49 protein-coding genes and 1 pseudogene (2 of these 50 running past the window's edge) are annotated in these 57,671 nt (G+C 45.1%); 23 read left to right on the top strand and 27 right to left on the bottom strand.

Translation table 11 applies throughout. The annotated features are described in order from the left end of the window. The 6 genes from FO447_RS13610 to FO447_RS13635 form a co-directional block, all read left to right on the top strand. A protein-coding gene (locus FO447_RS13610; RefSeq protein WP_200756833.1) for a BACON domain-containing protein crosses the window boundary here: on the top strand, positions 1–693 show its 3' portion. 1,359 nt of this gene lie to the left of the window's left edge; the window shows 693 of its 2,052 coding nt (coding positions 1,360–2,052); its start codon lies off the left edge, out of view; the stop codon is at positions 691–693. A 31-nt stretch (positions 694–724) separates the two neighbouring features. Further along, positions 725–2,812: a subtilase family N-terminal domain-containing protein gene (locus FO447_RS13615; protein ID WP_200756835.1), complete on the top strand. Its 2,088-nt coding sequence runs from the start codon at positions 725–727 to the stop codon at positions 2,810–2,812. Between the two features lie 11 nt (positions 2,813–2,823). Continuing rightward, positions 2,824–3,561 carry a DUF1573 domain-containing protein gene (locus FO447_RS13620; RefSeq protein WP_200756837.1) on the top strand — a complete coding sequence of 246 codons (738 nt, stop codon included), beginning with the start codon at positions 2,824–2,826 and terminating at the stop codon, positions 3,559–3,561. Between the two features lie 47 nt (positions 3,562–3,608). Next, positions 3,609–4,091 (top strand): lipocalin family protein, encoded by a 483-nt coding sequence (locus FO447_RS13625; RefSeq protein WP_200758597.1) that lies wholly within the window; start codon positions 3,609–3,611, stop codon positions 4,089–4,091. A gap of 96 nt (positions 4,092–4,187) precedes the next feature. Continuing rightward, the gene (locus FO447_RS13630) at positions 4,188–5,141 is read left to right on the top strand and encodes a hydroxymethylpyrimidine/phosphomethylpyrimidine kinase (RefSeq protein WP_200756839.1); all 954 of its coding nucleotides are present in this window, start codon (positions 4,188–4,190) and stop codon (positions 5,139–5,141) included. 758 nt (positions 5,142–5,899) lie between these two features. Beyond that, positions 5,900–8,101, top strand: coding sequence for an outer membrane beta-barrel protein (locus FO447_RS13635; protein WP_200756841.1), 2,202 nt, complete (start codon positions 5,900–5,902; stop codon positions 8,099–8,101). Positions 8,102–8,306: 205 nt separating this feature from the next. On the opposite strand, the gene FO447_RS13640 is transcribed toward FO447_RS13635, so the two are convergent. Continuing rightward, positions 8,307–8,480, bottom strand: coding sequence for a hypothetical protein (locus FO447_RS13640; RefSeq protein ID WP_200756849.1), 174 nt, complete (start codon positions 8,478–8,480; stop codon positions 8,307–8,309). Between the two features lie 221 nt (positions 8,481–8,701). On the opposite strand from FO447_RS13640, the gene pdxS reads away from it, so the two are divergent. The 3 genes from pdxS (at position 8,702) to FO447_RS13655 (ending at position 11,469) form a co-directional block, all read left to right on the top strand. Beyond that, the gene (gene pdxS, locus FO447_RS13645; protein ID WP_006847583.1) at positions 8,702–9,577 is read left to right on the top strand and encodes a pyridoxal 5'-phosphate synthase lyase subunit PdxS; all 876 of its coding nucleotides are present in this window, start codon (positions 8,702–8,704) and stop codon (positions 9,575–9,577) included. 66 nt (positions 9,578–9,643) lie between these two features. Further along, complete coding sequence (gene pdxT / locus FO447_RS13650; protein ID WP_200756851.1) at positions 9,644–10,213, top strand: pyridoxal 5'-phosphate synthase glutaminase subunit PdxT; 570 nt, start codon at positions 9,644–9,646, stop codon at positions 10,211–10,213. Between the two features lie 134 nt (positions 10,214–10,347). Further along, a complete protein-coding gene (locus FO447_RS13655) occupies positions 10,348–11,469 on the top strand; it encodes an AAA family ATPase (protein WP_200756853.1) in 1,122 nt (373 codons plus the stop codon). A gap of 295 nt (positions 11,470–11,764) precedes the next feature. On the opposite strand, the gene FO447_RS13660 is transcribed toward FO447_RS13655, so the two are convergent. Then, positions 11,765–13,066 (bottom strand): UDP-N-acetylmuramoyl-tripeptide--D-alanyl-D-alanine ligase, encoded by a 1,302-nt coding sequence (locus FO447_RS13660; RefSeq protein ID WP_200756855.1) that lies wholly within the window; start codon positions 13,064–13,066, stop codon positions 11,765–11,767. A gap of 143 nt (positions 13,067–13,209) precedes the next feature. Between FO447_RS13660 and FO447_RS13665 the strand changes: the two genes are divergently transcribed. From FO447_RS13665 to FO447_RS13690, 6 genes are all read left to right on the top strand, one after another. Then, a complete protein-coding gene (locus FO447_RS13665) occupies positions 13,210–13,431 on the top strand; it encodes a hypothetical protein (RefSeq protein WP_118254376.1) in 222 nt (73 codons plus the stop codon). Positions 13,432–13,670: 239 nt separating this feature from the next. Next, positions 13,671–14,516 (top strand): dihydropteroate synthase, encoded by an 846-nt coding sequence (gene folP, locus FO447_RS13670; protein WP_200756857.1) that lies wholly within the window; start codon positions 13,671–13,673, stop codon positions 14,514–14,516. After that, positions 14,513–15,283, top strand: coding sequence for a diadenylate cyclase CdaA (cdaA, locus tag FO447_RS13675; RefSeq protein ID WP_006847577.1), 771 nt, complete (start codon positions 14,513–14,515; stop codon positions 15,281–15,283). Before folP ends, cdaA begins: the two co-directional genes overlap by 4 nt. 245 nt (positions 15,284–15,528) lie before the next feature. After that, positions 15,529–16,575 (top strand): phosphate acetyltransferase, encoded by a 1,047-nt coding sequence (gene pta / locus FO447_RS13680; protein ID WP_118190903.1) that lies wholly within the window; start codon positions 15,529–15,531, stop codon positions 16,573–16,575. Between the two features lie 106 nt (positions 16,576–16,681). After that, positions 16,682–17,884: an acetate kinase gene (locus FO447_RS13685; protein WP_118079873.1), complete on the top strand. Its 1,203-nt coding sequence runs from the start codon at positions 16,682–16,684 to the stop codon at positions 17,882–17,884. Between the two features lie 75 nt (positions 17,885–17,959). Continuing rightward, positions 17,960–19,006, top strand: coding sequence for a sugar kinase (locus tag FO447_RS13690; protein WP_200756859.1), 1,047 nt, complete (start codon positions 17,960–17,962; stop codon positions 19,004–19,006). A gap of 88 nt (positions 19,007–19,094) precedes the next feature. On the opposite strand, the gene FO447_RS13695 is transcribed toward FO447_RS13690, so the two are convergent. From FO447_RS13695 to efp, 5 genes are all read right to left on the bottom strand, one after another. Further along, positions 19,095–19,859, bottom strand: coding sequence for a UDP-2,3-diacylglucosamine diphosphatase (locus FO447_RS13695; protein ID WP_117587524.1), 765 nt, complete (start codon positions 19,857–19,859; stop codon positions 19,095–19,097). A 61-nt stretch (positions 19,860–19,920) separates the two neighbouring features. Further along, positions 19,921–20,241 carry a metal-sulfur cluster assembly factor gene (locus tag FO447_RS13700; protein WP_006847572.1) on the bottom strand — a complete coding sequence of 107 codons (321 nt, stop codon included), beginning with the start codon at positions 20,239–20,241 and terminating at the stop codon, positions 19,921–19,923. 101 nt (positions 20,242–20,342) lie between these two features. Next, on the bottom strand, positions 20,343–21,032 hold the full coding sequence (gene radC, locus FO447_RS13705; protein ID WP_200756860.1) for a RadC family protein: 690 nt from the start codon (positions 21,030–21,032) through the stop codon (positions 20,343–20,345). Between the two features lie 52 nt (positions 21,033–21,084). Continuing rightward, positions 21,085–22,143, bottom strand: coding sequence for a glycosyltransferase (locus FO447_RS13710; RefSeq protein ID WP_200756862.1), 1,059 nt, complete (start codon positions 22,141–22,143; stop codon positions 21,085–21,087). A gap of 63 nt (positions 22,144–22,206) precedes the next feature. Further along, the gene (gene efp / locus FO447_RS13715) at positions 22,207–22,773 is read right to left on the bottom strand and encodes an elongation factor P (RefSeq protein ID WP_022121096.1); all 567 of its coding nucleotides are present in this window, start codon (positions 22,771–22,773) and stop codon (positions 22,207–22,209) included. 221 nt (positions 22,774–22,994) lie between these two features. Between efp and rpmH the strand changes: the two genes are divergently transcribed. From rpmH to FO447_RS13740, 5 genes are all read left to right on the top strand, one after another. Then, positions 22,995–23,150, top strand: a complete 156-nt coding sequence (gene rpmH / locus FO447_RS13720; RefSeq protein ID WP_004351099.1) for a 50S ribosomal protein L34 — start codon at positions 22,995–22,997, stop codon at positions 23,148–23,150. Positions 23,151–23,376: 226 nt separating this feature from the next. Beyond that, positions 23,377–24,111, top strand: coding sequence for a PASTA domain-containing protein (locus tag FO447_RS13725; RefSeq protein WP_117694658.1), 735 nt, complete (start codon positions 23,377–23,379; stop codon positions 24,109–24,111). A gap of 144 nt (positions 24,112–24,255) precedes the next feature. Then, positions 24,256–25,314, top strand: a complete 1,059-nt coding sequence (locus FO447_RS13730; protein ID WP_118063531.1) for an RluA family pseudouridine synthase — start codon at positions 24,256–24,258, stop codon at positions 25,312–25,314. 5 nt (positions 25,315–25,319) lie between these two features. Continuing rightward, a complete protein-coding gene (locus FO447_RS13735) occupies positions 25,320–26,315 on the top strand; it encodes a D-alanine--D-alanine ligase (RefSeq protein ID WP_006847565.1) in 996 nt (331 codons plus the stop codon). A 146-nt stretch (positions 26,316–26,461) separates the two neighbouring features. Beyond that, entirely contained in the window at positions 26,462–27,610 is a 1,149-nt protein-coding gene (locus FO447_RS13740; protein ID WP_117694657.1) for a 1-acyl-sn-glycerol-3-phosphate acyltransferase, read from the top strand. 515 nt (positions 27,611–28,125) lie between these two features. Here the strand turns inward: FO447_RS13740 and FO447_RS13745 are convergent. From FO447_RS13745 to FO447_RS13770, 7 genes are all read right to left on the bottom strand, one after another. Beyond that, entirely contained in the window at positions 28,126–29,154 is a 1,029-nt protein-coding gene (locus FO447_RS13745) for a Rid family hydrolase (protein WP_200756864.1), read from the bottom strand. A 176-nt stretch (positions 29,155–29,330) separates the two neighbouring features. Then, on the bottom strand, positions 29,331–30,293 hold the full coding sequence (locus FO447_RS13750; protein WP_089544463.1) for an acetylornithine carbamoyltransferase: 963 nt from the start codon (positions 30,291–30,293) through the stop codon (positions 29,331–29,333). A 160-nt stretch (positions 30,294–30,453) separates the two neighbouring features. Continuing rightward, positions 30,454–31,740 (bottom strand): glutamate-5-semialdehyde dehydrogenase, encoded by a 1,287-nt coding sequence (locus FO447_RS13755; protein WP_117728012.1) that lies wholly within the window; start codon positions 31,738–31,740, stop codon positions 30,454–30,456. 747 nt (positions 31,741–32,487) lie between these two features. After that, positions 32,488–32,616 carry a hypothetical protein gene (locus tag FO447_RS16220; RefSeq protein ID WP_259297404.1) on the bottom strand — a complete coding sequence of 43 codons (129 nt, stop codon included), beginning with the start codon at positions 32,614–32,616 and terminating at the stop codon, positions 32,488–32,490. A gap of 28 nt (positions 32,617–32,644) precedes the next feature. Next, complete coding sequence (locus tag FO447_RS13760) at positions 32,645–34,063, bottom strand: AAA family ATPase (RefSeq protein ID WP_117728013.1); 1,419 nt, start codon at positions 34,061–34,063, stop codon at positions 32,645–32,647. 454 nt (positions 34,064–34,517) lie between these two features. Then, positions 34,518–34,988, bottom strand: coding sequence for a lipocalin family protein (locus tag FO447_RS13765; protein WP_117728014.1), 471 nt, complete (start codon positions 34,986–34,988; stop codon positions 34,518–34,520). Positions 34,989–35,580: 592 nt separating this feature from the next. Then, positions 35,581–37,197 (bottom strand): DUF6377 domain-containing protein, encoded by a 1,617-nt coding sequence (locus FO447_RS13770; RefSeq protein WP_200756866.1) that lies wholly within the window; start codon positions 37,195–37,197, stop codon positions 35,581–35,583. Positions 37,198–37,527: 330 nt separating this feature from the next. Between FO447_RS13770 and FO447_RS13775 the strand changes: the two genes are divergently transcribed. Together FO447_RS13775 and FO447_RS13780 are read left to right on the top strand one after the other, a co-directional pair. Further along, positions 37,528–39,807 carry a TonB-dependent receptor gene (locus FO447_RS13775; RefSeq protein ID WP_200758598.1) on the top strand — a complete coding sequence of 760 codons (2,280 nt, stop codon included), beginning with the start codon at positions 37,528–37,530 and terminating at the stop codon, positions 39,805–39,807. Between the two features lie 64 nt (positions 39,808–39,871). After that, positions 39,872–42,052 (top strand): alpha-galactosidase, encoded by a 2,181-nt coding sequence (locus tag FO447_RS13780; protein ID WP_200756868.1) that lies wholly within the window; start codon positions 39,872–39,874, stop codon positions 42,050–42,052. 108 nt (positions 42,053–42,160) lie between these two features. Here FO447_RS13780 and proB read toward each other — a convergent pair. From proB to FO447_RS13820, 8 genes and pseudogenes are all read right to left on the bottom strand, one after another. Then, positions 42,161–42,931, bottom strand: a pseudogene (proB, locus tag FO447_RS13785) (glutamate 5-kinase); the annotation flags it as partial. Between the two features lie 63 nt (positions 42,932–42,994). After that, a complete protein-coding gene (locus tag FO447_RS13790) occupies positions 42,995–44,656 on the bottom strand; it encodes an AMP-binding protein (RefSeq protein ID WP_200756870.1) in 1,662 nt (553 codons plus the stop codon). Positions 44,657–44,666: 10 nt separating this feature from the next. After that, positions 44,667–45,221 carry a helix-turn-helix domain-containing protein gene (locus tag FO447_RS13795; RefSeq protein WP_006847542.1) on the bottom strand — a complete coding sequence of 185 codons (555 nt, stop codon included), beginning with the start codon at positions 45,219–45,221 and terminating at the stop codon, positions 44,667–44,669. A 196-nt stretch (positions 45,222–45,417) separates the two neighbouring features. Beyond that, positions 45,418–46,200, bottom strand: a complete 783-nt coding sequence (locus FO447_RS13800) for a pyrroline-5-carboxylate reductase family protein (RefSeq protein WP_118139350.1) — start codon at positions 46,198–46,200, stop codon at positions 45,418–45,420. Positions 46,201–46,323: 123 nt separating this feature from the next. Further along, the gene (locus tag FO447_RS13805; RefSeq protein WP_200756872.1) at positions 46,324–48,399 is read right to left on the bottom strand and encodes a TonB-dependent receptor domain-containing protein; all 2,076 of its coding nucleotides are present in this window, start codon (positions 48,397–48,399) and stop codon (positions 46,324–46,326) included. Positions 48,400–48,420: 21 nt separating this feature from the next. Further along, positions 48,421–49,479, bottom strand: coding sequence for a tetratricopeptide repeat protein (locus FO447_RS13810; RefSeq protein WP_200756874.1), 1,059 nt, complete (start codon positions 49,477–49,479; stop codon positions 48,421–48,423). Between the two features lie 14 nt (positions 49,480–49,493). After that, positions 49,494–50,015, bottom strand: coding sequence for an energy transducer TonB family protein (locus FO447_RS13815; RefSeq protein ID WP_200756876.1), 522 nt, complete (start codon positions 50,013–50,015; stop codon positions 49,494–49,496). Positions 50,016–50,020: 5 nt separating this feature from the next. Continuing rightward, positions 50,021–50,389 (bottom strand): LytTR family DNA-binding domain-containing protein, encoded by a 369-nt coding sequence (locus tag FO447_RS13820; protein ID WP_200756878.1) that lies wholly within the window; start codon positions 50,387–50,389, stop codon positions 50,021–50,023. Between the two features lie 325 nt (positions 50,390–50,714). Between FO447_RS13820 and FO447_RS13825 the strand changes: the two genes are divergently transcribed. Further along, entirely contained in the window at positions 50,715–52,841 is a 2,127-nt protein-coding gene (locus FO447_RS13825) for an outer membrane beta-barrel family protein (RefSeq protein WP_117728022.1), read from the top strand. Positions 52,842–53,219: 378 nt separating this feature from the next. Here the strand turns inward: FO447_RS13825 and FO447_RS13830 are convergent, their stop codons facing one another. The 5 genes from FO447_RS13830 to argR all read right to left on the bottom strand — a co-directional run. Then, entirely contained in the window at positions 53,220–54,362 is a 1,143-nt protein-coding gene (locus tag FO447_RS13830) for an aspartate aminotransferase family protein (RefSeq protein WP_200756880.1), read from the bottom strand. 109 nt (positions 54,363–54,471) lie between these two features. Further along, positions 54,472–55,473 carry an N-acetyl-gamma-glutamyl-phosphate reductase gene (gene argC, locus FO447_RS13835; protein WP_200756882.1) on the bottom strand — a complete coding sequence of 334 codons (1,002 nt, stop codon included), beginning with the start codon at positions 55,471–55,473 and terminating at the stop codon, positions 54,472–54,474. 1 nt (position 55,474) lies between these two features. After that, on the bottom strand, positions 55,475–56,677 hold the full coding sequence (locus FO447_RS13840; RefSeq protein ID WP_022121131.1) for an argininosuccinate synthase: 1,203 nt from the start codon (positions 56,675–56,677) through the stop codon (positions 55,475–55,477). A 73-nt stretch (positions 56,678–56,750) separates the two neighbouring features. Further along, the gene (locus FO447_RS13845) at positions 56,751–57,362 is read right to left on the bottom strand and encodes a GNAT family N-acetyltransferase (protein ID WP_022121132.1); all 612 of its coding nucleotides are present in this window, start codon (positions 57,360–57,362) and stop codon (positions 56,751–56,753) included. An 89-nt stretch (positions 57,363–57,451) separates the two neighbouring features. Further along, positions 57,452–57,671 carry the 3' portion of an arginine repressor gene (argR, locus tag FO447_RS13850; RefSeq protein ID WP_117694687.1) on the bottom strand. It continues 269 nt past the right edge of the window, so 220 of the gene's 489 nt are visible here — the last part of the coding sequence; its start codon lies beyond the right edge, outside the window; the stop codon is at positions 57,452–57,454.

Here is a 57,671-nt window from a genome sequence, read left to right on the forward strand (position 1 = left end):
TATAATAACTATCCTATCGGATTGTATGGTAAGGTAAATGCCGGAACCGCAGACCGCCAGGCGCTTCTGAAGCTCCTTACATGGGAAAAATTGAATTCCCTGGAGTTGTCATACTGCTTCCTGGAGGGTGAACTTCCAACAGATGAAGAGATGACTGAAGCTTTGGAGGCTGCCGGCAAGGCTACCCGCTACAGCAGGGCAGACTTCTCTACCAATAAGGCTGATTATCTCGACAAACTGGTAGGTGATACCTGTAAATGGTTGCTCTCTGGCTGGGATAATCCAGTAACTTGCAAGCACAAGGATGGTTCTGTAGTTTATGAGGATGTTTATCCTCTCCAGGTGCCACGTGTATTGCCAAACTGCCGTCAGTTGTCGCTCAACCTTAACTTCCTGACTGGTGCGGTGCCAAAGTGGATTCTTTATCATCCACATCTGGTAGAATGGACTCCTTCTATCATGATCTTCAACCAGCAGCCTAAGGGTAAGAACAGCGATGGCGCTGCCGTTGGTTTCTCTAATATGACAGAAGACAGCTACAGCTACGACTACTATTACGGAATCAGCGACCCAGGTAGCAAGTGGGAGGTTCCGGGTGTAGCTTATCCGCTCTACTACCGCAAATACGTGGCAGCAGGCGATATTAATGAAGCTGCGCTGATGGCTAAGTACAGGAGAACTAAGAAAAAGTAAGATAAACATAAAAACAATATAGAAGCAAACAATGAAGAAAAAGTTTTTCTATATAGCAATGGTCGCATTGGCATTGACGGGCTGTTCTGACAGCCTGTCAACCATCGGCTCTTCTGACGGCAATTCAGAAATCACCATCCCTGCAGATGCTGCGGCGGGTGAGTTGCTGATTAAGTTCAGTCCGGAAATGAGCGATATCCTCGACCAGGCACAACTGGGCAAGACTCGCGCCGGAAAGGCTACCCGTTCGGGTATTCCTTCTACCGACGAGGTGCTCGACATCCTGGGAAGTTACAGCTTCGAGCGTGTGTTCCCGGTAGATGCAAATACTGAGGCAAGAACCCGTGAGGCGGGTCTTCACCTCTGGTATACGGTGAAGTTTAACAAGGGTACAGACCTGAAGGCGGCTGCCGAGCGCCTGAAGCAGTTGGGTGAAATCTCAAAGGTTCAGACCAACGGTCGCATCAAGCGTGCTTACAATACCGACAGCAAGCGTATCTATCTCAGCGATAAGGCACTTCAGCAGAAGGCTACCCGTTCTGCTGCCGATGACTTCCCTAATGACCCAGGCTTTGCCAGCCAGTGGCACTACCGTAACCTGGGCGAGGGCAACTATGATTTTGAGAACCTCAACAATAATCACGTGGGTGCTAAGGCTGGATGTGACGTGAATGCACTTGAGGCATGGAAGACCTGCACAGGCGATCCTTCTATCATCGTGGCTATTCTTGATGAGGGCGTGATGTATACGCATCCTGATTTGGCAGCCAACATGTGGTGCAACCCGGGCGAAAGTGTTCAGGGCGCCCAGACCGATGGTGATGGCAACGGATACGAAGGTGACCTTCACGGTTATAACTTCGTAACCGAGAGCGGCGATATTACCTGGACTGATGCCAATGACTCTGGTCATGGTACTCACGTAGCTGGTACCATTGCTGCCGTAAATAATAATGGTAAAGGTGTTTGCGGTGTAGCCGGTGGTGACGGAACTCCTAACTCTGGTGTCAAGATTATGTCTTGTCAGGTATTCTCCGGTCAGAACAGTGTAACCTTGGCAGGCGAGGCGAGAGCCATCAAGTATGCTGCCGATAATGGTGCAGTCATCCTGCAGTGCAGTTGGGGTTACAACTCTTCAGAGTCTAGCATCATCAACGGTTATACTCCGGGTCCTGCTACCGAGAAGGAATGGGCAGAGACCTATCCGCTGGAGAAGGAGGCTTTGGATTACTTCATCAACAATGCCGGTTCGCCTAATGGTGTCATCGACGGTGGTATTCCAGTCTTCGCAGCCGGTAATGAGTATGCTGGCAATCCTGCTTTCCCAGGTGCTTACTCTAAGTGCGTCTGCGTATCTTCAGTAGCTGCCGACTATACTCCAGCCTGCTACACCGATTTCGGTTCGCTCGTAACCCTGAGCGCTCCTGGTGGCGACTTGGAATATTACAGCAAGATTGGCGAACAGGAAGATGAATACTGGGCAGAGACAACAGAACAGAAAGGTGCTGTGCTCTCTACGATGATCAAGAACGGTCAGCCTGCTTACGGCTATATGGAGGGAACCTCTATGGCTTGTCCTCACGTTTCGGGTGTGGCTGCCTTGGGTCTCGCTTATGCAGCCAAGACGAACCGTCATTATCGTGCTGCCGACTTCGTAGCCCTGATGAAGAAATCAGTAAAGGAACTGGATAGTCATTATCAGAATGGTGCAACCAAGACCTACTATATGAACCATACTACCGTAGGTGCTTCGCCTGAGATCGTACAGCTCTCTAAGTACATCGGCAAGATGGGTGCTGGTCTGATTGATGCAGCTCAGCTCTTGAATTACATCAAGAACAAGGAATTCAGTTCTGATATGAAGTTGCCTAACGTGTATGTGGGCATCGAGAAGACTGTTTCTCTCAACCTCGCTGCATATTTCGCAGGTCAGACAGAGGACTTCTCTTGCTCAGTAGTGAATGGCAACGTAGCTTCTGCTTCGGTAGAAGGCAAAACGCTCACCGTGAAGGGACTCGCTGCCGGAAGCACATCGCTCACCGTAACAGCTGCCGATGGTACCAGACAGACCGTAGTTGTGACCGTTAGAAAGAGTGCCGGTAACAATGGTTGGATGTAATTGGATGTAATATGAAGATATTTGCTTTCCTATCGCTTTTCTTCCTGGCTTTGCCTGTTACGGTGAATGCGCAGGAGGAACAGCTGAAGTTTGAGCATCCGCTTATCGATGCAGGTACGATGACCGAGGACGATGCGCCTCGCACCTTCACCTTCGTAGGTAAGAATGTGAGCAAGAAGATACTGCACATCACACAGGTGAGAACCACCTGTGGATGTACCAGTTCTTATGTCAGGGGCGATGTGATGAAGCCTGGCGATACCTGTCAGGTGCAGATCACCTTCACGCCTAACCGCTATCCGGGCACCATCAATACGGGTGCTTATCTCTATCTGAAAGAGGTAGAGGGACAGCCTGCCGTTAAGCTTGCCTTAACGGGCAAGGTGCTACCGGGTGCTGACCAGTGGGCACGCTATCCGCACAAGATGGGCGCACTCAGACTGAAACAGGCGAAGGCAAGTATCACAGAGGTAAAGCCGGGCACAGAGCCTGAGGCACGCATCCTCTGCGGAAACAGCGGCGACAAGCCGCTCCGTATATCCAGCCTCCTTCTTCCTCCTTATGCCCGTCTTACGACAGAGCCTGAGGTGATAGAACCGGGTGATGAGGCTGACCTCGTCATCACCATCATAGCCGATAAGATTCCGGCTACGATGCCCGAATCCTTCACCTTCCCTGTTATTCTGGAGGGCTTGGATGCCCGTCCGTCTGACAGAACGATACAGGTCGTTGTAAAGGTAAAAAGGTAAAAAAGGAAAAAAGTAAAAAAGAAAAAAATACCAAGACAATGAAATATTTGAAAAAACTCTTCACCCTCCTGGTGATTGCTTTGTTTGCCTGCGGCTTTACAGCCTGCAGCAGCGATGATGAGGAACCGGAGGAGCGTTCTCTGGAAGTTACACCTGCCAATCTTCATGGCACATGGGAGTTGGCTGAGTGGAACGGTGAACCTCTTGCTGAGGGCACATACTGCTACATCGTTTTCAACCGCAAGGACCAGACTTTCGAGATGTATCAGAAGTTTGACAGTATGTATGGTCGCCATATCACCGGTTCGTTCGCTATCGAGAACGATCCATACCAGGGTTACATCATCAGCGGAAGCTATGATTACGGCATGGGCGACTGGAACCAGAGTTATCTCGTAACCCGTCTCTTGAAATCGGGTTCCATGATATGGACCGCCAAGGACGATGTTACCGACATCTGCCGCTACAAGCGTTGCAATGAGGTTCCTGCTAAGATACTCAAGGATTGTAAAGATCTCACTGAAGAATAAAAAAAAAGAGCGAATTATCTGCAAATTCTGCGGATTATTCGCTCTTTTTTTGTATCTTTGCCCTCAAACTTATCATCGGGTTCAAAGTTTAAGGATATGATATTAACGATTACAGGTTCAGACAGCACCGGAGGCTCTGGTGTGCAGGCGGACATCAGGACGATTGCCGAGTTGGGCGGTTATGCTGTTTCGGCAATAACCAGCATCACTGTGCAGAATACGCTCGGTATTCAGGAGTTCTTCGATATTCCTGCCGAGATTGTTTCGGGGCAGATTGAGGCTATCATGAACGATATGCAGCCTGATATAGTGAAGATAGGTATGATACGCAGGGTGGAGACGCTGAATGTGGTCATCGATGCCCTGACCAGGTACCGTCCTGCCCATATCATCTATGCCCCTGCGATCTGGTCGAGCCAGGGCGATGCGCTGATGACCGAGGATGTGGTGAGCCAGATCAAATACCGTCTGCTGCCGCTCTGTTCTGTCGTCGTGTCACGCAAGAAGGAGAGCGACATCATTCTTCAGAATTCCAAACTGCTGAGCCTTGCCGAGAAGCAGGGGCTCCGGATCTATCGCCTCGACAATGCCAATTCGCATGGTCTCATCAACCGTTTCTCTTCAGCTCTTGCCGTCTATCTGAATCAGGGCAAGAAGATGGAGGAGGCGTTGGCGATGGCGCAGGATTTCATCAATGTAGAACTCGTGCGCCAGAGCAATCTGCAAGGCAGAAGTTCCGAGCTTTACAACCAGTTTATCTCGCAGGTGAATAACTTCTGCCGCACTTATAGCGATGTTCATTTCTATGCCGACCAGTTGAATGTGAGTGGCCGTTATCTGGCTCAGGTTACCCGTCGCATCTCCGGCAAGACGCCGAAGGCAATCATCGATGAATACATCGTGAAGGAGATAGAGCGCGAACTTTCTACCACCACGCATACGGTTCAGGAGATAGCCAATACCTTCGGTTTCTCATCCCAGGCTCATCTCACCAAGTTCTTCAAGAAGATGAGAGGGGTTACGCCTTCTGCTTTCAGGCAGAAAGGATAAGTTAGTTTATAGTTGAAAGTTTATAGTTTATAGCAATCTTGCTAACGGCTACGCCCTATCAACTATTAACTTTTTTATTGGGGGGTTAACAGGGTTAACAGTTAACAGCTGTTTTTTGCATGGTCCCTCTCCTTTTTACCTATATAATAAATATATATATACTTATTTTTATATGTGAGTAGGGGGAAGTATGCATTTTTGGGGTGTTAACTGTTAACCCTGTTAACCCCTGGCTGTTTTTCTACCCATTTTGTGCTCCTGCTTAAGATAGCTAAGTGCCTTATATTAAGATAGCTAAGTGTCTTATATGAAGACAGATAAGTGTCATCAATGATGACCGCCACGAGGCTTAAATGATGCCTCGTGAGGGCGATAATCTGCTATCATGCAGGCTGTTTTTATTACATCCCGATGCATTTTTTAGTGCATCCCGATGCAAAAAACGGTGAGTTTCTAGCCGAAAAGTTATGACTTTCGCATCAAAAAACTATGAGTTAGTTTTTTTTACATAAAGCTCTAAAGCAGCCAAAGCGCAAGACTCTTTTACCTGATGTTGCCTACATCATTTTTACATAATAAACTGGGGGATAAATATTATGTGAGAAATGATGTGAAAAGTTTGGCGGTTTGAGCAATTTTCGGTATTTTTGCACCGAGATCATTTTAATTTACTGAGCCTACTTTCAACAAGCCTTACTTTTTTAAGTGGACTCAGTAAATGACAAAGGTGATTCTTTAAACTTAAAGGTTATATTAATATGGTTGTTAAGAGATTTTTTATAAATATATCCATGTTGTTCTTGGGTGCGCTTCTGTTGAAAGCTAATAATATAATAGCAAGGGATATGGGAGTTAACAAAGGTGATGTTCCGGCAAACATTGCTATCCTTGATTCTGATAGTAACGTTGTTGCCAAAAACATGACTGGTATCTCGGATTCTACAGCAATCTCTCTATCTGATGTAGAGGTGATAGGGCATCGCAAAAACATAAAGTTGTCTGGTCATAATTTACTCGTAGACGTAGAGCATGATTCTATTCTTAACCATCAGAATGATATATATGAACTGATTGGTAAGGTTCCTGGTGTCTTACATGTAGGGAATTCGTTCAATGTGTTGGGTAAGGGAGCCCCGGTCTATTATTTAAACGGGCGTAAGGTGAGAGATCAAAGTCTTATCGATAACTTACCAGTTGATCAAATCAAATCTTTAAAAATCGTTGCTATGCCTGGGGCGGATTATGACACATCGGGTTCACCTGTGATTGGTATAAAAACTAAGATTTTAGGAGATGGTGTGGCTTTTAATGCCATTGGAAATATCACTCAGGCAAAGCATTTGGCTCATAAAACAGGTTTCTCTTCAACATACAATTCTGGAAAATTTGATTTGTATGGTAAGTATTACTATAGGAGAAATAATGCTTCCGAAAGTTCTGATTATGATAAACAGGTATTAGCAGATACCATTTGGAATAAAATGCAACATATTGAAAGCTTAACGCATTCCGGTAGTCATACTTATTCTGCTGGTATGACTTATCATCTGTCTGATAAATCAGAACTAGGAATGCTTTATAGTGGAATGTACACGGATGGAAAGGTTGAGACTCGGGATACATTTAGTGTAGTGCCAAATGCAGGACCTGCATATTATCTCTTTGATAAGAATAAATCCAAAAACAACCTCCTTACGCATCATGTCAATATATATTATGATGCAAGTTTGAATCATGCTTGGCACGTGAGTGTAGTGATGGATTATATTTCTAAAGCATCGAACACTAATTCTGCTTTAAAGGAAAATCATATAGATACGAGTTCTGAGGTTTCATATATAAGACATTCTAAATGGAATGTCCTGGCTTCTAATTTCCATGCTACCCATGATTTTGGAAAGTGGGGCACTTTGGGTATGGGATATGATTTCAGCTATAGTGAGGGATTAGACAAGATAGATTATGAACGGTTGAAGTACGATGGTCGCTTTGAGAATAAGGAAGTTAAAAATGCTGTATTTATCAACTACGAATTACCCTTGGGGGACTTTTCTTTAAGTACAGGAATACGTTATCAGAATCTATATTCCCGTCGGAAGAATGAAAAGGCGTCTGTGATAGAGGCGCATAGTGATAATACATTCTTGCCATCGGTAACCCTAAGCTATAGTCATGGATTGTTGGTGCAGAATCTTAGCTATTCGATAGGAACAGAGCGGGCTAATTATGCAGATATGAATGATAATGTGACGTATGTGAACCGTTATGAGCAATCTAAGGGTAATAGCCAGTTGAAGACAGCCATCACTCATAGCTTGTCTTATCTGTTGATGTATAAGTCCTTGTTTCTTACATTAAATTATGATTATGTTTATCGTCCATTATTGCCGGTGATTTATTCTTTGGAAGGTAACTCAGCTATAACGGTTTCGTCACAAGATAATTTGTCGCATCGTCAAGCTTTGTCGGCGATGTTGAATTGGCGTAATACCTATAAATGCTATACTGCTTCGTTGACAGGATTCTTTCAGAAGTCAATTATGCATTATCCGGGTATTGATGGAACAACATTTCATGATGGACATCCGTCGACAATTCTTAATTTTGATAATGATTTCAAGCTTCCTAAGCATTTTCTGCTCTCTCTGTCTTGGCAACAAGTCTGGGGTGGATACATGGAGTCGATAAATGTAAAATCATCTTCTTCTGTCAATTTGAGTATCAAAAAATCTTTCTTGAACGATAGATTGCGGTTATCATTAGATGGGTATGATATTTTTAATGGAGATAGAAATCGTGCTTGTAGACAAATCTATGATGTTAGATCTAGTTTTAATACAAAGTATGAAACTCGAAAAGTCGGATTGACGTTAACATATCGTTTCCATAAGATAAAAGAAAGAGAGAATCAAACATCAGCAGAGGTAGAAATGGAGCGACTTGGTATTCCGAAAGAATAGACTTTTCTTTGGTTTTCTAATAAAACTAAAAGGCGTTTGATATGGAATAAAAAGAATCAGATAATATAGAGTTGAAACTTCTTGATATCCTATCAAAGTCCAATTTGGAGCGAGTTTGTTTTGTTAACACATAGATAAATCTCTCTTGCAGAATCGCCAGCAAAGCTGTAAAAAAGCTTTGCTGGCGATTTCTCTGTATATAATCTTACTCAATCATATTCTTGAGTATCCATTTCCTGAAGAATGGGTCTTCTATTTCATATCTGTCACTTCGGATGATGTAGCCTTTCTTGCTTAAACGCAATAAAGCACTTGTCATTGTGCTGGTAGGTTGGTTCCTGTCTTGTGCAGGATTGTTGCCCTCGCAGATACTGACCATTACATTTTTCTATTGCAGTTGTTCCATTGTCGGTTGATGGTTGGAATGAAACCGATACCTCGTCTGTCATCGGACTTGCATATTTCGGAATATGGCTTATACTTTTGCGAATCATCCTTTATACAAAATGACTCAATGTTTGCAGAAAATGGAACATTTTTCTGCTGTTTCGCTGAAAAATGTTTCCTTTGCAGCCGTAATTGAATAAAAATATAAGAATTATGGCAGAAAATAGACAAGAATTGAACCGCAACTTGGCTCAGATGCTCAAGGGTGGTGTGATTATGGACGTAACAACTCCAGAACAGGCAAAAATCGCAGAGGCAGCAGGTGCATGCGCAGTAATGGCGCTGGAACGTATTCCAGCTGATATCCGTGCAGCAGGTGGTGTTTCACGTATGAGCGACCCTAAGATGATCAAGGGTATTCAGGAGGCTGTTTCTATCCCGGTAATGGCTAAGTGCCGTATCGGTCACTTCGCTGAGGCTCAGATTCTTCAGGCTATCGAAATCGACTATATCGACGAGAGCGAGGTGCTCTCTCCAGCAGATAATGTTTATCACATTGATAAGACTCAGTTTGACGTACCATTCGTTTGTGGTGCCAAGAACCTGGGCGAGGCGCTCCGCCGTATTGCTGAGGGTGCTACGATGATCCGTACCAAGGGTGAGCCAGGAACAGGTGATGTGGTTCAGGCTGTTACCCACATGCGTATGATGCAGAGCGAAATCCGCCGCCTGGTTTCTATGAGCGAGGATGAACTTTATGAGGCTGCCAAGCAGTTGCAGGCTCCTTACGATTTGGTGAAGTATGTTCACGAGAACGGCAAGTTGCCAGTGGTTAACTTTGCTGCCGGTGGTGTGGCTACTCCAGCTGATGCTGCCCTGATGATGCAGCTCGGTGCTGAGGGTGTATTCGTAGGTTCTGGAATCTTCAAGAGCGGTAACCCTGCTAAGCGTGCACAGGCTATCGTGAAGGCTGTTACCAACTACAACGACCCTAAGATGTTGGCTGAGTTGAGCGAGGACCTCGGCGAGGCAATGGTAGGTATCAATGAGCAGGAGATTGCTTTGCTCATGGCTGAAAGAGGTAAGTAATAGATGAGATAACGGATAAGAGCCCCTCCTGCACAAGAAGGGGCTTTTATATTAGATAAGTATGTTATGAGAATAGCAGTATTAGCTTTACAAGGCGCTTTTGCTGAGCACAGACAGAAGTTGGCTCAGTTGGGCGTGGATAGTTTCGAGGTTCGCCAGTTGAAGGATTGGGACCAGCCTAAGGATGGCTTGATTATTCCGGGCGGTGAGAGTACCACCCAGGCGAAACTCTTGAATGAACTGGGATTGATGGAGCCTGTGAAGGAGGCGATTGCTGCCGGCTTGCCAGTTTATGGTACCTGTGCCGGTTTGATTCTTCTTGCCAAGAAGATTGAGGGCGAGCCTAGTCAGCGCATTGCTTCGATGGACATCACGGCTTTGAGAAATGCCTACGGTCACCAGTTGGGCAGTTTCTACATCGAGGCTCCGATGAAGGGTATCGAGGGCAATATCCCAATGACATTCATCCGTGCTCCTTATATTAAAGAGGTGTGGGGAGATGCTGAGGTTCTTGCTGAGGTAGATGGCAAGATTGTAGCTGCCCGCCAGGGTAACCAGCTCGTTACTGCCTTCCATCCTGAACTGAACGAAAGTCTGGAGATTCATAAGTATTTTCTGGGGATGTGCAGCAAGTAGGCTTCATCCTAAGATACTTTTTTATTGAATGTCAGATACTTTTTTCCGATAAATGTTTGCCGTTTACAAATATTCATCGTATCTTTGCATTATGAAATCTTCGTTACGTAAAATTAATAATGATGTAAATGCTTATGGTACAGTTAAATCCTTTTATTATTGAAGGCTATCTTTCGCCGGAATATTTCTGTGATAGGGTAGAGGAAACAGCTCTTCTTACCCGCCATTTGACCAATCGGTGCAATGTCGCGTTGATTGCGCCAAGACGTCTGGGTAAGTCGGGACTGATTTATAATTGTTTTCAGCAGGAGAACATCCGTGAGCAGTATCATTGCATCTTTATTGATATTTATGATACGAAGAATTTGAACGAATTCGTCTATGCGCTGGGCAAGGGAATCCTGACGGCACTCAAGCCAAAGGGCAGGAAAGTATGGGAATTTTTCCTGAATATGCTCCAGTCTCTGAAGTCAACTATCTCTTTTGACATCAATGGAAATCCGGAGTGGAGTGTTGGTTTGGGAGATATTCAGGCTCCGGATATTACGCTGGATGAGATCTTCGCTTATCTCGAACAGGCAGATAAACCTTGTCTGGTGGCGATAGATGAGTTTCAGACAGTTGCAAACTATCCAGAGAAAACCGTTGAGGCAACCTTGCGTAAGCGAATACAGAATTGCCACAATGCAAACTTTGTCTTTTCTGGCTCTAAGCGCCACATGATGGCATTGATGTTTACTTCCCAGTCACGCCCGTTCTATCATAGTTCGAGTATCATGGGGTTGGAGGCAATCAATGAGCAGACTTACCTGGAATTTGCCAATCACCATCTTGCCAGGAACAATAAAGAGATAAGTGCAGCGGCTTTTACCTATTTATATCATCATTTCGATGGCATTACCTGGTATATTCAGTATGTACTCAATATGCTCTATACTTCAATTTCTGATAGGTCTTTGTTGCAGGAGGATGATGTCAGGATGGCGATAGATAGCATCCTTTCCCAGCAGCGTTTTGCCTATCAGGCCTTGCTGTTTCAGCTTACAGCCAAGCAGAAACAGCTTCTCATAGCCATTGCTCAGGAAGGTAAGTCTTCTTCCCTGATGTCGCAAGAGTTTTTGCAGAAGTATCATCTTGGTGCAAGCACCGTGCAAGGAGCAGTCAAAACCTTACTGGACAGAGATTTTATCACGCAAGATGAAGGCGTTTACCAATTATGTGACAAGTTTTTGGAGTTGAGCCTGCGAGCAGGTTGAGTAAGTAAAAGATTCGTCTGAGTAAGCGAAATGATGCGGCAGGGTGAGCACACGGATATGACTGAACAAGCACAAGGATACGACTGAGCAAGTGAAAGAATACGTTTGCTCAGGTTCAAGAAGTCGGAATATCAGGTTCAAGGAGGCTGTTTCTAAGAGATTCCCACTAGGCTCAGCAGTTCTGCTGAGCCTAGTCAGCAGGTCTGCCGACTGCAGTCAGCACATCTGCCGAGCCTAGTGGCAACACCCTATAATAGTACAACCACACACCTTTTAGTTGTACGATAATAACCGTTTATAACAACTCCGGAAGCTGGAAGAGCTTCACGCTGTTGCTGCCTTTGATGAGGATGTAATGGTCGTGAGGCTGGTTCGCCTTGAGTGCTTCCTTCACTTCCTCTACATTCTGGAACTTGCGGTAGCTGCATGGAATATCCTTGAACTCATCGCCTACCAGCCATACATTCTCCAGACCGGCTGCCTGCAACTGGTCTACTACCTTCTGGTGCTCCTCGTGGCTCACTTCGCCGAGTTCGCCCATCTGTCCGAGAATCGCCATCTTATGAGGCACATCCATCACGCGGAAGTTCTCGATGGCGGCTGCCATGCTCGATGGGTTGGCATTGTAGGCATCTACCACCAGCTTGTTGTGCGCCGTCTCTTCCAATTGCGAACGGTTGTTGCTTGGGATGTAGTTCTCCAGGGCATGATCTATCTGCTGTGGCTTCACATCGAAATGAAGACCGATGGTGATGGCGGCAAGCATGTTGTCGATATTGTAAGAGCCGATGAGATGGGTTTGAACCTCATGCCAGTCGAAACTCTCGGTGCGCCAGCGGAACTTCAGGAAAGGAGCGCAGGAGATGACTTCTCCCCATACATCGCAGTTTCCATCCTTGCCGTAGGTGATGAGGCGGTTGATGTTGCGCTGCTCTGCCATCTGTATCAGATGCTCGTTGTCTGCATTGATGAAGACGAGGGCATCGTTGGCTGCGAGGTAATCATAGAGTTCTCCCTTGGTTTTCTTCACGCCTTCGAAACTGCCGAATCCCTGCAGGTGGGCACGACCTACGTTGGTAATCATACCGCAGGTTGGCTCCACGTATTCCACGAGTTTCCGGATGTCACCAGGATGGGAAGCACCCATCTCTACAACGGCAATCTCGTTTTCCGGAGAGAGACGGAAGAGCGTCTTTGGTACGCCTACATCATTATTGAAGTTACCCTGGGTGAACATCACGTTGAACTTCTCGCCGAGAACAGCAGAGACGAGTTCCTTGGTGGTGGTCTTGCCGTTGGTTCCGGTGATTCCTACTACAGGAATATCGAAGTGGCGGCGATGCTCACGGGCTAGTTTCTTGAAGGTGGTGAGGCAGTCCTCTACGAGGATGTAGCGCTCGTCTCCCTCCTTGGCATACTCTTTTTCATCAACAATCACATAGGCACAGCCTTTCTCCAAAGCCATGTCGGCAAACTTGTTGCCATCAAACGATGCGCCCTTCAAAGCCAGGAAGATGCTGCCCTCTGGGCAGTCGCGGCTGTCAGTGGTAATCACTGGGTGCGCTTGGTAAATCTGATAGAGTTCTGAAATATCCATAGTCTATAACTGTTATTTTGGGTGCAAAAGTAATCTAAATTATGGACATAACAAACAATTTTCCCAAAAAATGATGGTAATCTCGAATATTCTTTCTATTTTTGCAGAAATATTCGATGAATCTTTAGAAAGTGAGGCTCTTTATGGGTAGTAGAGATGAAAAAGATAAAACGAAAGTAAGGAAGGAAAAGCTGGCAGGCTATTTCTATAATCTATCCCAGTTGATATTTACGGGAACTGGGGTTGGAGGCGTGTTGCCGTTTTTACATGGGACGGCTTCATCAGGTGATATTTCCGTATTAGTTTTTGGCGCAGTTGCAACAGCAGGCTCTGCATACTTCGCCAATAGAATTTTAAAATATTAGGATTTATGAGTTATTTAGCGTTATTTTTTATGATAACTTCTATTGTTATTATTGCTCTTATAGCTTGGAGTTATACAAAGTCAGGAGAAAAGTGGCTTAAAGAATTGTAGAATATTAAGCTATGGAAGTTTACAATGGACTATTGTTTTTCTTTGTGGTTGGAACAATCATAGGTGGAAGCTTTCTTGCCTGGACTTATACTAAGCCCGGTAAAAAATGGCTTAAGGAGTTATAATCCGATGGAATATACAATCAATATCAAGGGGCGCTTGATGGATTTGAGTACCCCTCAGGTGATGGGCATCCTGAACGTTACGCCCGACAGTTTCTACTCTGGCAGTAGAAAGCAGACAGAAATGGAGATAGCTCAGAGAGCTAATCAGATTATAGAAGAAGGTGGAAGCATCATTGATGTGGGCGCATTCTCCACCCGTCCCGGTGCCGATGAAGTATCGGAAGAGGAGGAGGGAAGACGCCTGAAGTTCGCTCTCGACATCGTTCGCAGGGAGCAACCGGATGCTGCCGTCTCCGTAGATACCTATCGCCCTACCTTGGCACGTAAGTGTATCGAGGAGTGGGGAGCTGACATCATCAACGATGTATCAGAAGGTGGAATCACAGGCATCGCCAATGTACCGCTGGAGCAGAGACAGGAGGAATATCCAGAAATGTTCCGGTTGGTGGGCGATCTGAGGGTACCTTATATATTAATGTCGGTGCAGCCTACGCTCGAAACGATGATGAAGGGCTTTGCAAGAGAGGTGCAGCAGTTGCGTGACCTGGGAGCCAAGGACATCATCCTCGACCCAGGCTTCGGCTTCGGCAAGAATCTCATCCAGAATTATCAGATTTATAATGAGATGGAGAAGTTGAACGTGATGGAACTTCCGGTTCTGGTAGGCATCTCCCGCAAGAGTATGATATACAAGCTGCTGGGTGGAGATGCTACGACATCGCTCAATGGAACTTCCGTTCTCGACACCATCGCTCTGATGAAGGGCGCCAGCATCCTCAGAGTGCACGATGTGAAAGAAGCTGCTGAGGCTGTGAAGATAATAGAAGCAATGAAGGAGGGACGCACATGATAGAATTTGGAATCAAAGACTTTCTCGATATTCTCCTGGTAGCCTCGCTGCTGTTCTATGTTTATCGTCTGATGAAGGAATCGCGCTCACTGAACATCTTCGTGGGCATCATGCTCTTCGTTCTTATCTGGCTCTTTGTGAGTCAGATACTGGAAATGCGTCTGTTGGGTTCTATCCTGGATAAACTGGTGAGCGTGGGAGTTATTGCCCTCATCGTCATCTTTCAGGAGGATATCCGTAGATTCCTCTATGAGATAGGTTCGCAGAAAGGTATGCGCCGGCTGGTTCGCTTCTTCCACTCCAGCAAGGAGAGCCAGAAGGAGGCTAACAAGGAGACCATCATGCCGATTGTGATGGCGTGTATGAGTATGGCGAAGAAATACGTAGGTGCTCTTATCGTTATAGAGCGAGGCGTTCCGCTGAAGGACATCATGGATACGGGTGAGGAGATAGACGCCAAGATTAACCAGCGGCTGATAGAGAATATTTTCTTCAAGAATTCGCCGCTTCATGATGGAGCCATGGTGGTGAGCAATAAGCGCATCATGGCAGCCGGATGTATTCTGCCTGTGAGTCATAACCTCGATATTCCGAAGGAACTGGGACTCCGCCATCGTGCCGCTCTCGGAATATCACAGAGCAGTGATGCCATCGCCGTCATCGTATCCGAGGAGACCGGACGAATCAGCGTGGCCATCAAGGGCGAGTTCAAACTCAGACTCTCGGCTGAGGAACTGGAAAGCATCCTTACTCTGGAGATGATATAAGTAAAGTGAAGAGTGAAGAACGAAGAGTGAAGAATTCATCACTTTTCCTACTACGTAAACCTTTACGATATGAATAATCTCCCGATTTAGCTTTTTTTACACATTTTAATCGCTGCTATTTCAAAGAAAATGTGTACTTTTGCAAAGTCGATGTGGCAAAAAGGTGAAAAACAAGATAACATCACCTAACACTTTGACAGATCTACTTAGGAAACAACAAAATATATAAAATATTAAAAAGTAAAATGGATTTATTACAGCAAATCGTAGCTCGCGCTAAAGCTGACAAGCAGCGCATCGTGCTCCCTGAAGCAGAAGAGGAGCGTACATTGAAAGCAGCCGATAAAGTTTTGGCTGATGATCTCGCAGACATCATCCTCATCGGTAACCCTGCCAATATTAAGAATCTCGCTGCTCAGTGGGGTCTTAACAACATCGACAAGGCTACTATCGTTGATCCACAAAACAACCCTAAGACTGAGGAGTATGCTGAGAAGCTCGCTGAACTTCGCAAGAAGAAGGGCATGACCGTAGAGCAGGCTCGTGAACTCGTAACTAAGAACAACCTCTATCTCGGTTGTATGATTATCAAGACTGAGGGCGCTGACGGTCAGATTTCTGGTGCATTGAGCACTACTGGCGATACTCTCCGTCCAGCTCTTCAGATTATCAAGTGCACTCCAGGTATCACTTGCGTAAGTGGTGCTATGTTGCTCATCACAGACCAGAAGCAGTATGGTCAGGATGGTATTGTAGTAATGGGTGACGTTGCTGTAACTCCAAACCCTACAGCAGACCAGCTTGCTCAGATTGCCTATACTACAGCTCATACAGCTCAGTCAGTGGCAGGTATTGCTGATCCACAGATTGCCATGTTGAGCTTCTCAACAATGGGTAGCGCAAAGGATGCTATCAACAAGGAGACTGGCAAGAGCGTTTATATCATTGACAAGGTAAAGGATGCCGTAGCTATCGCTAAGGAGAAGTTCCCAGAGCTTCATCTCGATGGTGAACTTCAGGCAGATGCAGCCCTCGTTCCTGAGGTAGCTGCCAAGAAGGCTCCAGGTTCTGACGTTGCTGGTAAGGCTAACGTATTGGTAGTTCCAAACCTCGAGGTTGGTAACATCGGCTATAAGCTCGTTCAGCGCCTGGGTGGTGCCATCGCTATCGGTCCTATCCTTCAGGGTATTGCCCGTCCTGTTAACGATCTTTCTCGTGGTTGCTCTGTTGATGACATCTACTACATGGTAGCCATCACAGCTTGTCAGGCACAGGATGCTAAGAAGGCGTAAGTATATAGTTAATAGTTAACAGTTAACAGTTTATAGGGCTAAGCTGCTGTAAGATGGGTAGTTTATGCTATAGACTGTAAACTATAAATTTTAAATTGAAAACAAAATGAAAGTATTGGTTCTGAACTGTGGTAGTTCATCTATCAAGTACAAATTATATAATATGGACGATGAGTCTGTATTGGCACAGGGTGGTGTAGAGCGTATCGGTCTTGATAACGCTTTCATCAAGGTGAAATTGCCTAACGGCGAGAAGAAGCAGATCATGCACGACATGCCTGACCACAAGGAAGGTGTGAACTTCGTGTTCAAGTGCTTGCTCGACCCGGAAATCGGCGCTATCAAGGATTTGAAAGAAATCGACGCTGTAGGACACCGTGTCGTACAGGGTGGTGACAAGTTCAAGGAGAGCGTTATCGTTGACAAGAGCGTAGAGGATGGTATCGAGGAACTTTGCGACCTCGCTCCTGTTCACAACGCAGGTCACCTGAAGGGTATCCGTGCCGTTGACTCTTTGATGCCTGGCACTCCTCAGGTTTGCGTATTCGACAACGCATTCCACAGCACAATGCCTGACTACGCTTACCTCTATGCAATTCCTTACGAATTGTACGAGAAGTATCACGTACGCCGTTATGGTTTCCACGGAACATCTCACCGTTATGTTTCTAAGCGTGTTTGCGAGATTCTCGGTCTCGACCAGAACAACTCTAAGATCATCACTTGCCACATCGGTAACGGTGGCTCTGTAGCTGCTGTATTGAATGGTAAGGTATTGGATACTTCAATGGGCTTGACCCCATTGGCTGGTTTGATGATGGGTTCACGTTGTGGTGACATCGATGCTTCTGCCGTTACCTACTTGATGGAGAAGTTGAACATGAAGCCACAGGAGATGGCTGACTTCCTGAACAAGAAGAGTGGTGTGCTCGGTATTACAGGTATTTCTTCTGATATGCGCGACATCGAAAAGGCTGCCAACGAGGGTAACGAGAAGGCTCAGTTGGCTCTCCGTATGTATGAGTATCGCATAAAGAAGTACATCGGTGCTTACACAGCAGCTATGGGTGGCGTTGACGCTATCGTATTCACAGCAGGTGTTGGTGAGAACCAGACCGACCTCCGCGAGGATTCTTGCAAGAACCTGGAGTATCTTGGCATCAAGATTAACAAGGAAGTAAATGACAAGGTTCGTGGTGAGGAAGCTATCATCTCTACTGACGACAGTAAGGTGAAGGTAGTAGTAGTTCCTACCGACGAGGAGATTGTTATCGCTCGCGATACAATGGAGTTGGTTGCTAACAAGTAATCATACGCTATATATAATAAGGTGAAGACTAGAAACATAAGTGAATGGTCTTCACCTTTTTAAATTTTTAGAATTATGAAAACAAAGATTGTAACTTTCGGAGAAATATTGCTTAGGATTTCTAAGCCTGGTTATCAACGTCTATTTCAGGGACATCATATGTTTGGCAATTATGGTGGCAGTGAGGCTAATGCAGCCATCTCTTTGGCTTATTTAGGCGATAATGTAGAGTATGTAACCCGTGTGCCATACGGTGAGATGGGTGAGGCGGCGTTGATGCATCTCAGAGAGTACGGTCTGAATGTTTCTCATGTTGTGCGTGGCGGCGAACGTCTCGGAACTTATTATTTCGAAGAGGCAGTAGCTATGCGCAATTCCCGTGTGGTTTACGACCGCAAGAATTCTTCTTTCTATACGCTGAAGCGCGGAATGGTGAAATGGGAAAAGGTGCTGGCTGATGCAGCCGTATTTCATTGCTCCGGCATTACCTGTGCTATCAGCCGCGATGCGATGGAGTCAACTATGGATGCCATCAAACTTGCTGTTTCTGACGGGTTGACCATTGCCTGCGACATTAATTACCGTAAGAATCTCTGGGGATATGGTCTGGAGCCTCATGATGTGCTATTCCAGATGATGCAGTATAGCGACATCATCTTTGGTGACCAGAATGAGTGGGAGGTAGCCAGCGGTGTGCCTCATATTCCTTTCGAGGCTTTGGATGCAGACTATGAGATAGACAGGGAGGCTTATCTGGAGTATTTCCGCAAGATGCATCAGCTCTTCCCTAAGTGTAAGAAGATGCTGATGGCGGTAAGAAATCAGATTGCCAGCAGTCATCATACCTTGAGCGGCTTGCTCTATGATGCTGTAGAAGATCAGCTCTATACTACAAGAATCTATGATATTGAGCCGATTGTTGACCCGATGGGTGTAGGTGATGCCTTTATTGCTGCCTATATTCATGCCCATCAGAAGTGGGGCGACAAGAACCAGTATTGCCTGGACTTCTCACTGTCAGCAAGTGCAATAAAGAATACGGTTCCGGGTGATCAGAATCTGGTTACAGAAGAAGAAATCATCAATAACATGACTTCTTCAGGAGGACGTATACAGAGATAGTTTATAGTTGATAGTTAATAGTTTATAGCAGGAACCTCTTTAAGCAAGATTGTCCTATAAACTATTAACTATCAACTATAAATTATATTTACGGTTGGCTTTCGCCTTCCACATATTCTTCCATAAACATGTGTTCGCCATCAAACACGGCATAGGTGAACTGCCATATCCAGTCGCCCAGAATCATCAGTCGGGTCTTTTTGCTCAACATCAGATCCAGTTCGATGTGGCGATGGCCGAACATGAAGTAATCTATATCCTTGTGGCCTTGCATATACTGTTTGGCAAAGCGCACCAGGAACTCCTTCTTTTCGCCCATATAAGGCTCTTCCTTTCCGTCAGCACGTTTCAGTCGGCTATGCTTAGCCCAGTTCAGACCCAAAGCCATTCCCCAGCGGGGATGAATCGCATTAAGGAGGCGTTGGCAAGTATGATTCTGGAACATTCTTTTCAAGAACTTGAATTTCTTGTCTGGGTCACCCAGTCCGTCTCCATGTGCCAGATAGAATACTTTATCGTATATCTCTACGGTCTGAGGCTTGTAATGTACGGTAACGCCACATTCTTCCTCCAGGTAGCCATAGGTCCAGAGATCGTGGTTACCCGTAAAGAAATGTACCTCCACTCCCATATCGGTCAATTCCGAGAGTTTACCTAAGAAGCGTGTATAGCCTTTTGGTACGACATATTTATATTCGTTCCAGAAGTCAAACATGTCACCCAGGAGATAAACTGCCGCAGCCTTCGTCTTGATGCTGTCCAGAAAACGGACCAGGCGGCGTTCTTGCATGCGGGCATGCGGAATGGCTAATGAGCCAAGGTGCGCATCTGAGAGGAAATATACATTTTTCATAAGCGATTCTTTTTAAATGAATAGTGAAGAATGAAGAGTGAAGAATCCAACGGCTTTGTCTTTATTCAAAACCGAGTTCTACGCGAGCTTCCTCGCTCATCATACTCTGATCCCAAGCCGGTTCGAATACAAGGTTCACATTGGCAGATTTTACGCCTTCCACGCTGTCTACCTTGCTTCTTACATCCTCCAGGATGAAGTCAGCAGCAGGGCATGAAGGGGCAGTGAAGGTCATGTCGAGATCTACGGTGGCATCGTCTTTCACATCTATTTTATAAATCATACCGAGGTCCCAGATGTTGACAGGAATCTCTGGGTCGTAAACGGTCTTAAGCACATCTACGATCTTTTCTTCTATCTTTGTCTTTTCTTCTTGTGTCATAATAATCTTTGTTTTTGCCTACAAAGATAATAATTATTGCAGACAAAACAAAAAGAAAAGCTGTTTTTTTCTTGCAGAAGGTCTAATATACCTCAAATAGACTACAATTTACCTTTGTCGTGATATGAATAAAAGGCACCATCGGTTATGATGACATGGTCCATAAAGAAGAGGCGCATGATTTCGCAGGCTTTGGCTATCTTCTGGGTAAGTACATCATCGGCTTTGCTTGGCTGAGGATTGTTGCTGGGATGATTGTGGCTGAAGGCGATAATGGTAGCGTTGTTGAGCACCGCTTCTTTGATGATGAGCCGGATGTCGGTTGCCGTTTCTGTAATGCCGCCTTTTGAGATGCAGCTCGCTTTGATGAGCTTGAAGTTCTGGTTCATCATCAGGAGCCATGCTTCCTCTGTGTCTAAATCCTGCATCTTCGGAAGCATATAGTTGTAGATGGCAAGGGATGAGCCTAAGTCGGGACGTGTGCCAATCTTATCGAGAGCGCGGCGCTTGCCCAGTTCGCAGGCTGCAAGGATGGTGATGGCTTTTGCGGGTCCCATTCCTTTATATTGCGTCAGTTCTCTGATGGACTTCTTTCCTAGCTGGTTCAGGTTGTTGTCGCAATCCTTCAGAATGCGTTTCATCAGGTCTACGGCACTTTCGTCAGTAGATCCCGACCCAATCAGAATACCTAAGAGCTCGGCATTGGATAACGCTGAGGCTCCCAAGCGCTCCAGTTTCTCGCGAGGCTTGTCTTCTTCTGCCCAATTGGCAATGGTTAATTTCTCTGCCATAATAATAACTGATTAGTAGATTATTATTGGCTTCTCTTTTGGCGGGGAAGTCTTATTTGTAGAAAGTCTTGTTGTATGCGCTGAATTCGCTCTGTCCCAGTACGCATCTCTTCCACCATGCAGAAAGGAATCCGCATCCGTAACCCATCAGCTGTGTGAAGGCAGCGCGAATGCTCAGCAAGCCTATCTTCACGCTGTGATTCTCTCTGCTGCTGTCGATAAACAGTGCGATGGTATAGAGAATGATGCCGGCGAGACCGATGCTGCCCAATGCTGCCATCGCATTACCCAAGGTTGGGAATACGTGAACGGTGCCAAGCATGTATGGCAGGAAGCCGAAGAAGAGTAGAAACAGCGTGCCTATTACGCCCACGGTGAAGACCATAGGAAGGAGATGCACGAGTTTGAGACTCTCTGGATATTTCTTGTAGAGGTTGATACGGGCGATGCCACTGTTGTAGACCTGTCGCCAGAACTTGCGGAAGTCGGTGCGGCGCTTATGCCAAACCCATGCTTCAGGGAACAGACGGCAACGGCAGCCTGCCTTGAAGATACGGATAGAGAAATCTATGTCCTCACCGAAACGCATATTGGAAAAGCCATTCAACCTGAGATAAACATCCCTGCGGATGCCCATGTTGAATGAACGGGGATAGAACTTATCCATCTTCTTCTTTCCGCCACGGATACCACCGGTGGTAAAGAAAGAAGTCATGGAATAAGAAATGGCTTTCTGAGTATCTGTAAATGATGAGTGCGCCTTGTCGGGACCGCCGAAAGCATCGGCTGGCTCACGGCTCAACTCATCACTTACAGCCTTCAGATAACCTTCTGGCAAGACCACGTCGCTATCGAGTATCAGAAGATACTCACCCTTGGCGCGCTCGGCACCATAGTTGCGACTCTGACCCGGACCAGAGTTCTCCTTATAGTAATAATGTATATCCATCATGTGCTCATATCGTTTGCACACCTCCTCGCAGGGAGTCTGTGAGCCATCCTCAACGATGACAACTTCGAAGTCTTTCTCAGATTGATGAGTCAGACTCTCTAAAAGTTCGTCCACTTCGTCAGGACGATTAAATACAGGTACTATGATGGAATATTTCATTCTTCTTACTATTAAGGGTTAGTTTTACTCAATAAGAGCACAATCTTCCTGTTGGAGGATGTATTACTCGCTTACACGACCAAGGTAGCTACCGTCACGGGTGTCGATCTGGATAGTCTCGCCTTCGTTGACGAACAAAGGTACACGAACCTCAGCACCAGTCTCCAATGTAGCAGGCTTTGTTGCGTTGGTAGCAGTATTACCCTTTACACCTGGCTCAGAGTGAGTAATCTTCAAAGTAGTCTTCACTGGCATTTCAGCCAAGAGGATAGTACCATCAGTTGTATCAGTAACCACCTCAACAACGTCACCCTCTTTCATGTACTGGCCACCTGTAACGTTCTCCTTAGCGATAGGCACCTGCTCGAAAGTCTCCTGGTTCATGAAGATGCAACCAGTAGCGTCCTCGTAGAGGTACTGGTAAGGACGGCGCTCAACGCGAACATCCTCCAATTTGAAACCTACCTGGAATGTACGTTCCAATACACGACCGTCGGCAACATTCTTCAATTTTGTGTTCATTACGGTGTTACCTTTACCTGGCTTTCTGTGCTGAAAGTCGATGCAAACCCATACTTTGCCATCCATGCGGATGCAAGTACCAATCTTAATTTCCTGTGAATTAATCATTTCTTGTTTATCTTGAATGTTATTATAATAATCTCAAAATCGAGTGCAAAGTTACGGCAAAAACATGAAAAATCAAAGGAAATATCGAAAAAAACATAAATATTTAAGCTAAATTTGGTAGTTTTCTTGGTTATTTCAGAAAATATGCGTAATTTTGCAGCCCAAAAAGGGCGTGTTTTGCACTTTTGTGAAGAATATTAATTAAAAAATAAATAAGAAAAATGAAAAGAACATTTCAGCCTCACAATCGTCGTCGCGTAAACAAGCATGGTTTCCGTGAGCGTATGGCAACAAAGAATGGTCGTCGCGTATTGGCTTCTCGCCGTGCTCATGGCCGTAAGAAGTTAACTGTATCTGACGAGCACCACGGAAAGTAATTCCGAGGAAAGATTCGTCTGTTGACGATGACATTAAAAGCAGCAAGGATGTATTCTTTGCTGCTTTTTGTTGTTTATAACGCCCCTTTCTTTTCAGAGATTGCTCTTTTGGGAACAAAGATGTTTTGTTTTTATATCATAAAATTAGGTGGTAAGAGTGCAAAAACTTTCCTTTTTATTTTGTTCTTCCCCCAAATACTTGTATCTTTGCACCAAAAAATAATATATGACTTCATCAGAGTTTATAAATAAGTTTAAGAGTAAGTACCTTTGGGGGAATATCGGTGCCATGATTCTGGTGCTGGTGTTGCTCTGTGTCGGTGTCAAGTATGGCATCGATATCTATACCCATCATGGTGAGGCCATCCGTGTGCCGGATATTCGATATAAGAATATCGATGATGCTACACATATCCTCGACGATGCGGGATTGGAAATTGTTGTAACGGATACGGGATATGTCCGCTCTTTGCCGCCTGATGTCATTCTGGAGCAGACTCCAGTTTTCGGAGAAGTGGTAAAGTCGGGACATGTTATCTATGTTACCATCAATTCTGATCATTCTCCACGTATCACCATTCCTGATGTCATTGACAACAGTTCGTTGCGAGAGGCAATGGCTAAACTTACTGCTATGGGATTCAAACTGGGTACACCTGAATATATTCCTGGCGAAGAGGATTGGGTTTATGGTATCCTCGTTAAGGGTAAGCATGTTGTGGCTGGTGATAAAGTTTCTATCGATGATGTGCTTGTCATACAGGTTGGCAATGGTAAACGGAGTGTTGATGATTCCATCGATGTGGTAGATCCGGTTTATCACGGCGAAGAAGATGTGATGGAAGGCGAAGGTGACATGAGCGGAGAAACTCATGAAGACAACTTCGAGGTGGTTCCTGGTACGGAAGTCACAGAGCCTGCTCCTTCGCATGAACACCACCAGAAGGAAGTGGTGGAGTGAACAAATGAATAATTGATAATTAATAATTGATAATTAAGAGTGGAAATTCTGAATTATATATATAATAAGGTATATGCTCCTGTAGAGGATGACTTCGGGTTTGATGATGCAGGAGATATGGACGAACTGGATGATGAACTCCAGATGGAGGAAGGAAACGCTGCTTCTGGTGAAGGAGGGGATGAACTCTATGAGCACTGGAAGGTTCAGGTGGATGCCAACCAGGATCCGGTCCGCATCGATAAATACCTGGCTGATAAGATGGCCTATCAGAGCCGTAACCGTATTCAGCAGGCTGCTGATGCCGGATTCATCCATGTCAATGGTAAACCGGTAAAGAGCAACTATAAGGTGCGCCCTAATGATCTGGTTACTCTGATGCTCGACCGTCCTCGTCATGAAACGAGTATCAAACCTGAAGAAATCGCTATCAATGTGGTTTATGAAGACGACCAGCTGATGGTGGTTAACAAGGAAGCCGGTATGGTGGTGCATCCGGGTGCGGGCAACTTTCATGGAACCTTGATTCAGGCGGTAGCCTGGCATTTAAGGGATATGCCTGAGTTTGATGCCAATGATCCGGAAGTGGGCTTGGTGCATCGCATCGATAAAGATACCAGCGGACTGCTCGTTGTGGCAAAAACTCCTACGGCAAAGACCGCACTGGGTAAGCAGTTCTTCAACAAGACTACCCATCGCAGTTACAATGCGCTCGTTTGGGGCAATATTGTAGAAGATGAAGGTCGCATAGAAGGCAATATCGGCCGTGATCCGAAGAACCGCCTCCGTATGAAGGTCTTCGATCCGGACAGCGGAATAGGCAAGACGGCGGTTACGCATTACAAGGTGTTGGAACGTTTCGGTTATACCACCTTGGTGCAGTGTGTGCTTGAAACAGGCCGTACCCATCAGATTCGTGCCCACATGAAGCATATCGGTCATCCGCTCTTTATGGACGAAACGTATGGCGGAACAGAGATTCTGAGAGGTCAGCGCAGTAGCAGCTACAAGGCATTTATCCAGAACTGCTTCAAACTCTGTCCGCGTCAGGCTCTCCATGCCAAGACACTCGGCTTCGTGCATCCTACAACCAAGCAGCAGATGGATTTTGACAGTGAGTGGCCAAATGATTTTAGACAATTAATAGAAAAGTGGCGCGGCTTCATCGCTGGCACCACACAAGATACATTCAAAAATATTTAGTAATTATGGAAAATAGCAAGAGAACGATAGCCATCGTATGTGGTGGTGATTCTTCTGAGCACGACGTATCATTGCGCTCAGGACAGGGTTTGTACTCTTTCTTTGATAAAGAGCGCTACAATATTTATCTCGTCGATGTGAAGGGTACCGACTGGCATGTTGCTTTGGATAATGGTGAGACTATCGAGATTGACAAGAACGATTTTTCTTTCGTTATGAACGGCAAGCATGTCTATTTCGATTATGCTTATATCACTATCCACGGACAGCCTGGTGAGAATGGTGTGATGCAGGGCTACTTTGACCTCATCCATCTGCCATACTCTACAAGCGGTGTTCTGGTAGAGGCAATGACTTTTGATAAGTATGTGCTCAATAATTATCTGCGCGGTTTCGGTATAAACGTAGCAGACAGTATCTTGCTCCGTCGCGGTGAAGCTTATGATGAAGAAGAGATTGCCAAGCGCATCGGTATGCCTTGTTTCGTAAAGCCTGCTGCTGACGGCAGTAGCTTTGGTGTGAGCAAGGTGAAGAATGCTGACCAGCTGGCTCCAGCCCTCCGTGTGGCTTTCATGGAGAGCAATGAGGTAATGATTGAGGGCTTCCTTGATGGTACCGAGATTTCACAGGGCATCTACAAGACAGCCGAGAAGACTGTTGTGTTGCCGGCTACCGAAGTGGTGACCACCAACGAGTTCTTCGATTACGATGCCAAGTATAACGGTCAGGTACAGGAAATCACTCCAGCCCGTCTCTCTCCAGAGACTGCAGAAGAGGTTGCCAAGACCACATCACGCATCTACGACATTCTTCATGCCAACGGTATCATCCGTATCGACTATATCATCTCTAAGGATAAGGATGGTAAAGACAAGGTGAACATGCTGGAGATCAATACCACTCCAGGTATGACCGTTACCAGCTTCATTCCTCAGCAGGTTCGTGCAGCAGGTCTTGATATCAAGGATGTGCTCAGCGAAATTGTGGAGAATCAGTTCTAATAATTAATGAGGAGTTAAGGAGTTAAAGAAGTTAAGGAGTTAAGACAACGGTAGAAATTAATGGAATGTAAAGATATCGTTTTAGAACATTTGTCTTAACTTCTATAACTCCTTAACTCCTTAACTCCCGAAAAAAACATAAAGTTATGAATATCCCTCAAGAATTTGATACCATCCGTCCTTGGGAGCCTGAAGATCTCCCAGAGGTATTCGACCGTTTGCTTTCAAACGATCAGTTTAAACAAGTGCTTGCCTATCTCTATCCACAAGTACCTTTCGAGATGATTGCCCAGAAGTTGAAGGCATGTAAGACCAATCTGGATTTCCAGTTGGCTTTTGCTTACGATTTTGTTCATGGCATTCTGAAGAAGGCTGCAACAGGCTGCGAGATGGATTGCACATCGCTCGATAATACCCGTAATTATACTTTCATCAGTAATCACCGTGATATCGTGCTCGATTCAGCCATCCTCGATGTCCTTCTTATCGATAACGGTTTTAAGACCACTTGCGAGATAGCCATCGGTGATAATCTCCTTTCTCTTCCTTGGGTCAAGGACCTGGTACGTGTCAACAAGGCGTTTATCGTAGAGCGTGCCCTGAGCATGCGACAGATGCTGATGTCGAGCAAGCGCCTCTCTGACTATATGCATTTCGCCATCAAGGAGAAGAACGAGAATATCTGGATAGCCCAGCGCGAGGGTAGGGCCAAGGACAGTAATGACCGTACTCAGAAGAGTATTCTGCAGATGATGTCGATGGGAGGCGAGGGTAGCATTATCGACCGCCTGAAACAACTTCATCTCGTACCGCTCTCTATCAGTTACGAATATGATCCATGCGATTTTCTGAAGGCAAAGGAGTTCCAGCAGAAGCGCGATAATGCCGATTGGAAGAAGGGACCAATGGATGATCTGGTAAGCATGCAGACCGGTATCTTCGGTTATAAGGGTCATGTTCATTACCATGCAGCCCCATGTCTTGATGATTATCTGGACAGTCTTGATCCTGATATGCCTAAGCAGGATATATATAATAAGGTAGCCGCCTACATGGATGAGCAGATATTCAAGAACTACCGCCTCTATCCGGGCAACTATGTGGCTCTTGATTTGCTTGAAAACTCAACAGCTCATCAGGCAGAATATACTGCCGAAGATAAGGCAAAATTTGAAAAATATATGGCTGGTCAGCTTGCGAAAATTGACCTTCCAAACAAGGATGAAGCTTACTTGAGAGAAAGAATTCTCGAGATGTATGCCAATCCTGTACGTAATTACCTTGCTGCTCAATAGCGGCAAGGTAATACTTTTTCTGTTTGATGATGTTGGAAATTGTTATTGTCTGCCTGTTTTAATCAGACTCCTAATTGGTAATTCATAAGCTGTTTACGACAGACAGTTAACAGGCAAACCACAGACAGCCTACTGGCGCTATAGCCGCTAGTGGACTGTTCGCCTAGAACAGCCTTCCCAAATGCCTTTGTTTCGTTTTTATGCGAAGCTTACGAAGAAATACTCTTCACTCTTCACCTTTTGCTCGGAATCCCCTGTGTTTATCGGCATTCCGGGCGGTGAAGAGTATTCGGGCACTCTTCACCTACTCTTCACCACTCTTCACCTCTTTGTTTCGGCGGATTTGCGTTTCTTCTTACGCCTCGAAGCCTCGTGCCTAGGTGAAGAGTGGTGAAGAGTGGGTGAAGAGTCGCAGATAACTCTTCACCCCTTGAAACGCCCTGTTTATGGGCGTTTCAGGGCAAAAGGTGAAGAGTGAAGAGCTTTTGGCTGTAAATTCCTGCATTTATCAGCATTTATTTCTGTTCTTGTTTTTCTGCAATGCATTCCATTTCTATCAGCCAGCCTGGTCTGCATACTCTTGCCTCTACGATGATATGTGGTATCTGAGGGTAAAACTGATTCATCAGTTGCTCTACGGTATGATAGTCTGAGATGTCGCGCAGGTAGATGATAAAGTATTGGATATCGTTCATCATCGCATCGCCATCCTTCAATAAAGCACCGATGTTCTCGAGCAATCTGCCGGTTTGTCTTATAATATCGCCTTCGTATACAACTGCTCCATCTTTATCTATGCTGGCTGTTCCTGATATGAAATATTGTTTCTTCTGGGGTAGGGAAAGGCTGGTTCCCCGTTCAAAGGCTACTCCGTATTCGTGAGTAGGATTCAGATGGTTGAGTGCCTGGAGATATTGCTTGTCTTCTTCCCTGATGCCGGGAACGGTCAGAAAGTCGATAGCTACAGATGCATGACGTACGGATGTTGCTCCGCCGATGCCCGTACTGGCTATATAATGGGTTTCTGCCGTCAGACCTTGCTGGTCGAAAACATCATTGCGGGCTTCTACTACTCCCTGATAGTTTACATCGATATGAGTTACGTATATCCATGTTCTTACCAGGTTACGCTCCATCGTCATATCTGTACCGGCGATAAGTTGCTGGTATTTGTCGAATAGCATTCGGGTCTGTTCGTATGAATCCTTTCCCTTCGCTTCTTCCTCAGTGAGGCGAAGACTATGGAACAGGATAGGGGTCTTATCGTCTGTGGTCTTGATAAGAAGTGAAATCTTGCTCCCGTTGAGCGGAGGTTGCTCCACAACCGTAAGATGGGTATCCTTAAGATACTCCTGATAAAGGAGTGATTCCTCAAACTCTCTTATCTGGTTCTGGGAGTCGCTGAGGAATACCTTACAATATTGCAAAGTACGATTTTCCAGTTTCTCTGTATCGAGAATGTTACCTAGTTTCAGATACAGAAAATTCAAGCGGTCGTTGAACGTCCCCTTAGCTTCTGGTGATAGTATTATGTATTTGTCCATCTTGTTTTTCTTTTTTCGCCGGCAAAGGTACGGATAATATATGAGATATAAGAATATAGACAGGATGAAAAGATGAAAATACCGAGAAATGGGGATGGGATGATGTTGAGTAGAGCGAAAAAGAGGGTGTGTCATGAACTTATGACACACCCTCAATCTCTTTCTTATATCCTGCTTTAAAGTGATTCGAGCATGCGCTTGATGACAACCTCGGCTGAAATCTCACGGTTGGCTGCCTCTGGAATCACCAGGCTGTTCTTGCTTTCAATGACATCATCGGTTACAATCAAGCCACGGCGAACTGGCAGACAGTGCATGAAGCAACCATCGTTGGTCCAGCTCATGTGCTCCTCGTCGATGGTCCAGCTCATATCCTTGCTCAGGATTTCGCCATACTGTGCTGGGTCTTTCACGCCCGGACAGCTCCAGTTCTTGGCATAAACGAAGTCTGCACCTTCCAGCGCCTTCTTCTGGTCGTACTCCACCTTGGCGTTGCCCACGAACTTAGGGTCGAGTTCATAGCCCTCTGGGTGAGTAACCACGAAATCTACATCGGCTGCATTCATCCACTGAGCGAATGAGTTTGGCACAGCCTGAGGCAAGGCACGGCAATGAGGAGCCCAGGTCAGGACTACCTTAGGACGAGCCACCTTCTTATGCTCCTCGATGGTGATGAGGTCGGCGAATGCCTGGAGAGGGTGAACGGTAGCAGTCTCCATAGCGAAGACTGGACGGCCGCTGTACTTCACGAACTGGTTGACGATGGTCTCGGCATAATCGTAGTCACGGTCTTTCAAACCGGCAAAGCTGCGCACACCGATAAGGTCGCAGAAGCTACCCATCACAGGGATAGCCTCCAGCAGGTGCTCGCTCTTGTCGCCATCCATGATAACGCCACGCTCTGTCTCCAGTTTCCATGCACCGGCATTCACATCGAGTACGATTACATTCATGCCCAGGTTCATCGCAGCCTTCTGTGTACTTAGTCGGGTACGGAGACTGTTATTGAAGAATATCATCAGCAAGGTCTTGTTCTTGCCCAACTCCTGATAACCGAAACGGTTTGCTTTCACTTCCTGTGCCTCGGCGAGTGCTGCTTTCAGGTCGCCAAGGTCTTCAACATTAAAGAATGTCTTCATTGTTATTTCGTTTTTTATTTGTTATTTCTAATATATATTGCTCTTGAATCTTTCTTCTTGAATCTTGATGTTTGCAAAGTTTGCATGCAAACCTTGCAAACATGGCAGAAACTAAGACTTGGTACGGAGAGGGTACGGAGCAGGTACGGAGCGGGTCCTGTTAAGCTCTTGTTTGTCCATTTCCTGTAATCAACCACTTGTAGGTGGTAATCTCTTCGAGTGCCATTGGTCCGCGGGCTCCGAGCTTCTGGGTACTGATGCCAATCTCTGCGCCCAATCCGAACTGTGCGCCATCGGTGAAACTGGTTGGAGCGTTTACATAAACGCAGGCTGCATCTACCAATGCCTGGAACTTCTTCTGGGCAGTTTCATCATTGGAAACGATGCTCTCGCTGTGTCCGCTTCCGTAAGTGGCGATATGGTCGAGTGCTTCATCTTCTGAAGCTACGGTTTTGATGCCCATCTGCATGCTGAGCCATTCGGTGTTCCAGATACTCTTCACGTTAGTATCAGTTTCCTTCATCTTCGCTTCGCTTTCTTCTGCCTTATATAATAAGGTGTCTGGATAGTGTCCCTTTAAGGCTTCGTAAGCCTTGGCATCAGCATGAATCTTGGTTTGCTTCTCGGTGAGTCCTTCACAGAGGGCAGGGAGGTCGCTTAATCTGCTTTCGTGAATCAGCAGACAGTCGAGCGCATTGCATACGCTCACTCTTCGGCACTTGGCATTGGTGATGATGCGCTTACCCATCTCCAGGTCTCCATCTTTATCGAAGTAACAGTGTACCACGCCGGCTCCGGTTTCGATAACCGGAACTTTGGCAGAATCACGGACGAAGTTGATAAGCTTCTTTCCACCTCGAGGAATGCAGAGGTCGATATAGCCCACGGCATTCAGCATTTCGCCTGTAGCCTCATGGGTAGCTGGTAGAAGCGTACATACGTTTGGATTCACGCCATACTTTATCAACACCCTGTGGATAAGTTCGACACCCGCTGAGTTAGAGGCGTTTGCATCCTTTCCACCTTTCAGTACGCATGCATTTCCACTCTTGAAACAGAGAGAAAAAACATCGTAGGTAACATTAGGACGGGCCTCGTAAATCATGCCGATGACTCCGAATGGAACGGCTACTCGCTGCAGGTGCAATCCGTTACCGAGTGTCTTGTCTTTGAGAACTCTTCCGAGCGGTGAGGGCAGTGTACTGACGTGTCTCATATCCGAAGCAATATCCTGGAGTCGCTGCTCGGTGAGTTGCAATCGGTCGTAGAGCGGGTTAGCCTTGTCCATCTTAGCCAAGTCTTCTGCATTTGCCTGGAGGAGCGCAGGAGTCTCGGCGATGATGGCGTCAGCCACCGCCTGCAGGATTTCATTACGTTGTTCATCAGTTAGCAAACCAAGTGTTTTGCTAGCTGCCTTCACTTTTTGGAAAGTCTCTTTCAGTTCCATTCGCTATTTCCTTTCTTATTTTTATGATAAGATATTTTGTAATGTGTTACGAGTTTCCTCTTAACAACGGCAAAGGTAAGCATAAATATCGGAAATTGCAAACTTTATGCAAGAAAAAGTAATGATTTTATAGATAAATGGATAGTTATACGGAAAATGATATTAAAAAAGGTCAGACAGTGCCTGACCTTTTTGGTGTAGCAAAGAAGATTCAGCAGACAGTGTCTGCTGTTTTTGCTTTTTGAATTCTTCAGACACTGTCTGAAGAATTGTTAACTCTTTGAATTTCAGGTAGAACTTCTTGAAAGATACGATTTTATATCGAAAAAGCAATCTTTCTCTTCACTTTTTTCGATAAAAAGTTGCAGATAATAATTGTATTTCCAGAAGAAAGTAGTATCTCTGTATCAGAGTTTGTAGTTGTACAACTATAGTGTATAAGGTTGTACAACTATGAGGTGTAAGGTTGTACAACTATAAGGTGTGTTATTATACAACTATAAGGTGTTGTCACTATAGTCAGCAGATGTGCTGACTGCAGTCGGCAGACCTGCTGACTAGGCTCAGCAGAGCTGCTGAGCCTAGTGGCAAACTCCGAGAAGCAGTATTCTCTTACCCTAGAAACTGTCTCTGCTACCCCGAGAAACTATCTCCGTTAACCTGAGATTCAGTGTCCGTAAGCTTAAACAATCATATTCTCTTACTTAAGCAACCATATTCTCTTGCTTGTTTAAACTGCTAGGGTATCTACATATCCATCGTATAGTTGTGGAGGTATTCCCAAGCATCGTTCAAATCACGTAAAGGACGACGCTCTTTTACGAGTTTTATCTTTAATGCCTTGCAGAATGCTTTCAGAACAGATTCTGTTGCCATCTCCTCCAACTTAATATAGTTAGGACGCTTAGAGAACAAACAAGTCGTCCATTGTTACTACCGACTGAACATCCCAGGCATAAGGATTGTCGGATAATCCCATGGTCGTAATCATTGTAAGATGTACGGCTTTTTCGGTGCCAGTTTCTTGGATGAAACGCTCTCGCTTGTTTTGTAAACTCGCATCTATCGTATTAGTTATCTGAAATGGAGCCTTGGAGTATTTGATTTCACAGAGATTGATGACATCATCGCTCCTGTCTATCAGCAAGTCAATCTGTGCTCCCGGCTTATCCTTGCTCCCAGCTACACTCCAAGAATAAACCGTGGTGATAACTCCTTGAATGCCTAGCTTTGTCTTGATTTGCTCCACATGCTGTAGGCATACTCGTTCAAAAGCCAAACCGCACCACGTGTTGTACTCGGGTTTGCCGGTAATCTTGGTCCAATATTGTGCGTCATTGATATAGCTGTCCTTGATAAACTTATAATAAAATAAGGTGTAATTGTCCATTAACTGGAACAAGGCATTCTTAGCTTTCATTCCGATGCAATTATATTTTCGGATAAATCCGCAGTATTCCAAGTTCTCTAAGTATTCCGTCAACTTGCCATTGTCGGTCAACTTGGTTGCTTGTAAGATTTCTGTTCGGGTCATTCCGACTTTCTTGGTTGCCAAAGCATCTACTATCGAGAGATAAGGCTTAGGCTGTTTGAACAAAGAGTCGTATAAGTCATCAAACTCGTGACGAAGATTGCCATCTTCTGAGAAAAATAACTGGTTGATGTTCTGTGCCAGACTCATTCCCGGTTTCAGTTGAGACCAATAAAACGGAACACCTCCCATGATCATATAGCCTTCCAAAACCTGTCGGCGATTAAAGCGCAGTCCCATTTCTTCGGAATAGAGTTCGCATTCCCTTAAGCAAAACGGTTTCAGATGAATACGGACAGACACTCGGTTGTGCAATCCACCATGATTTTTAATCACCTTATTGATAATCCATGAGGTAGCACTGCCGCAAACGATGAGGAGAATATCCTTGCGGGCGGAAGCCCATCCATTCCAGAAATGTTCCAAAGCCGAAAGAAAATTGGAGCGTGGAGAATCCATCCATGGCATCTCGTCGATGAACACTACTTTCTTGGGGATAGTAGATTGTGCCAACAGTTGCCCCAACCTGTCAAAAGCATCATACCAATCTTTTAACTTCGACTGTTTCTGTTTGCTATATGATGTGAGTGAACGGTTGAACTCTGCCAATTGTATGCGATTGGTCTCATTTGCCAATCCTGTATGATAAAAGGCAAAGTCATTGTTGAAGGCCTCCCTTACCAGGAAAGTCTTTCCCACTCGTCTGCGCCCATATATGGCAACAAACTTCGACTCATCTGCAATCAATGCTTGATGAAGTGTCTTCAGTTCTTCTTTTCTACCTATTAACATAGTTCAAATAGTTATATTTCTGGGGCAAATATACGAAAAAATAGTGAGATAACGTGCGGAATCTATCTTTTTTAGATACATTCCGCACGTTTAAAGTATATTTTTAACGTTTGTTGCTATAAAAAGTAAAGAAAAGAGTATGCGGAATAGCCCAAATATGAAGCGATATCTAAGAAAATGTGCTTTAAACGTGCGGAATGTGTCTTTTTTAAGCACATTCCGCACGTTTAAAGCACATTTTCACTGTCGCAGAAATACTCGGGACTTTCATAACCTTGGTAGATGAAAGGATTTGCTAATTTCCTGTTACTTAGTTTCATACGCCATTACATCTTTAGTGTTACAACTTTTATGTAATGGCAAAGGTACAGCTATTTCTTGAATATGCAAAAGAAAATGGCAGAAAGTTGAGGTACATACTCAACTTTCTGCCATTTATGATGCAATCTTTTGATTATTTAATCTTCTTGAATGTGATAGTACTAGGATATGAGGCGTTGCCATCCAGATTGTATTTTAAAACCATAGTTGTCGAATTAATACTCTGGATGGTATAAACATCTAAAACGTTGATGCCATCTTCTTCGTATGTAGTTAATTTGTTGCCTGAGATAGTATAGGCTTCTCCGGAACACTCTATTTTCCATTTGTTTCCAGTCCAAATATACTCATTGAAAGTGCCACCTTGCTTGAATTCGAAAGAGATAGCATCATCAATGTCTATGTCCTGATCTACTTTAGCAGGCTTGTCATTTTCATCCCAGTCATAGCCTGTTACATGTGTAGGTTGCCACATTCCAATGATGTTTGTCTGGACATCTTCTGGGGAAGGCGTGTCTTCGTCATCTGAAGAACAAGCAGTGAAGGACACCATTGCAAACAAGGCGAAAAGAATCGCCAAAAGAGAAAAATGTAACTTTTTCATAAAATTTGCCCGTTATGCCGATAGCTAAGCTTTTAATGTTATTAAATTAGTTGACTGGATAGATTGCGAAGCCATCGTTCTACATAACCTACGGATACAAACACGTGGACGAAACTTGTCCAAATTGCAGCCGTAGGAAAAGCTGATTAGAACAACAAGTAACGCCCACGATATAGCGGACGTTCACTATCTGTCGTTTCTAATGCTCTTTTTGAAATTTCCTACGTTCCAATTTGCATGACCGAATAGCAAACGCTAATTTAACCATCAAAAATATGGAAGTCCTCACAATAGTGTGATTCGATTCCAACTGCAAAGATAAGGATAATTCTTGAAATAGCAAAATAAAACCCAGAAATTTAAAGGAAAAATTTTCTTTTAGACTTGCTTCTGTTCTTTTTAAGTTTGTCTGCACAGCCCTCTTGCTTATCTTTAAAAGTCAAAGGATAGTTCTATGAAGAACGTTCCTTATTCTCTTATATATTGTTGATGATGTTGTATCACAAGAGAATTGTATTCGTACGATTATTTCTTGCATGTGCAAAAGAATATAGCAGAAAGTTGGGGTCGTTCCTCAACTTTCTGCCATTTATTAGCCTATCACATTGCATAGTCGGTTGATGGCAGCATCAAAAGTGGTGAGGTCTTTGGCTCGCTTTCTGATGGCTGCCTTGTAATTATAGATAGTTTGGGTAGAATAGAACAGGAGGGTGGCCAGTTCCTGACCATCCGTAATTCCCAGTCGCATCAGTGCATAGATACGCAGTTCCTTGGTGAGACTGTTAGGGGCAGGGAGAACAATCTGCTTTTCTGGCAACAGCAGTTGGTTGAACTCTTCCACGAAATTCGGATACAAGTCAATGAATGCCTTGTCGAAGCGAATATAGAAGTTGGCTGCCTCTTCTTCTGCCAGCTTGTAGCTGTTGATGGCAGTCAGAAGATCGGCAGTTTGCTTTGCCTTGATTTTGCGGCTTACCAATTTGCGATAATCATCCAGTTTCCTGATATATACGGCACTGATGTCCATGAATAAATGCATATAGGTCTCTCTTCGCTTATTGGTGTTGAGCAGTTTCTGGTTCAGTTCGTCCAAGAGTGTATTTTGGCTTTTTATCTCCCTACGGCTCTTGGCTAGACGCTTGTTCATCTTGAACGCAAAGAAAGCCATGGCAAGGAATCCTAGCGATAGGATACTCACGATGACGAGGGATGCTGTTACGATGCGGTTCTTGCGTACTTCTGCCTGATGGTTCGTTTCTGTGATAAGGGGAAGTATGCGTGAAATCTCAACCATACGGAGACGGTTGTTGTAGAATTGGGCATCCTCCATGGAGCAATAGATGTATTTGGAAGCCCTCTTTGCATAGGAGGCATCCTTATTATATAGATAGGTGGAAAACTCCTGAAGGGCCAGATTCTCCTTCAGGGGACATATCTGGTCTGAAATGGCTGCTTCTACAATATACTTTTCGTATAAATCCTTTTGGTCGGTATCATAATAATAGCGGGCAATGCAATAAGCCGATGAGGCATGCACACGGCTGTTCAGAGGACTGGCTGAAAGTGCCTTCATGTAGAACTGAAGTGTTTTTTTGCTTGTACGCTGCTTAAGATATTCAAACTCTCCTGACAGATAGTAATAAAGAGCGGATTCCTTGTTGCCGATATGCTCAAGAGTCTTGCCTAAATATAAACGTTTCTTGGTTACCAATCCTTTTTGAAATTCCGACTTGTTACAAAAAGATTCCCAGTAGTTATATACCCAAGCCAAGGTATAATAATAGTATTGCAATAATTTAGGTGACATTTTCTCCACATCCATTGCAAGCATTAAGTCTTCTGCCTGGCTGTAGAAACCACCCGTCGATAGCACTGCCGCACGATTGATTTTATTCAGGTTGATGAAATAATCATCCTGAAGTTGTACTGCCAGCTGGTAGCCCTTCTTGGCATAGGTCATGGCAGAGTCGTAACGATAGGTATAATACTCCCTGTAGATCTGGTTATAGAGCCTAAGCTGGCTGCGCTTGTCGGAAGTTGTGTATAGTTGCTTTTTGAGTCTTAGCAGTTTCGCTTCTTTTCTTTGGGTAAACTTGCTTCGCTGAGCGATGTAACTGTCTAAACGATGGAACAGCTGTTCCTCGTTTACGGAAGAAGCATTTGCCATTAATGGCATAAACATCATTAAGAACCACAATACTACTTTCATAACTATCCTTTTAATTGTTATTGTTACTATCTGATAGGCTATTAGAGTGCCTTGTAATTGTATTTTTCTGCAAAGATACTACATTTATTTCTCTTTTTACCATCTACTCTATTAAAAAGTATTAATATCTTTGATAGCTTGATTATTAGAAGGTTATAGACTTTACAAACCTAATATTTATCTACTCATAACCTACACATGATGCCAATGTCTGAAAAATCTCCTTAACTTTGCAACCGCAATCGAATCGCATTCGGTAGCAAGTGAAATCATGTCAAACAAAGAATAAACAACTGTAGAATAATGAACTTAAGAATCCGTACATTTTCTATGGCTTTGGTAGCGATGTCAGCTGCAAGCCAAGTGTATGCACTTCCTTCTGACGATTCTGAAAACAAGGAGAAAAAGGAAGAGCGTAATGTGATGCTCAACGCATCTGATGCCAACAAGCCTCGTGAAATCCAGATAGGATTGCCAAGCGAGGATGTAACCGTATATGAGAACGGTCTTCCTGCCGTTTACTCTTCTTCCGTACACAAACTCTCTGCCCATTGGCGAAGCGATGCCTCACTGAAAGGTACCGACTTGATGACTCCATCTGAGTCTGCCATTGCTACTGGTAATATTGCGTACGCTGTTTCTTCTTTCAGCGAGTTGGGACAGAAAGAGTTCAAGGGCAAGCTTAACTATAAGGCAAACCATTTTGGTATGCAGAATGTAGATTTCAACCTGTCTGGTGGAATCGGTGACAATTGGCTTTATACTGCCAGTATGTATCAGAATTTCGATCCAGGTAGTTTCAAGCTTCGCTTTACTGATTATGCCGACCGTACCCAACTTTATCATTTCGGTATCACTCGTATCTTGAATGAAGGAAAGGGACGTGTCTCCTTATTATATAAGTATTCCAACAGCAAGAACCCTGGCAATTTTGCCAATGCCGCACCATTTATCTATTCAGGCGACGGCAGTATCAAGAAGATTGATGGCTTTGATCCGGGTAGGGACTCATACGTGCAGCGTCAAGGTTCTTTCCAATACTTGAATACAAAGTCAGGAAAGATGGAGACATGGAATATGAGCGATGGCAGTGAGAATCATGCCAACGAAATTGCCCTCATCAGCCAGTATCAGTTTGATAATGGATGGTTGTGGAAATTCAACGCCAAGTATATGGATGCTCCACGTGCCAATTATGTGGATTACGGAGGAAGTACCATCTCTCAGGTGAGCGAGGCTGATGGCTATCAGCTTTCTGATGGATCTGCCTACAGTGGCTATATAGAAGGCCGTCGCACCTGGTTGCATGTTGGTAAGGTAAGCAATGCGCTTTTGACTACCGAAATCTCTAAGCAGTTGAACAACCATAAGTTAATGATTGGTTTGAACGAGTGGTATTACCATCTCAATTACTATTCATCTTCGTTCCAGTGGGCAGGCACCGTAGAAGCTTATCCACGCACATTGAGCCAGATGTATGTCAATCCGCTTGATCCTACACAGACAGCTCATCGTTCTGAGACTTTCGGTTATAATGAGTTGAGTCCAGAATATACCAAGGGATCAGAGAACAAGTTAGCACTCTACTTTACCGACGAATGGAAGGTAACTCCTAAGTTCAAGGTGTTCTATGGTGGTAGATTGGAGTACTACCGCATGTCTGCCGAGCAGATTTCTACTCCACGTTTCTCAGGATTCCACATGGGCAACTATAATACATACGCCACAGCTGCTGATGGTTCTGTTGTTGCTACCGAGCACAGCATCGAAGCAAAGAACGTAACCAAGGATAAATTGAATTATGCAGCCACCTTGCAGTTGACGTATAACCTTACCCGCCAGTTTGGTCTGACAGCCGATGCTACCATCGCCACCCGTTTCCCACGCATCAGCGAGTATGCAGGAACAGGTCCTACCGAGGAGCAGTATAAGCGAGTAACCATCCCACTGATTCGTGGTGGTATTTTCTACAAGAATGATTGGATTGACCTTTCTTCAATGGTGACCTACATTTCAAAGTCGAACAATATCGACCAGCAGAATCTTACCAAGCCTGGTACTACAGAGGGCAAGACCGTGTTGCTCATCTATAATATCCAGACTTTGGGTTGGACAACCTCGGCAGAAATCAATCCGTTCAAGAACTTCCACATGCATGCACTCTTCACCTATCAGAAGCCGGTGTATAAGAACTATAATGCGAGCGTAACGTTCAGTGACGGTCAGTCTATGGGTGTGAATGCCAACAATATGATTGTCAAGGAGATTCCTCAGGTTCTTATCGAGTTGGACCCTAAGTATGATATCACCAAGAATCTGAATGCCTGGTTGAGCTTCCGTTACTTCGGTAAGACCTATGCCAACCTTCAGGAGGCACTCTACTTCAATGGTCACTGGGAGACTTTCGGTGGAATCAACTGGAATGTGAACAAGAAACTGAGCCTTGGCGTGAGTGTCATCAATATCTTTAACGAGAAGGGTGCCAAGGGTACCATTAGTGGCTCTGAGCTGATTACCAAGCAGGAAGCTGGCAAATATGACGGCAAGTACATGAGTGGTAGCTATCTCCGTCCGTTCACGGTGGAATTCTCTGCAGGAATCAAATTCTAAGATAATAACGAAAGTATTATAGCGTTTAATTATAACAAAGCAATCACATAAAAACCAAAGAACGATGAAAAAGGTATTTATGATTATCGCAGCGATGTGCATGACATCTATCATGGCATCTGCTCAAAAGACCATCAGGGTGTCAACCGATAAGACCGACCTCGTGATGCAGGTTTCTCCTAAGGGTCGCCTCTACCAAGTGTATCTGGGTGACAAGTTGAAGAATCCTTCTGATTACAATCAGCTGAAGTGGGATGTATATGCGGCCTCTGATGGTGCCGTCAGCCAGCGAGGTCATGAGGTTTATGCAACCTCTGGTGCTGAAGATTTCTTCGAGCCAGCAGTGGCAGTGACCCATGCAGATGGTAATATGACTACCTATTTATATTATCAGTCTTCTGAAGAAAAGGCTATCAGTGGAGGTGTTGAGACCATCATCACTCTTAAGGACAAGGTGTATCCGCTGACTGTGAAGCTCCACTATGCTGCTTATCCTAAGGAGAACGTCATCAAGGCATGGAGCGAAATCTCTCATAAGGAGAAAGCTCCGGTTACGCTTTGGAGATATAGCTCTACAATGCTTTATTTCAAGGCAAACAAGTATTTCGTTACCAATTATCATAGCGACTGGGCTAAGGAAGGACAGCCTGAAACTTGCCAGTTGACTGCTGGTAAGAAAATTGTTGATACCAAGTTGGGTACCCGTGCAGCCATGCAGGAGGAGCCTTTCTTTGAACTGGGATTCGATGAGCCAGCCAAGGAGAATGAGGGCAAGGTGATGCTTGGAACCATCGGTTGGCCTGGCAACTTCCGCTTTACCTTCGAGGTAGATAATGTGGGAGCCCTTCGTGTTATCCCTGCCATCAATCCATACGCCTCTAATTATAAGCTGAAGGCTGGTGAGACATTCACTACCCCTGAGTTTATCTTTGCCATGAGCGATAATGGTATCGGTGAGGCTTCCCGTAATTTGCACAATTGGGCTCGCCAGTATCAGGTAAACATGGGTATGGAAGATCGCCTTACGCTCTTGAATAACTGGGAGAATACCGGCTTCGACTTCAACCAGCAGAGTCTTGCTGAGTTGATGAAGGATGCCAAGGATCTGGGTGTTGATATGTTCTTGCTTGATGATGGTTGGTTTGCCAACAAGTATCCTCGTAAGGACGACCATGCAGGTCTCGGCGACTGGGAGGCTACCAAGAGCAAGCTGCCTGATGGAATACCTGGATTGGTAAGAGATGCCAAAAAGGCTGGTGTAAAGTTTGGTATTTGGATTGAGCCTGAGATGGTGAATCCTAAGAGTGAACTCTTCGAGAAGCATCCTGACTGGGTCATCATGCAGCCAAAGCGTGATACCTATTATTACCGCAACCAGCTGGTACTTGATATCAGTAATCCTAAGGTACAGGATTATGTGTTCGGCATCGTGGATCGCATCATGACGGAGAATCCGGATGTGGCTTACTTCAAGTGGGACTGCAACAGTGTGATTACCAATATCTATTCTCCATATCATAAGGAGAATCAGGGTAATTTCTATATCGATCATGTCCGTGGTATCTACAATGTGCTTACCCGTATTCATAAGAAGTATCCTAAGTTGCCGATGATGCTCTGCTCTGGCGGTGGCGGCAGAATGGATTATGAGATGCTTAAGTATTTCACTGAGTTCTGGTGTTCAGACGATACGGATCCATACGAGCGCCTCTACATCCAGTGGAGTCTGTCGAAGTTCTTCCCAGCCAAGACCATGGGTTCGCATGTAACCAATTGGAACAAGAATACCAGTGTGAAGTTCCGCACCGATGTTTGCAGTTCATGTAAGTTGGGCTTTGATATCGACCTCAAGTCACTTTCTGGTGATGACTACAAGTTTGTGCAGAATGCTGTCAAGAACTACGATAGCATGAAGCCTATGATTCTTGAGGGCGACCAGTATCGCCTGGTTTCTCCATACGAAGGCAACCATTGTGCCATTAACTATGTAAGTAAGGACAAGCAGCGTGCCGTTCTCTTTGCATACGACTTGCATCCACGCTACAAGGAGCCTCTGATGAATGTGAAGATGCAGGGATTGGATGCCGATAAGGTTTATACCGTAAAGGAGACTAATCTGATGCCTGGAAAGGAGTCTGATTTGGAGTGCAATGGCAAGCAGTACAGCGGTGACTATCTGATGAAAGTCGGCTTGAATGTATTCAGCCAGACCGATGGAACCAGCCATGTATTGGTATTAGAATAACGTATCAACTATTCATAATAAAAACAAAAAGCAGCAAAGTCTATAATAGGCTTGCTGCTTTTTTTTAGGTATCTGTATCTTTTTTCCCTAATGATTTTACTTGTTTAGCGGTCTTGCCACAAACTCAGTATGAAGGGTCTCCATCGGATGCTCCTTCAGATTGATGAGGATGTTTGGCGTATTGCCGTTGGCGATGATTACCTTGATGCCGGCATTGGCTACATCGTGGGCGGTCTTTACTTTCGATGTCATGCCGCCTCTGCCGTGACTGCTCTTGCTGGCAAGGATGTACTCACTGATGTCGCGGTCGTAATAAACCGATGGGATGATGCGGGTGGTAGGTTCGCTTGGGTCGCCATTGTAGATGCCATCCACATTACTTAATAGAATCAATGTGTCGGCATTCATCATCTTGGCAATCAAGCCAGACAACTCATCGTTATCCGTAAACATCAGCTCGGTGATGCACACGGTATCGTTCTCGTTGACGATAGGGAGCACGTTGTTTTCCAGCATCACCTGCATGCAGGCTTCCTGGTTCTTGTACTGCTCTTCGGCACCGAAATTTTCCTTCATGGTCAATACCTGACCAATCTTTATCTTATATTCACGGAAAAGGTTGTAATAGAGACCAACGAGTTTCACCTGTCCGATGGCAGAGAACAGCTGGCGTTGCTCCACGCTGTCCAAATGATGGTCAACATGCAGTTCGGCTCTTCCAGCAGCCACGGCACCAGAAGATACCAGAATCACCTCATAATCGTGTTTCCTGAGCCAGACAATCTGATCAACAATCGCCGACATTCTCGTTACATCCAGTTTTCCGTCTTCTCGGGTCAGCACGTTGCTGCCCACCTTTACTACGATTCTTTTTCCCATTTTATGCCGATATTTATTTGGAGCAAGGAATCTGTTGCTTCAAATTCCTTGCCCCTTCAATCATTATTTCTTTTTATTGTCTTTTTCTCGAATCTCTACTCTTCGAATCTTGCCGGAGATGGTCTTTGGCAATTCATCTACGAATTCGATGATGCGAGGATATTTATAAGGAGCAGTCTCATGCTTCACATGATCCTGCAGCTTCTTGACGAGGTCAGGACCCGCCATACTCTTGTATTCTTCCTTCAGTACGACGGTAGCCTTGACAACCATGCCGCGGATTGGGTCTGGCACACCGGTGATGGCGCACTCTACTACGGCAGGATGAGTCATCAGGGCATTCTCTACCTCGAAAGGACCGATACGGTAACCCGAACTCTTGATTACGTCGTCGATTCTACCCTCAAACCAGAAGTAGCCTTCCTCATCACGCCAAGCCATATCACCTGTATGATAGAAACCATCGTGCCAAACCGATTTGGTCTGCTTTTCATCGCGATAGTAATATTTGAAGAGACCGATAGGCTTGGCATCGCCGATGCGGATGCAAATCTCGCCCTTTTCACCATCCTCGCATTCCGTCATGTCTGGGCGAAGGATGTGAACATCATATTGTGGGTTTGGCTTACCCATGCTTCCTGGCTTTGGCTTGATCCAAGGGAAGGTTCCGAGTGTCATCGTGGTCTCAGTCTGTCCGAAGCCTTCGTAAATCTGAACGCCCGTCAGCTTCTGGAAGGTTTCTGCCACGGATGGGTTCATTGCCTCGCCCGCTGTGGTGCAGTATTCAAGACTGCTGAGGTCATACTTAGAGAAATCCTCCTGAATCATGAAGCGATAGATGGTAGGAGGGGCACAGAAAGAGGTGATGTGATACTTCTCAATCTGTCGCATAATCTTATCTGCCGTAAACTTCTCGTGGTCGAAAACGAAGACGGTGGCTCCGGCAAACCATTGTCCGTAGAGCTTGCCCCATACAGCCTTGCCCCAACCGGTATCGGCTACGGTAAGATGGATGGAGTTCTCATGGAGATTGTGCCAATATACACCCGTGGTCAGATGACCGAGGGCATAGAGGTGATCGTGTGCTACCATCTTTGGCTCGCCTGTGGTTCCCGATGTGAAGTACATCAGCAGGGTATCCTCGTTAGAGTTTACATGCTCCGGACGAACAAAAGGAGCACATTCGTTCCATTCCTTCATCCAGTCGTGGAAACCTTCAGGGATATCCGGACCGATACTAATCAATGTCTTGACAGTCGGACTCTCTGACATTGCCTGATTAACCTGCTCTACCACGTAATCATCGCCGCAGCAGATGATAGCCTTCACGCTTGCTGCATTGTTGCGGTAAACGATGTCGTGCTTGGTAAGCATGTGGGTAGCAGGGATGGCTACGGCACCCAATTTGTGGAGACCGAGCATGGCAAGCCACCACTGATAGTGACGCTTCAGAATCAGCATCACCTTATCATCGTGACCGATACCGAGACTCTGGAAGTAAGCAGCAGCCTTGTCGCTCTGCTCCTTCAGGTCCTTGTATGTAAAACGGATTTCTTCGCCACGTTCACTTGCCCAAAGCAGCGCCACGTGGTCTGGTTTGATCTTTGCCCATTCGTCCATCACGTCGTAGGCAAAGTTGAAATCTTCTGGTATGATAAACTCCAGATGCTCCTTGAAGTCTTGCTCTGAAGTGAATTTTGTCTGTTTTAGAAATCTCTCGATCATAGTTACTCTTCTAGATAATTATACAAAGGAACTTGGCTGGCTCATTGTTGAGTGAGCGGAAGCAATGCGACTTTCTACTGTCGAAGTAGATGCTGTCGCCAGGGTTCAGCACCATCACCTTCTCTTCGATGGTTACTTCGAGCTGTCCCTCTATCACATAATCATATTCCTGTCCGTCGTGTCCGTTCTTGTTCGGCTTCTTGTCGCCTGGCAACGGATCCACCTGTACCATGAACGGATTCACCTTTCTATCCTTGAATCCTACGGCAAGGCTCTGGTATTTATACTGGTTGTTGCGGTCTATCTCCGGTCCCTGTCCCTTGCGGGTTACGTAGTATCCCTTCATGCGAGGTTCCTCGCCGAAGAGCAATACGTCAAGGTCAATGCCGTATCGCTTAGAGATTTTTGACAGGCGATAAACAGAAGGATCCGCCTCACCGGATTCTATCTTGAGGTAATGATCAAGACTGATTTCGCACAGTTCTGCAATTTCCTCGGCAGGAATATTGAGAACCTCGCGGAGACCTTTCAGTCTTTCACCGATTTGTTTGATTGCTTCGTCCATAAAATATTCTTTTTATTGTTTGCTTTGATAATACATCGAACAGTTGCTGATGGGCAATTTCGAAATGTAAGCGCAAAGATACGAAAAATATTTAAAACGGCTCAAAAAACTTACGTTTTTATAACTCTTTGTGCTTATAAAAACGAAAATGCTGCACAAATAAAGTAATCTGTGCAGCATTCATTGTATCATTTTCTTATTTTTTTCCTGCCAATAAACCATTGATCACTGCGCTGGTAAAGCCGCCCTGTTCCATGGTATTCAAGCCCTTGATGGTGCAGCCGCCAGGAGTTGTTACTTTATCAATGGCAGCCTCTGGGTGTTCGCCTGTTTCCTGAAGCAGTTCTACGGCACCCTTGATGGTCTGCAAGACAATCTTCTGGGCATCCTTTGCCTTGAAGCCCATCTCTACGCCGCCTTCTACATTGGCTCTTACATAGCGCATGGCGTAAGCGATGGCACACGACATAGCGGTAGCTGCTGGGAAGAGACGTTCTTCCATGATGAGGCTTTCGCCCAATTCATCAAAGATTTCTGTAATCTGCTGGATTTCTGTAGCAGATGCATCTACAGGAGTGATGAAGGTCATCGACTGCTTGTAGGCGATGGCGATGTTTGGCATCACGAGGAAGAAGGTTGGGGTGATGCCATCCTTGTCCAGCCACTCCTTGATGTTGGCTGATGGCACACCGGCTGCTACCACTACGAGTTTCTGATTCTTGTAGTTGAGTGCATCCTTGATTCCCTTCAATGTCTTCTCCACGCACCATGGCTTTACTACCACGCATACGATGTCTGCGCCATGGCAAGCCAACTGGTTGTCGAGGGTTACGCTGGCTCCTTCGCTTGCGAAGTGATCCAATACTGGTTGGTTATGGTCAGATACCGTAATATCTGATGGAGTGAACTTCTCGCTCTGCAAGAGTCCTTCAGCCATGGCACCGCCCATAGCACCTGCTCCGATAATTGTTATTTTCATTGTCGTCTTATAGTTAAAATGCAATTCCGGTGCAAAGATACTACTTTTATCTGAAAATAGCGTGTTTATAGACGATTTTTTAAGAAAGTGCGCTTGTTTGCTGACGATTTTTTAAGAAATTCGCTAGTTTACTCCCATTCTGGAAGTATCCACGTCCTTGGTTCTCTTCTCCTTGTACTTGCCTATCTTATAGATGATGGAGATGGAGGCTGATGCCCAATCTTGCTTGATGTTCATGTGATAGTCTTGATTGCCTTGTACTGATTTTGTAGAGAATCCCTCGTTGAAGATGTTGCTGCCTTTAACCACAATGCTCCATTTATCATTATCGGAAGCCCATCTCAACATAGCAATCAAGAGAAAGACTGATTTGATGTCATAGAGTCCTTGAATGGCTTTCGACTGATAGAATGGGTTAAGTATGAAATGGATGTGATGGCTTCGGCTAAACTGGGCGGATAGATTTCCGGCAAGAATGGCAGAGATATGTTTGCGATTGAAGGGCAAGTCAAAGAAATCGTTACTCTTGTCATGTCTGTAGATTCCTGTTGCCGAAACACTTCCATTCATCCAATTGCCTATACCGAAAGTCGTCGATGCTCTAATGCCTATAGTATGGTTATAGTCGAAATTGGTCTCCTTCATTATGACTGCCAGGTGCTCGGTAGTCTGATATGGCAACTGCACAGAATAGTTGGGTTGGAACTCTGCAAATGCCATCAATGTATGGCGACTTTTGATTGTCCACATCAGGTTGGTCTCGTATGTAGAGTAAGGCTTGAGATGAGGATTTCCCCATATCTCCATATAGGTAGAGGCATAGTAAATGCTGCTCATAGTTGACCAATAGCTAGGAAACTGTGAGCTGGAACTGAAGGATAAGTTGAGTATGTTGCCAGGATTGGCTTTCCACGATGCATTAAGTGTGGGATAAATATGCCATTTGTTCCATTGTGGAGAATGGTATTGCTCTGCTTCGACAGAGGCTTCCAAGCTGATTCGCTCGTTTATTTGTTTGCTTATGCCGCCATAGAAGCTCAAGATTTTTTCTTCGATATTCACCTGGCTGGTTGCATCTGGAATTTCTGCTCCATCTTTGTTGGTCGTGGTTTGGTAGCTTCTGTTGTTGCTGGTTTGAAATTTCATACCATACGACAGTTCACAACCCTTCTTCAATGAGTGGGATTGATCGGCGGTGAAAAGCCATTTGTCTATTACCTGCTTGCTGTTTGTGTATAGAATACGCTCTTCGTCAAGTATTGTTCCTTCCAGATATTGCTGGCTGGGATTTTGGTAGTTGAGATAGGATATGCCTATTTGTAGTCCAAAGGGCAGGTTGTAGCTGGCATCTACATTGTGCAGGTAGGTATGTTCATTGCCCTGTTGCTGGGATGTGCCTGTTCCCATCGTTTCATGATGAGGATGACTGCTGTCCCATTTTCCTGTATATGCCAGGGATAGCTGGTGGTTATCAGCAAATGCATAACTCAGTCCCAAGCGATAGTTGTGAGTCAATCCAAGGGTTTTCTGTGAGGTCTTGTCATGATACGCTACTCGTTTCCCTTGAAGCGGATGATTGGCATTGGTAGTAGTCTCACCGTATGATGTTCCATCTGTAAATGAATACATGGCACCCAGACCGAATTTTCCTTTTTGGAACAGCAGGTTGCCTTTGCCTTCCCCTTCTCCGTATTTGCTTTGGCTCCAGATGCTTTGTATTTGTCCTGAAAGCAGGTTCTTTCCTACATAGTCTTTGGTAATCAGATTGATGACCATTCCACGAACATGTAAGCGTGCTGGCGCTGCCAGCATCACTTCGGCTTTGGCTAATTGTGATGCGGGCATGGCTTTTAATCGCTCTGCCAGTTGTGCATAATTGAGCGTGGATGGTTTGCCGTTGATGATGAGAGTCAGTTCCTTTCCTGCATAATTGATGTTGCCGTTTCGTTCGTTTACTCCTGGTATTCGGGTAAGGGCATCATAAGCGTTGTCTGCCGGCATTTTCTCTATGAGCAGTGGCATGTTGTAAACCAACTGTCCTCTTTCTGCCTTGACGATAGAACGTGTCGCCTTGACGAAAACCTCTGGCAGGTTTTGCATCATCATCTGGGCGGTAAGCGTGTCTTTTGCCTCTTCGTTTTGAGCGCAAAGGGGCTGGCTCAGCAATAATGCTGAACCTAAGATAAAAATTATTTTCATGTATTTATGTGAGTTTGATGGTTATTGCTTGAGTTGCTCTTTGGCTTTGGATATGAGTTGTGCTGCCTCTTTTTTATCTTCCAGTCTGTTTGCATTTGCTAAGAACATCTGGAGATGCTGTTTCGCTTTCAGCTTGTTCTTGGAAGCGATGAACATTTGGGCGGCATTGTAATGGTTAAGAGGATTATCTTCCTCATCGTATAAGGTGCATAGCTCAAAGTCACGGGCAGCGTCTGCATATCGGTTGTGTTGAAAATGTAAGTCGGCTAGCCATTTATAGGTTCGCAATGCTCTGTCTTTTGGCAAGGAAACCTCTAACGACTGGTTGAAATGAGCCATAGACAGTGAATCCATGCAGAAGGATTTCTCTATCAAAGCCAAGTGGAAAAGGCAAGTGGCATTGTCGTTTTTGAACTGAACTGCTTTCTGGTAATGTTTCAGCGCCTTTTCATTGTCCGGCAGGTCCTCATAACAGAGACCAAGGATGAAATTGGATTCGAAATTATCAAATCCTTGCGCTATCAGTTTCTCATACAAGGGTATAGCCTCAACGTATTTGAATTGCATGAATAGGGAATAGGCATATTCCTTGTTGACATATAAGTTCGTGGAATCATATTGAGAAATGTAATTCTTCGCCACTTTTTCTGCTCTGTCTGGTTTGTTCACTCCATTGTAATGCACTGCAAGCGAAGCGATAATTTCGCTGTCGTATGGGAATAAGAATGCGATGCGTTCACCCCAGAGAGAAACCTTGTCATTGTTGTTCTGATTGAGATACGCATAATAGAACATTCGCATGTCTTCGTGGTTGATGCTATCTGATGGAATCTTGTCTAGGCAAGAAATGCAGGCGGTGTAGTTGCCTACTTTCCGATAGCAGGAAGCCAGTTTCCTGCGTGCTCCCAGGTGAGATGGATTTGCTTCCAAATACTTTTGGTAGTATTGGGTTGCATGAAATACATCATATCTACTCAAACAGCTATCTCCTTGTTGAAGTAGATTAGCTGCGGTCTCGTTGACCTTGGCATTCATTGCCATACATAGCCATAATATAAGGATCAATCTAAACTGTTTCATCGTTTTTTGGCTGATTATTTCTTTCTTACTTCGGGAGTGAAAACGACAGGCAAGGTAAACTCCATGTTGACTTCCTCGCCATCGGAGAGTCTGGCAGGCTTCCAGTGGGGACTTTTCTTGAGAAGTTCAATCACAGTCTGCTCGTAGGCTTTTTCTTTGGGAGCTTCGAGAACTTTAAACAATCCCAATGTTCCATCCTTTTGAACGGTGAAGTTGATGACGACTCGGGCAGGCTTGTCTTCCAATCCTTTAGGATATTGGATGTTTGTCATCACCCATCTTAGGAAATCGTTGATGTCGCCATTGCCGTTGAAGACAGGCATCTGACCACCTTCCGGTAAAACAGCTATCGTCTTTAACACATGAGGTTGTGATACGCTTTGCGGTTTGAACATAAGTACGATGGTTATACCTATTATTGCTATCACGCAAGCGGCTATCCCAAATACCTTTTTATATATATGAGATTTTGTGTATCTTGTTTCCTGTGCTTTGCCCAGGAAATAAGTTTCTTCCTGATTGGTTTTTCCTTTCATACCTTTTACGATTTTATGGAGTTGTCTAAAAGTGCTTTTAATTGTTTGAGTGGTTCCTTGCTGACGTGCAGAGTGAATTTCTCGCAAAACCGTTCGTTGTACAAAACTAGTTCTGAAGTGTTGAGGTTGATACTGAAAATATGCTGACTATTAATAATGTAGTTTCTGCCAACACGAGCGAAGAAGTGTGCCGTTTGGGCAAGTTGCTCTACTATTTTCTTCTCAAAGGCCACAAGGTTGAACGAGAAGGTGTATTCGTCGCCGTTGGTGAGTCGGAGATTGCAATAGCTTCCTTCCGAACAGACGTATGCTATCTGTTCGGAAGCCACTCTGAGCAAGAAGTTGGCATTTGATATGATGAGATATTCTTCCATACTGATAAGTTTGGTGCAAAGATAAGCAAAATATTTAAAAAGTATGGCTGGAGGTAGCGTGTTTTTTGTGAACCAGTGGACTTGTTTTGTGAAAAATATGAAGTCAAACTCCAGATATGACTATCTGTTTAAGGTGATCAACTAAAATCGTTAAACCACAGAGTGTCTAATAACTAGACAGCAGTGTCAAGTATTTAGACAGGTCGTTTTATGGACTTTGTTTCTATATATTCTGATAATCAGTTGCTTATGTTTTTGGCATAGCCGTTGCCTTGCTATTTTGCAACAAAATAAGAATAGTAACAACATAAAGAATAATAAGACAATGAAAAGACTTGCGTTAGTAGCATCCTTCTGTGGCATTACCATAACACAGATGATGGCACAGAACATCAATGGCGAACAGATTTCCGACACGACCCTATTTGAGAAGTTCTCCAAAGAACTTGGCGAAGTGGTGGTGAAAGCTCATCTTCCTCAATATAAGAAGACCCACGAAGGACTGCTGACCAATGTGGCAGGAACCGTCCTTAGCAAGATGGGTACGGCTGAAGATGTATTGAAGCATGTGCCGAGCATCGTGAAGAAGAAAGATGGATATGAGGTGGTCGGCAAGGGTACACCTATTATATATATCAACGGCAGGAAGATGCAAGACATCAGTGAGTTGGATAACATCAAATCTTCCGACATCAAGAGTGTGGAAGTCATCCAGAATCCTGGAGCCACCTACGATGCTTCGGTAAATGCGGTAATCAAAATCAAGACCATCAAGAAAAAAGGCGAAGGTTTCGGCTTTGATACTCGCTCTGTGTATTGGTACAATAAGCACGACAATACCATCCAGCAGATTAACATGAACTATCGTCATAATGGACTGAATCTCTTTGCCACTTATAAGTTCTCTGATGCAACATGGATGCAAAAGGCCACCTACAATCAGACTGTACATGTAGATACGCTTTGGCAACAGCATAACAACAACGAAGTAACTGGTCGCATAGAATCGCACCGTCTTATCAGTGGTTTTAGCTATGATTTCAATGCCAATCATTCCATTGGTGCGAGATACACCTTGACCTCGCCAGGCTATTCTCGCTCAAAAGATTTTTTCGATAGTCAGGTAACTGCCGACGGTAAGTTTTACGACTATATCAAAACCGATGGTCTGACGGTTGACAAGGACAATCCTAGCCATCAATTGAATGCCTACTACAACGGCACATTGGGCAAGACCACTATTGACCTGAATACCGACCTCTATTTCAGTACAAACAGGGCTTATGCCTATAGCGATGAACAGAGCCAGGAGCACGATTCTCGTAACGTCAACTCCAAGAATCGTGTGAGCAATAAGATGGTAGCCACTAAACTCGTAATTACCTCTCCTCTCTTGGGCGGTAATCTCTCCTATGGAGCTGAGTATATCAATACTCATCGTAACGATGACTACGAAGTGAATCGCACCGACCTCTTCGCCAACTCTTATAGCAAGTTGGAGGAGCAGACGGCAAGTCCATTCATCCAATACGCGCGCCTCACCCCGATAGGAAACATCACGGCGGGATTGCGATACGAGTATGTAAGATTCAAGTATTATGATGCAGGCATCTATCAGCCCGAGCAGAGTCGCTCCTTCCGCAACCTCTTTCCTACCATCAGCTATGGTGCGAAGATAGGTAAGGTAATGGCACAGTTGAGCTATTCGGTAAAGACCTCTCGTCCTTCATATAGTCAACTGAGCAATAATGTATCTTATATGAATCGATTTACTCGCCAAACAGGTAATCCTTATCTCGACAACGAAACCAATCACAGAGTGGAATTATCGGGTGTATGGAAGTTCATCCAGTTTATGGTCAACTACAAGGACTCTCGCAATGCCATTATCTATTGGGCGGAGCAAATTCCTGATAACGAAGCAATTACCATGATAAGTCGTAAGAACGTGAAGAGTCTCAAGAGCATGACTGCCTACATCAGTGCCGCTCCAAAGATAGGCATTTGGGCGCCGCAAATCAACTTGGGCATGCAGAAGCCATGGTTCACCCTCCATACTGATGTGGCATCTTATCGCTTGAATCGTCCTATCTTCATGGGCAACTTCAACAATGCCTTCTCCTTGCCATGCGGCATCACTCTTAACGTGGATTATCGCTATCAGAGCAAGGGTAACACGATGAATGTATATCTTGCCAAAGAGCAGCATGTGCTGGATGTCAGCATCAGCAAGTCATTCCTAAAGGATGCCCTTACCTTGGAAATAAAAGGCAACGACCTGCTTTATAAATGTTGGGATGCCGACTTGCTCTATAACCAGAAGATGGAACTCTTGCAAGTGTCTAAGCGAGGTACGAGAGACCTGCAACTCACCCTTCGCTATAAGTTCAATACCACACGTAGCAAGTATAAGGGAACTGGTGCCGGTAATGCAGAGTTGAATCGACTATAAATATCTTTTACAAGATAAAATCTTGTTATATGAGAGAGGCATGGTTTTCGCATAATGGAACCATGCCTCTCTTTTTGCTTTTTATAGTCGGAATATTCCTATTCCGCCAATTCATTATACTTCTTGAACAGATCTGCCACGCATTCGCTCTCCGTCATCTTTACGGGGAAGGCATAGGCTTGCATCACGGCTCGAGCGTTTTGGCGATGCGCCTGAAGGAGTTCCTTCGAATCCTAGATGCCGAAGTGATAGAGAGTACACTTTTCCTATAAGGGAAACAAAAAAGCAGCAAACCGCAAAGGGCTTGCTGCTCACGATAGGAGTGTTTCCTATTTCTTTTATGGGTTGAGTTTTCTTTATATCCTTATCTCAATGGGTTTATACTTCTTTTAATACGGTTTCCAATTTTTCGATGAAGTCATCGACATTCTCCTTGGTCAATACCAACGGAGGGAGGATACGAAGGATGTTGGTGCCGGCGCAACCGGTGAAGCAGTGCTGCTCGTGGATGAGCTTGCTGCGAACTTCCTTGTGAGGAATATCGAGTACGGCGCCTACCATCAAGCCACGACCACGAACCTCCGTGATGTGACTGTTGCGCTTCTGCAACTCCTTCAGCTGGGCAATGAGATATTCACCAACCTCATGCGCATTCTGTACCAGGTTCTCCTTCTCGAAAACATCGAGAACGGCGAGAGCTGCTGTACATGCCAGGTGGTTGCCACCGAAGGTAGTACCCAACTGACCATATACAGGTGTAAACTCTGGAGAAATCAACACGCCACCCATAGGGAAACCATTACCGATACCCTTGGCTACGGTGATGAGGTCTGGCTTGATGCCCAACCACTGGTGAGCGAAGAACTTACCGCTTCTGCCGTAACCGCACTGGATTTCATCGCAAATCAGGAAAGTGCCGTATTTCTTGCAGGCTGCCTGCAAACCCTGAGCAAACTCAGGAGTTACCATGTTGCAACCACCTACGCCCTGAATAGCTTCGATGATACAAGCACATACATCGCCCTTGGCAAGTTCCTTCTCCCAAGCCTCCAAATCGTTGATAGGAAGATAGGTTACGTGACCATTGTCATTGATAGGAGCGATGATCTTAGGATTATTTGTTACCTCTACGGCAAGGGAAGTTCTTCCGTGGAAAGCCTTCTCTATAGAAAGCACGCGGGTTTTTCCGTTGGTGAAGGAAGCCAACTTCAGGGCATTCTCGTTTGCCTCGGCACCTGAGTTGATGAGGAAGAACTGATAATCTTCATAACCACTTATCTTGCCCAGACGCTCAGCGAGTTTCACCTGCAACTTGTTGATGACAGAGTTGGAATAGAATCCCAGATTGTTCAACTGGTTGGTGAGCATCTCCACATAGTGAGGATGGCAATGACCGATGCTGATAACGGCATGACCGCCATAGAGGTCGAGGTATTCCTGACCCTTGTCGTCCCATACCTTGCAGCCCTTACCTTTTACTATATTAATATCGAAAAGAGGATATACGTCGTAAAGTTTCATGTTAAATCTATGTTTTAAGAAAGACAACTCATAGAGTTATCTTATTACAAACTATTTTTTATGATAGAAGAACGAATGATTTTTCATCCGTTCTTCCGAATTCTTTTATCTAAAATGCTGATGGCTTGAGTTTCAAACCTGCTGTCTGGTCGAGACCAAACATGATGTTCATGTTCTGAACAGCCTGACCTACGGCACCCTTCAGAAGATTGTCGATGCAGGAAGTAATCAGGAGCTTATCGCCATACTTATCCACATGAACCAGGCACTTGTTGGTATTCACAACCTGCTTCAGGTCGATAGCCTTATCCACATAGTGGGTGAACTTGGCATTCTTGTAGAACTCCTTGTAACCAGCTACGATTTCCTCGATTGGCTTGTCGGTCTTCACAACTTCTGTAGCGAAGATACCGCGGGCGAAGTCGCCACGGTAAGGGATAAAGTCGATGGCTGCATCGAGATAACCCTGTGTCTGCTTCAGACTCTGACGAATCTCTGGCACGTGCTGATGGTTGAATGCCTTGTAGATGCTCATGTTGTTGTTGCGCCATGAGAAATGGGTAGTGGCGCCTGGCTTCTGACCAGCGCCGGTGCTACCGGTAATGGCATTGACAGATACATCGCTGTTGATGAGACCCATCTTAGCAGCAGGCAACAAACCAAGTTGAATGCAGGTTGCAAAACAACCTGGGTTTGCCACGTGCTGAGCTACGGCTATTTTTGATTCATTTATTTCTGGAAGACCATATACGAAATTGTGAGCGACTGGGGTTGGCTGCTGGGTGGCAACCACAGTCTCTGGGGCAAGACGGAAGTCCTGCGCCAGGTCGATAATCTTCACGTTCTCCGGAACATTGTGCTCCTTCAGGAACGCCTCGCTCTTGCCGTGACCGAAGCAGAAGAAGATAACATCTACCTGGTCGAAAGGCATCTCGGCGGTAAACTTCAAGTCGGTCTCGCCATACAATCCCTCGTGAACCTCAGCCACCAGGTTGCCGGCGTTACTCTCGCTGTTGGCGAATACAATCTCTGCCTCAGGATGGTTGATAAGGAGGCGAATCAACTCACCTCCTGTATAACCAGCTGCTCCTAAAATACCTACTTTTACCATATTATCTTTCCTCGTTAGGGTGCATACCATAATAAACACGGAGTGGGGTAGAACTTACCTTGATGAAGCCCTTCGCATCCTCTGCGGTCCAACCGTGCTGCATCTCACCATACTCACCGAGCTTAGACTTGGTCAAATCGTCTGGTGAATCGACACCAACAGTCTGGAAGCTAAATGGACGGAGCTTCAAGATAGCTGTACCGTTTACGTTGCGCTGAGAAGAAGTCAGCATAGCCTCGATATCCGGCATCACTGGCTCCAGGTACTGGCTCTCGTGGAGGAACATTCCGTACCAGTTGCCTACCTGATCCTTCCAATACTGCTGCCACTTGCTCAATGTGCTCTTCTCCAACAGGCGGTGAGCCTCGATGATGAGCTTAGGAGCTGCAGCCTCGAAACCTACACGACCCTTGATACCGATGATGGTGTCACCCACGTTGCAGTCGCGACCGATGGCATAAGAAGCGCCAATCTCCTCAATCTTCTGGATGGCAGCAATCTTATCATCAAACTTCTCGCCGTTGACAGCCACGATCTCACCCTTCTCGAAGGTAATCTTCAGTTCAGCCTCTTCTTCCTTGGCAGTAACGTGCTTCAGGTAAGCCTCCTCTGGGAGACCCTGGGTTGGGTCGAGAATCTCACCGCCGCAGATACTGGTTCCCCAGATACCTACGTTATAAGAATACTTCAATTTGGTGAAGTCTGCAAAGAAGCCGTGCTCGTTCAGGTAATCAACCTCCTCCTTACGAGAAAGCGCCTTGTCACGAGTCAATGTGATGATCTCTACACCAGGAGCCATTACCAGGAAGGTCATGTCGAAACGAATCTGGTCGTTGCCGGCACCTGTACTTCCGTGAGCGATGGCGTCAGCACCAATCTCCTTGGCATAACGAGCGATGGCGATAGCCTGGAAAATACGCTCAGAAGATACAGAGATAGGGTAGCAGTTGTTGCGGAGCACATTACCGAAAATCATGTATTTCAATGATTTCTCGTAATATTCGTGGGTAACGTCGAGAGTGACGTATGCCTTGGCACCCAACTTATATGCGTTCTCCTCGTTGGTCTTCAACTGCTCGGCAGAGAAACCACCTGTGTTAGCGCATGCTGCATAAACATCCCAGCCATCCTGGGTCAACTTCATTACTGTGTATGATGTATCGAGACCGCCGCTGAAAGCGACTACAACTTTTTTATTTGCCATTTTATTTTATGTTTAATATGGATGAATAATATTTAGATGGCATTCTTGCCAACACCTTATTATATATAAGGATTTAGATTTCTGCAGATGGACCGTCAATCTTGCGGATTCTCTCAATCACTTCCTGAGGAAGCTTGATAGGCAGATGCTCCTCTGGGTCGAAGAGCATGGCGGTGCAGATGCAGTATTTGCGGTTGGTACGATGGAGGACATCCACGTTGATGCAACCCTCGCAACCACGCCAGAATGACTCATCATCGGTCAGGTCGGCGAAAGTAACAGGAAGATAACCCAGCTGGGTGTTCATCTTCATAACTGCCGAACCAGATGTCAAAGAGAAAATCTTGGCATGAGGCCATCGCTGTCGGGCAAGCGTAAAGGTAAGGTTCTTGATGCGCTTAGCCAGTCCCATACCACGGAAGTCTGGGTGAACGATCAAACCTGATGTGGTGACATAGTGCTTGTTGCCCCATGTTTCGATGTAGCTGAAACCAGCGAACTTTTCGCCCTGGAGAGCGATGACCGCCTTGGCCTCTCGCATTTTGGTGGCAACATACTCTGGTGAACGCTTGGCGATACCAGAACCACGCTTCTTTGCAGCTTCTGCAATTGTAGTCAGAATGGTGTCGATGTACTTGATGTGACTTTCGTCAGCCACCATTACTTTAACTTCTGCTTCTTCCATTTTTTCTCTTCTATCTTAAAATGTTTTTGTTTTAATATTCTTTCTTTATATATAATAAGGTGTATGCTTTGCATAAAAATGCAACTACCTTATATATATTTATGGTGAACGTCTGGAATTACCTCTGCTAGTGCATTGATGATTTCCTCTTCTGTTGTCCCTTTCTTCTTAACCAGAAAGATCGTGTCATCGCCAGCGATGGTTCCCAGAATTTGAGGAATATCACTATTATCTATATTATAGGCGATGCTGCTTGCATATCCCGGACGGGTTTTGATCACGACCATGTTCCCGGAGAAGTTGATTGAT

Origin of the sequence: Segatella copri, from assembly GCF_015074785.1 — a bacterium.
Classification (GTDB): domain Bacteria; phylum Bacteroidota; class Bacteroidia; order Bacteroidales; family Bacteroidaceae; genus Prevotella.

Coding starts and splice junctions, on each gene's coding strand:
- FO447_RS13780 (WP_200756868.1), top strand. CDS start 39,872: ATGAAAAAGGTATTTATGATTATCGCAGCGATGTGCATGACATCTATC.
- FO447_RS13795 (WP_006847542.1), bottom strand. CDS start 45,221: ATGGACGAAGCAATCAAACAAATCGGTGAAAGACTGAAAGGTCTCCGC.
- FO447_RS13685 (WP_118079873.1), top strand. CDS start 16,682: ATGAAAGTATTGGTTCTGAACTGTGGTAGTTCATCTATCAAGTACAAA.
- FO447_RS13655 (WP_200756853.1), top strand. CDS start 10,348: ATGGTACAGTTAAATCCTTTTATTATTGAAGGCTATCTTTCGCCGGAA.
- pta (WP_118190903.1), top strand. CDS start 15,529: ATGGATTTATTACAGCAAATCGTAGCTCGCGCTAAAGCTGACAAGCAG.
- FO447_RS13735 (WP_006847565.1), top strand. CDS start 25,320: ATGGAAAATAGCAAGAGAACGATAGCCATCGTATGTGGTGGTGATTCT.
- FO447_RS13635 (WP_200756841.1), top strand. CDS start 5,900: ATGGTTGTTAAGAGATTTTTTATAAATATATCCATGTTGTTCTTGGGT.
- FO447_RS13745 (WP_200756864.1), bottom strand. CDS start 29,154: ATGGACAAATACATAATACTATCACCAGAAGCTAAGGGGACGTTCAAC.
- FO447_RS13630 (WP_200756839.1), top strand. CDS start 4,188: ATGATATTAACGATTACAGGTTCAGACAGCACCGGAGGCTCTGGTGTG.
- FO447_RS13770 (WP_200756866.1), bottom strand. CDS start 37,197: ATGAAAGTAGTATTGTGGTTCTTAATGATGTTTATGCCATTAATGGCA.
- FO447_RS13695 (WP_117587524.1), bottom strand. CDS start 19,859: ATGAAAAATGTATATTTCCTCTCAGATGCGCACCTTGGCTCATTAGCC.
- FO447_RS13765 (WP_117728014.1), bottom strand. CDS start 34,988: ATGAAAAAGTTACATTTTTCTCTTTTGGCGATTCTTTTCGCCTTGTTT.
- FO447_RS13665 (WP_118254376.1), top strand. CDS start 13,210: ATGGGTAGTAGAGATGAAAAAGATAAAACGAAAGTAAGGAAGGAAAAG.
- FO447_RS16220 (WP_259297404.1), bottom strand. CDS start 32,616: ATGGCAACAGAATCTGTTCTGAAAGCATTCTGCAAGGCATTAAAGATA.
- rpmH (WP_004351099.1), top strand. CDS start 22,995: ATGAAAAGAACATTTCAGCCTCACAATCGTCGTCGCGTAAACAAGCAT.
- FO447_RS13725 (WP_117694658.1), top strand. CDS start 23,377: ATGACTTCATCAGAGTTTATAAATAAGTTTAAGAGTAAGTACCTTTGG.
- FO447_RS13800 (WP_118139350.1), bottom strand. CDS start 46,200: ATGAAAATAACAATTATCGGAGCAGGTGCTATGGGCGGTGCCATGGCT.
- FO447_RS13760 (WP_117728013.1), bottom strand. CDS start 34,063: ATGTTAATAGGTAGAAAAGAAGAACTGAAGACACTTCATCAAGCATTG.
- radC (WP_200756860.1), bottom strand. CDS start 21,032: ATGGCAGAGAAATTAACCATTGCCAATTGGGCAGAAGAAGACAAGCCT.
- cdaA (WP_006847577.1), top strand. CDS start 14,513: ATGATAGAATTTGGAATCAAAGACTTTCTCGATATTCTCCTGGTAGCC.
- argC (WP_200756882.1), bottom strand. CDS start 55,473: ATGGTAAAAGTAGGTATTTTAGGAGCAGCTGGTTATACAGGAGGTGAG.
- FO447_RS13615 (WP_200756835.1), top strand. CDS start 725: ATGAAGAAAAAGTTTTTCTATATAGCAATGGTCGCATTGGCATTGACG.
- FO447_RS13710 (WP_200756862.1), bottom strand. CDS start 22,143: ATGAAATATTCCATCATAGTACCTGTATTTAATCGTCCTGACGAAGTG.
- FO447_RS13740 (WP_117694657.1), top strand. CDS start 26,462: ATGAATATCCCTCAAGAATTTGATACCATCCGTCCTTGGGAGCCTGAA.
- FO447_RS13640 (WP_200756849.1), bottom strand. CDS start 8,480: ATGGTCAGTATCTGCGAGGGCAACAATCCTGCACAAGACAGGAACCAA.
- FO447_RS13700 (WP_006847572.1), bottom strand. CDS start 20,241: ATGACACAAGAAGAAAAGACAAAGATAGAAGAAAAGATCGTAGATGTG.
- FO447_RS13805 (WP_200756872.1), bottom strand. CDS start 48,399: ATGAAAATAATTTTTATCTTAGGTTCAGCATTATTGCTGAGCCAGCCC.
- FO447_RS13840 (WP_022121131.1), bottom strand. CDS start 56,677: ATGGCAAATAAAAAAGTTGTAGTCGCTTTCAGCGGCGGTCTCGATACA.
- FO447_RS13825 (WP_117728022.1), top strand. CDS start 50,715: ATGAAAAGACTTGCGTTAGTAGCATCCTTCTGTGGCATTACCATAACA.
- FO447_RS13810 (WP_200756874.1), bottom strand. CDS start 49,479: ATGAAACAGTTTAGATTGATCCTTATATTATGGCTATGTATGGCAATG.
- FO447_RS13815 (WP_200756876.1), bottom strand. CDS start 50,015: ATGAAAGGAAAAACCAATCAGGAAGAAACTTATTTCCTGGGCAAAGCA.
- FO447_RS13730 (WP_118063531.1), top strand. CDS start 24,256: ATGGAGGAAGGAAACGCTGCTTCTGGTGAAGGAGGGGATGAACTCTAT.
- FO447_RS13830 (WP_200756880.1), bottom strand. CDS start 54,362: ATGAAACTTTACGACGTATATCCTCTTTTCGATATTAATATAGTAAAA.
- FO447_RS13790 (WP_200756870.1), bottom strand. CDS start 44,656: ATGATCGAGAGATTTCTAAAACAGACAAAATTCACTTCAGAGCAAGAC.
- FO447_RS13820 (WP_200756878.1), bottom strand. CDS start 50,389: ATGGAAGAATATCTCATCATATCAAATGCCAACTTCTTGCTCAGAGTG.
- FO447_RS13620 (WP_200756837.1), top strand. CDS start 2,824: ATGAAGATATTTGCTTTCCTATCGCTTTTCTTCCTGGCTTTGCCTGTT.
- FO447_RS13660 (WP_200756855.1), bottom strand. CDS start 13,066: ATGGATATTTCAGAACTCTATCAGATTTACCAAGCGCACCCAGTGATT.
- folP (WP_200756857.1), top strand. CDS start 13,671: ATGGAATATACAATCAATATCAAGGGGCGCTTGATGGATTTGAGTACC.
- FO447_RS13750 (WP_089544463.1), bottom strand. CDS start 30,293: ATGAAGACATTCTTTAATGTTGAAGACCTTGGCGACCTGAAAGCAGCA.
- pdxS (WP_006847583.1), top strand. CDS start 8,702: ATGGCAGAAAATAGACAAGAATTGAACCGCAACTTGGCTCAGATGCTC.
- FO447_RS13690 (WP_200756859.1), top strand. CDS start 17,960: ATGAAAACAAAGATTGTAACTTTCGGAGAAATATTGCTTAGGATTTCT.
- FO447_RS13845 (WP_022121132.1), bottom strand. CDS start 57,362: ATGGAAGAAGCAGAAGTTAAAGTAATGGTGGCTGACGAAAGTCACATC.
- efp (WP_022121096.1), bottom strand. CDS start 22,773: ATGATTAATTCACAGGAAATTAAGATTGGTACTTGCATCCGCATGGAT.
- pdxT (WP_200756851.1), top strand. CDS start 9,644: ATGAGAATAGCAGTATTAGCTTTACAAGGCGCTTTTGCTGAGCACAGA.
- FO447_RS13755 (WP_117728012.1), bottom strand. CDS start 31,740: ATGGAACTGAAAGAGACTTTCCAAAAAGTGAAGGCAGCTAGCAAAACA.
- FO447_RS13775 (WP_200758598.1), top strand. CDS start 37,528: ATGGCTTTGGTAGCGATGTCAGCTGCAAGCCAAGTGTATGCACTTCCT.